We start from the raw sequence: 45,580 nt of genomic DNA on the forward strand, positions 1-45,580 counted from the left end.
CCCCCCCCCCCCCCCCCCCCCCCCCCCCCCCCCCCCCCCCCCCCCCCCCCGTCCCCCCCGGGGGCCGCGGGGCCCCCCCCGGCCGCGTCCGATCAATCCCAGGCCGGGGCGATGCCTTCCGGGTTGGCCAGGCGCTGACCGCGGTCGAGCTTGGCGATCTGCGCCATGTCTTCGTCGGTCAGGCGGATCGCGGCCGCTTCCAGGTTGCCGGCCAGGTTGTCGCGCTTGGTCGACGACGGGATGACTGCAAAGCCCTGTTGCAGCGCCCAGGCCAGTGCAACCTGGGCCGGGGTGGCCTGGTGGCGGCCGGCAATGGCCTGGATCACCGGGTCCTTCAGCACTTCGCCGTAGGCCAGGCTCATATAGGCGGTGATGGCGATGCCGTTGTCCTGCAGGAACTTCACCAGCAGGCGGTTCTGCAGGTACGGGTGGATCTCGATCTGGTTGGTGGCGATGGCGCCGGCGCCGAGGATCTCGATCGCCTTGCGGGTCTGGGCGATGGTGAAGTTGGAGATGCCGATCTCGCGGGTCAGGCCCTGCGCCTTGGCCTCGGCCAGCGCCGGCAGGTATTCCTCCATCGGCACGTCCACCTTGTCATTCGGCGAGGGCCAGTGGATCAGGGCCAGGTCGACGTGGTCGGTGCGCAGCTTTTCCAGGCTGGTCCGCAGGCTGGCCAGCAGCGCATCGCGCTTGAACTCGGTGATCCACACCTTGGTGGTCAGGTAGATCTCGTCGCGCGGCACGCCGGATTCGGCGATGGCCTGGCCGACCTCGGCTTCATTGCCGTAGATCTGCGCGGTGTCGATGGCGCGGTAGCCGACGTCCAGGGCGTTGCGCACCGAATCGATGACGGTCTGGTCTTTGAGGCGGAAGGTACCAAGACCAAAGGCGGGGACAGTCATGGAAAGCTCCAACGGGGGGAAAAGGAGTGAACGGGAAGGGTAGGGCAGGGACCGTATGCATGCCGGCAACGGTGCATTGCATGGCCGGTCAATGTGCCGCCACGGCGATGCCATCGGCACGGTGATCAACGCCATCGCGGCGGTCCAGGCGGCCGCTGAGCACGGTCAGCGCATAGGCCAGCACCACCACCAGCGCACCCAGCCACGGGGTATGCATCAGGCCGATGTGCTCCACCACCAGGCCACCCAGCGAGGCACCCAGGGCGATGCCGATGTTGAACGCGGCGATGTTCAGGCCCGAGGCCACGTCGGTGGCCTGCGGCGCATAGCGCTGCGCCTGCTTGACCACGTACACCTGCAGGCCGGGTACGTTGCCGAACGCCACCGCGCCCAGGGCCAGCACGGTCAGCAGCATCAGCCAGGTGTTGTAGGCGGTGAAGGTGAGCACGAACAGCACGATGGCCAGCAGCGCGAAGATGCGCTTGAGCGCCGGCACCGGGCCCAGGCGGTCGGCCAGGCGGCCACCCCACAGGTTGCCGATCGCCACCGACACGCCGTACACCAGCAGCACCAGGCTGACCGCATTGGCCGAGAAACCGGTGACGTCCTGCAGGATCGGCGCCAGGTAGGTGAAGGCCAGGAACGTACCGCCATAGCCCAGCGCGGTCATCGCATAGACCAGCAGCAGGCGCGGCTGCGCCAGTACGCCCAGCTGCTGGCGGAAGCTGGCCGGCGCGCTCTGCGGCACGTTGCGCGGCACGAACAGCAGCGCACCCAGCAGGGCCACCACGCCCAGCCCGGCCACGGCCAGGAAGGTCGCGCGCCAGCCCAGGTGCTGGCCGATGAAGGTGCCCAGCGGCACGCCGGTCACCAGCGCCACGGTCAGGCCGGTGAACATGATGGCGATCGCGCTGGCCGCTTTTTCCTTCGGCACCACCGCGGTGGCGATGATCGAGCCGATGGAGAAGAACACGCCGTGCGCCAGGCCGGTGAGGATGCGGGCGACGATCAGCGAGGTGTAGCCCGGCGCCATCCAGGCGATGACGTTGCCCAGGGTGAACATCAGCATCAGCGCCACCAGCAGCTGCTTGCGCGGCACGCGGCCGGTCAGCGCGGTCAGCACCGGCGCGCCGATGGCCACGCCCAGCGCGTACAGCGAGACCAGCAGGCCGGCCGAGGGCAGGCTGACGTGGAGGTCGGCGGCAATGGTGGGAATCAGGCCGACGATGACGAACTCGGTGGTGCCGATGGCGAAGGCGCCGAGGGTCAGCGCCAGCAGGGCGAGGGGAATGCCACGGGTCATGGCAGGCTCCGAAGGGAAGGAAGGCGCGCAGTGTGCGCGGCGCACCTTTGCCGAAAAACCAGTCTTCACGCCAATCACTCTTGCCTGCTGGTCAATAATGGCGGCATGAAGACCACCCTCGACGAAATGCAGGCCTTCCTGGCCGTCATCGACAGCGGCTCGATCAGCGCCGCCGCCGAACAGCTGGGACAGACCCCCTCCGGCGTCAGCCGCGCGCTGGGCCGGCTGGAGGAAAAGCTGGGCACCACCCTGCTGACCCGCACCACGCGCCGCCTGCACCTGACCGCCGAGGGCGAGGCCTACCTGCGCCACGCGCGGGCGATCATCGATGCGGTGGAGTCGGCCGAAGAACAGATGGCCGCCCGCCGCGAGCGTCCGGCCGGACGGCTGCGCGTGGATGCGGCCATGCCCTTCGTGCTGCACGTGATTGCGCCGCTGGTGGCCAGCTATCGCGCGCGCTACCCGGAGGTGCAGCTGGAATTGAACAGCTCCGAGCGCTACATCGACCTGCTGGAACGGCGCACCGACCTGGCCATCCGCATCGGCCCGCTGGCCGATTCAACCCTGCACGCGCGCGCGCTGGGACGCTGCCGGCTGCAGCTGGTGGCCAGCCCGGCCTATCTGGCCACGCACGGCGAACCGTCCAGCGTGGCCGCACTGGGCCAGCACACGCTGCTTGGCTTCAACGAGCCGGAATCATTGAACCGCTGGCCGCTGCCGGGCGATGCCGACGGGCAACTGCTGGTGCGTCCGGATATCCCCGTATCCAGCGGCGAAACCCTGCGCCGGCTGGCGGTGGAAGGCGTAGGCATCACCTGCCTGTCCGACTTCGTGACCGACCGCGATCGCGCCGCCGGCACGCTGGTGCCGGTGCTGGCCGCGCAGACGCTGGATGTCTACCAGCCGATCCACGCGGTGTATTACCGCAACACCGCGGTGTCGGCGCGCATCAGTTCGTTCCTGGATCACCTGGACGAAGTGATGGCGCAGGGTGATTATCTGCGCTGAGGCTTGGTGGGTGCGGACCGGCTCCCTCGGTGGGTGCGGACCGTTGGTCCGCACTGATCCTGCCGTGGGCCCCCCCACCGGGGGGGGCGGCCCGGGGGGGGGGGGGGGGTGGGGCCGCCCCAAACATTGGGGGGGGGTGGGGTCGGGGGGCCCCCACTTCCCCCCCCCCCCCCCCCCCCCGGGGGGGCCGCTACCCATTCAACACCGCCACGCGTGCCACCGCACCGGTGTGGTGACACCGTCATGCCGCGCGCGCGAAGCCGTCCTGCGTCGTCGCTGCACTCGACAGATCAAACACATCCACCGCTTCGATCAAGCGGTCGGCCTGCTGTTCCAGGCTGCGCGCAGCCGCACTGGCTTCTTCCACCAGCGCCGCGTTCTGCTGGGTGGTGCCATCCATCTGGATGACGGTCTGGCTGACCTGCTCAATGCCCGCACTCTGTTCCTGCGACGCCGCGGAAATCTCGGCCATGATGTCGGTCACGCGCTGCACCGACGCCACGATCTCGGCCATCGTGTCCCCCGCCTGGCGCACGCGGCGCGCGCCGTGGCCGACCTGTTCCACCGACGCTTCGATCAGGGTCTTGATCTCCTTGGCGGCCGCCGCCGACCGCTGCGCCAGGGTGCGCACCTCGCTGGCCACCACCGCGAAGCCACGGCCCTGTTCTCCGGCACGCGCCGCTTCCACGGCTGCGTTCAACGCCAGGATGTTGGTCTGGAACGCGATGCCGTCGATGACGCTGATGATCGCCGCGATCTGCCGCGAGGACGTCTCGATCGCGCCCATGGTCGCCACCACCTGGCCGACCACTTCACCGCCCTGCGAGGCCACGCCATGCGCGCCGATCGCGAGCTGGTTGGCCTGGCGCGCGTGTTCGGCATTCTGGCGCACGGTGGAGGTCAGTTCCTCCATCGACGCGGCGGTTTCTTCCAGGTTGGCCGCCTGCTGTTCGGTGCGGCGCGACAGATCGTTGTTGCCAGCAGCAATCTCGGCAGCAGCCGAATGGATGTTGCCCGAGGTGTGCTTGATGTCGGTAACAATGGTCGCCAGCTGCGCCGCGGTGGTGTTGGCATCGCTGGCGATGCGCGCGAACACGCCCTGGAAATCGCCGTGCATGCGCGCGCCCAGGCGGCCATCGGCAATCGCCCGCAGCATCGCCGATACCTCGCCCAGGTTCTGTTCGGTGCCCTGCATCAGCTGGTTCAGGCCATCGACCATCGCGCGGAAGTCATGCTCGAAACGTGCGGTGTCGCCGCGCTGGCTGAAATCGCCGGCCGCCGCAGCACCGGCCAGGCGGCGGATCTCGCCGTTGATCGCGCCGAGATTGCGCTTGACCGCATCCAGCGCCTCGGTGATCACCGCCTTCTCGCCCGGCAGGCGTTCCATGTCCTGGCTGAGGTCGCCCACCGCATAGCGGCCCATGACCGCGATCGCGCGCATCTTCACCTGGATGTGTGCGTCGACCAGCGCGTTGGTGTCGGCCACCATCCGTCCGTACGCACCGGGGAACGCGGCGGCCTGCATGCGGTGGCTGATGGTGCCGGCGTCGTGCGCCTGCGCCATCGCCGCCTGTGCGGCAAGCACGTCGCGCAGGGTGCCCTGCACGGCCTGCATGGCCTGCGCCAGGCGGCCGATCTCATCGCGGCTGTGCACCTGCACCACATGGTCCAGGTCACCGGCGGCCACCGCGCGTGCGGCGGCTTCCACCGCCAGCACCGGTTGCACCACGGCACGCCGCAGCCACCAGCCCAGGCCGGCCAGCAACAGCACCGCTGCGGTGATGGTCAGCACCGCGCACACCACCAGCGTGCGCCGTGCCTGCTGCGAACGCGCGGCCACCGCGGCTTCGGCCACCTGCGAGGCGTGCGTGCCCAGCGCATCCAGCGCCGCCGCCACCGGACGATCCTTGCCGCGTACCAGCGTGTCACCGGCGGCAGGGTCGTAGCCGGCTTCGGCAAAGGCCTGCAGGGCGGCGTGGTAGTCCTTCTGCAGCTGCGCGTGCAGGGCGCTGAAGGCCTTCGCCATGTCGCGGGTGCGCGCATCGGGGCTGGTGGCCAGGCCGCTGGCCAGTGTCTCCACACGCTTGCCCTCGTCATCGAAGGCCTGCAGGTGGCGCTGGCGCAGCGCTTCGTCGTGGCCGCGCAGCAGCACGTTCTTCCATTCCTGCACCTGGCCGCGGAACTCACGCTGCAGGTGCTCGGCAGCGCGGCTGTGGGCGACCTCCGCGGGCACTTCGGTGGACAGCTTCAGCCACGCCGATGCCAGGCCCGCGAGGGCGCACAGCAGGACGATGGCCAGGCCGACGGATACAGCACCAAGCAGCTTCGACTGCAGCCGCGGCGCACGGGAGGAGGCGTTCATGGGGCGGACTCACGGAAGGGGGGCGATGCGGTATCGACCGCGCTTGAGCCCTCTGAAGTGCGAATCCGATCACATTACCGTTGCGTTTAGAGAGGTGAAGAAAATGTTTCATAGGACAGATGTGTCCATATGGAACGAAAGCGGACTCTCGACAGGAGGTTTAAATGTAACTATCGTAGTTACATGAAATCCGCCAACCCGCTCTCCGACGCGCTGCACGTGATGGCCCATCTGGTCGGCCAGCAAGGCCCGCGCACGTCCGAACAACTGGCTGCCTGCCTGCCGACCCATCCGGTGGTCATCCGCCGCCTGCTGGCACAGATGCACAAGGCCGGTCTGGTGCGCAGCACGCGCGGCCATGGCGGTGGCAGCCAGTTGGCGCGCGAGGCGGCGCAGATCAGCCTGCACGACATCTACCTGGCCGTCGGCGCGCCGCCACTGGTGCAGGTCGGCAACCGCGACAACGGCGGTGGCTGCCCCATCCAGCAGCTGGTCAACCAGGCACTGCAGGACGGCGCGCGCGAGGCCCAGCGCCTGCTCGAAGCGCGCCTGCAGGCCAGCACCCTGGACCAGCTGGGCGCCGATTTCGCCCGCCATCTTGCCCATCACCGTTCCCTGGAAGGTCACCATGAATCCTGATGTCCTCATCGTCGGCGGCAGCTATGCCGGCATCGCCGCCGGCCTGATCCTGGCCCGTGCGCGCCGCCCGGTCACGATCATCGACAGCGGCCTGCCGCGCAATCGTGCCGCCAGCCACTCGCACGGCGTGCTGGGGCAGGACGGCATCAGCGGCGCCGAGCTGCTGAAGAACGCGCGCCAGCAGTTGCTCGACTACCCCACCGTGCGCTGGCTGCAGGGCGAGGTGGTGCACGCGCAGGCCAACGCCGAGGGCGTGGACGTGCGTACTGCCGATGGCCAGGTGCTGGCCGCCCGCAAGCTGCTGCTGGCCACCGGCATTGCTGACCAGTTGCCTGATCTGCCGGGCCTGGCCGAACGCTGGGGCAGCACCGTGCTGCATTGCCCGTACTGCCATGGCTATGAAGTCGGCGGCGGTGCCATCGGCCTGCTTGGCGGTCACCCGATGTCGGCCGCGAAGGCGCCGCTGTTCGCCGAGTGGGGCAATGTCACCTTCTTCAGCCAGGGCCTGCCCATCAGCGATGAAGAGCAGGCCGCCATGCAGCAGCGCGGCGTGCAGGTTGAAACCATCCCTGTGGTGGGCGTGCAGGGCGAGCAGCCCACCTGGCTGGAAGTGGAACTGGCCGATGGCCGCCGCATCGCCCAGCGCGCCCTGTTCGTGCCGGCGATGCAGCAGATGGCCACGCCGTTGGTGCAGCAGCTCGGCTGCACTCTGGTGGAAAGCCCGATGGGCGTGCTGGTGGAGGTCGACATGATGAAGCAGACCTCGGTGCCGAACGTGTATGCCGCCGGTGATGCGACCACGGTCGGCAACATCACCCTGGCAATGGCCGAAGGCGTGCGTGCAGGCATCGGCGTGCACCACGCGCTGGTGGCCGAGGACAGCATGCCGCGCTGAACGGCGCGCTGTCCCAGTAGATCCACGCCATGCGTGGATGCAACCATCACCCCTTCACGCACAGCACCTGGCGCAGCGTGTGCACCACCTCCACCAGGTCGCGCTGCGCGGCCATCACATCATCGATCGACTTGTACGCTGCCGGTGATTCATCCAGCACGCCGCTGTCCTTGCGGCATTCCACGTGCGCGGTGGCCTCGCGGTGCTGCGCCAGGGTGATCTGCTGCCGCGCCGCGCCACGGCTCATCACCCGGCCGGCGCCGTGGCTGCAGCTGTGGAAGCTGTCGGTGCTGCCCTTGCCGCGCACGATGTAGCTGCGCGTGCCCATGCTGCCGGGAATGATGCCCAGCTCGCCTTCGCGCGCGCTGACCGCACCCTTGCGCGTCACCAGCAGTTCCTGCCCTGCATGCGTTTCCTTCTGCACGTAGTTGTGGTGGCAGTTCACCGCCATCGCGGCCAGCTTGAACTTCGGCAGGCGCTGGCGCATTTCCGCCAGCACCCGCGCCATCATCGCCTCGCGGTTCTGCCGTGCGTAGTCCTGCGCCCACGACACCGCCTGCACGTAGTCATCAAACAGCGGCTCGCCCTCCATGAAGAACGCCAGGTCCTTGTCCGGCAGATGGAAGCCGAGCACGCGGCGTTCCAGTTCGCGCCGCGCCTGTTCGATGAAGTAGGTCCCGATCAGGTTGCCGGTGCCGCGCGAACCGCTGTGCAGCATCACCCACACCGCATCGGTCTCGTCCAGGCACAGTTCGATGAAGTGGTTGCCGCCGCCCAGCGTGCCCAGCTGGCAGTCCAGCTTGTCGGTGCGGATCCGCCGGTGCTTTTCCTTGATCTGCTCCAGGCCCGCGGCCAGGCCGGACTGCACCAGCCGCGTGCCGATGCTGTCGGGCAGCCGCTGGTGCTCGCCGCTGCGGCCATTGCCCACCGGCACGCTGCGCTCGATGCCGCTGCGCAGCTGGCGCAGGTCATCAGGCAGGTCGTTGGCACGCAGCGTGGTTCGCACCGCGGCCATGCCACAGCCGATGTCCACGCCCACGGCCGCGGGAATGATCGCGCCCCGCGTGGGGATCACCGAGCCGACGGTCGCGCCCTTGCCCAGGTGCACGTCGGGCATGACCGCCACCCAGGGCCCGACGAACGGGATCGCCGCGATGTTGCGCAGCTGCGCGTGGGCTTCGGCCTCCAGCGGAACGCCGTCCACCCAGCCCTTGATCGGCGTACTGCCTTCGGCATGCAGCCATTGATAGTTGTGTTGAATGTCCATCTCGTAGTGAATGTCCTGCACGGGCGGGCACCACGGCACGGCCGTGGGCGTCTGCCCGTGGTTGCAGCGCGGACGCTGCGGAAGTGAAGGTGCAGGCACCCGCCCTCGACGACGCGTCGTGGGGTAGGGCGCTGCTGGAGTGTGCAGATCGGTCCGCCTGTGCCAGGCGCGTGCCATGGCACGGCAGGCGTGTCCGGATCAGTGTGCGGCGGCGTGCCGCGCGGAGTGCAGAGCTGGCATCGCGGGTCCTTGTATCGACGCAGATGAAAACGCCCCCGGACGTGCAGTCCGAGGGCGTCGTCAGTCCTCGGAGATCGGGGTGGCCGATCTCCGCAGGGCGGGCATCAGGCCGTTGTCAGCAGGCTTTCCTCGCCCGGCGCACGCTTCGCCACGTCCATGCGCAGGCATGGCAGCAGGTTGGCGATGGCGACGACGGGTGTGTTCAAGGAAGGTCTTCCGTTGCGGGTTGAAACGTGGCGCGCACCATAAACGACGTTCATTGCGTGCGCAACCCATTCACGCTGGGGCGTCTGCAGGTTTCCCGCGCCTCAGCCTTCAACGCTGGCGGCATCCAGCTGTGCGATGTCCTGCACGCTCAGGCCGACATTGGCGGCCGCGAGCAGGTCATGCAGCTGCTCGACGCTGGTGGCGCTGACGATTGGCGCAGTAATCGACGGCCGTGCGATCTGCCACGCCAGCGCGATCTGCGCGGCACTGGCGCCGTGCTTGCTGGCCACGTCATCCAGCGCCTGCAGGATGCGCAGGCCGCGCGGATTCAGATAGCGCTTGACCACGTTCTCGCCGCGCGCCGGGCTCTTGGCCGCATCGTCCGCGGTGCGGTACTTGCCGCTGAGGAAACCGCTGGCCAGTGCGTAGTAACCGATCACGCCGATCTGCTCGCGCTGCACCAGCGGTTCCAGTTCCTTCTCGTAACCGGCGCGGTCGTACAGGTTGTACTCCGGCTGCAGCGTTTCATAGCGCGGCAGCTTGTAATCGGTGGACACCTTCAGCGCATCGGCCAGGCGCGTGGCGCTGTAGTTGGACGCACCGATGGCGCGCACCTTGCCCGCTTCGATCAGGCGCCCGAACGCGGCCAGCGTTGCTTCCAGCGGCGTCGATTCATCGTCCTCGTGGGCCTGGTACAGATCGATGACGTCGGTCTGCAGGCGCCGCAGCGAATCTTCCACCGCGGCATTGATGTTGTCCGGCGTCAGCCCGGGGCGCTCGGCCCACTTGGCCACCTTGGTGGCGAGCACGACCTTGTCTCGCTTGCCGCTGCGGGCGAACCACTTGCCGATCAGCGTTTCCGATTCGCCACCCTGGTTGCCCGGCACCCAGGCCGAATAGACATCGGCGGTGTCGACCAGGTTGAAGCCGGCATCGACAAAGGCATCGAGCAGGGCGAAGCTGGCCTTCTCATCGGCGCTCCAGCCAAACACGTTGCCACCGAAGGCGAGCGGACGTACATGCAGGCCGGAACGGCCCAGTTCGCGGGTTGCCGTCATGGGCACGGACTCCTTGGGGTAGTCCTGCAGCATAGAGCGCGATGTGTGACCGCGCTGCGGCGCTGGACACAAAACAGTGTTCCGTCGCGGGCGCGTGGCTAACGTTTTGTGAACACCTTGCGCGCGGTGGCTGCTAGTCTCGCCGCATCTTCCGCTGGAATCGCCCCGATGATCGCTGCTTCGTCCCTGCGTGGTTGCCGCCTGCTGTTTGCCTCGGCCCTGCTCGTTGCTGTCCCCGCATTCGCCGCCCCGGCCACGGTGGCACCGGCGAAGATCCAGGTCACGCCGGCCATCGACGCGGCGGTGAAGGCGTCCACCCGCGACCCTGCCAACGTCAAGCGCGACAACTACCGCCATCCGGCGCAGTCGCTCGCCTTCTTCAAGGTCTCGCCGGAAAAGACCGTCATCGAGATCACGCCCGGCAACGGCTGGTATTCGGAAATCCTGGCGCCGCTGCTGCGTGACAAGGGCCATTACATTGCTGCCGTGGTCGATCCGTCTGCCGTGCCCGAAGGCCGTGGCCGTGATTACCAGCAGCGCAGCCGCGATGGCCTGGAAAAGAAGTTCGCCGGTGCACCGGCCCAGTTCGACAAGGCCGCCGTGGTGGGCTACGACCCGGCCAAGCCGGTGTTCGGCCCGGCCAATTCAGCCGATGTGGTGCTGACCTTCCGCAACGTGCACAACTGGCGCAAGGCCGGCCAGGCCCAGGGCATGTTCCAGGGGTTCTTCAACGTGCTCAAGCCGGGCGGCGTGCTGGGCGTGGTCGAGCACCGCGCCAAGGCCGACGTCGCCGATGACGACGACACCGGCTACGTGGGCCAGCAGCAGGTCATCGCCATGGCCGAGGCCGCAGGTTTCACGCTGGAGGCTCGCACCGAGGTCAATGCCAACCCGCGTGACACCAAGGACCACCCGAACGGCGTGTGGACCCTGCCGCCGACCAACCAGCATGACAAGGCCGACGATGCGAAGTACCAGGCCATCGGCGAAAGCGACCGCATGACCCTGCGTTTCGTGAAGCCGTAAGCCGGTAGCACCGGGCCACGCCCGGCGAGCGCAGCGGCGTGGCAAGGGAGGCGACGTGCATCCGCCGGGCATGGCCCGGCGCTACCCCAAGGGAGTGGACGGTTGAACAAGGTCTTCTACATCTTCGTCGCAGTGCTGGTACTGGCGCGGCTGTTTGATTTCGTGTTTTACGGTGGCCATGCCTACGATCTGATGGCGACGGTGGGGTTTGCCGTGGTGTTTGCCGGCGCGCTGCTGGAAGAACGGGCGCGCCGGGCCAGCCCGCCGCTCGCACGCCTGCGGTGCCGCGCCAATGTCATCGCCGCATGCGGTATCGCGCTGGTGCTGGGTTCGTTCCTGCTGGAATGGAAGGTCTTCGGCTGAGGAAGGCGGCCGAGCGTGGGCTCGGCTCTGCAATTCCGGGCGCGCAGCGCGGCGTGGGACAATGCCGCATCCACTGCCTGCCGTGCCCGCAATGCTGATTGCCTTCAACAAGCCCTTCAACGTGCTCTGCCAGTTCACCGACCGCAGCGTGCCGCCGCGGCCGACCCTGGCCGGCTTCGGCCTGCCGCCGCGCGTGTACGCGGCGGGCCGGCTGGACCATGACAGCGAGGGCCTGCTGCTGCTGACCGACAACGGCACGCTGGCGCATAAGCTGACCGACCCGAAGCACAAGGCCGACAAGACCTATTGGGTGCAGGTGGAAGGCACGCCCAGCGATGAACAGCTGCAGCGGCTGCGCGATGGCGTGGTGCTGAACGATGGGCCCACCCTGCCGGCGAAGATCGAGCGCCTCGATCCGGCGCCGGAACTGTGGCTGCGTGATCCGCCGGTGCGTTTCCGCAAGACCGTGCCCGACAGCTGGCTGGCCATCACGATCCGCGAAGGCCGCAACCGCCAGGTGCGGCGGATGACCGCGGCGGTGAACCTGCCCACCCTGCGCCTGGTGCGCGTGGCGATGGGCCCCTACCGCCTGGATGACCTGCAGCCGGGGCAGTGGCGGCAGATCGGCTGAGACAGAAAAGGCCGGAGGCCCTGCGGCGTCCGGCCCTTGTGGTCCCCGGTCAGCGCCCTTCCTGCGGAAGGGATCCGACCCAGGCCTACATCACGCGTCGCTGCCGATGTCGCTGTGCTCGTCCACCACGGTGTCGTTGCGGCGGTCACGCGCGTTGATGCGCTGCGCCTGGCCGTTGACCACATGGCCGTTGCCGGCCTTCTTCTTCTGCTGCTTGCGGTACAGCGCGTAGCCCAGCAGGCCCACGCCCACGGCTGCAGCAGCCACGGCCACGGCCGGGTTGCGGCGCACGAACTTGGTGGCGACCTTGCCGCCGGTCTTCACCGCACCCACGGCGGCGCCGGTCTTGATCCAGTCACTGGCCTGCGGGCCGAGATGGCGCAGGCTGCCACCCGCACTCTTCAGGCCATCGCCGGCGGTGTGCGCCAGTTCCAGGGCGCGCTCCAGGGCGCGGTCGGTGATTACGGTCAGCTTGCTCATGCGGGGGTCCTTTGCCTCGGGTCGAAGTCCAGTGTGTCCTGCTGCCTGTAAACGGTATGTCAGTCAGGGCAGTCGATGAGGTGACTCTACCCCAGTCATTCAGGATCAGGCAGGAAACCGGGGTAGCGCCGGGCCATGCCCGGCGGATCTGCTGCTGCGTTCGCCGGGCATGGCCCGGCGCTACCGCAATACCTCACGTTCCGCGCGGCTTGGCCCGGTGCGTGGCGGTCGCCGTCCACGGGTCGTCCGGCCAGGGATGGCGCGGGTAGCGGCCCTTCATCTCCTTCTTCACCTCGGCATAGGTGTTTTCCCAGAAGTTGCGCAGGTCCTGGGTGACCTGCAGCGGGCGGCCGCCGGGCGAGAGCAGGTGCAGGGTGAGCGGCACGCGGCCATCGGCGATGCGCGGGGTGTCGGCCAGGCCGAACAGCTCCTGCAGCTTCACCGCCAGCACCGGCGGCAGCGGTTCGCCGCTCTCGCTGTCCAGCGCGTAGCTGATCGGCCGCTCCAGCCCGGAGGGCACGGTGATGCGGGTCGGCGCATGGCGCTCCACCAGCTGCCGCTGCGACCACTCCAGCGGTGACTTCAGCGCTTCGCCGAAGCTGCTCTCGTCCAGTGCATCCAGCCGCGTCTTGCCGGCAAACGCTGGCTGCAGCCACTGCGCGCGCGTGGCCAGCAGGGCATCATCGCTGCAGTCGGGCAGGCCGAGCTCGGGCATCCAGCGGCGCAGTGATTCCACCCGGGCCTGCCACTGGCGCAGGCCCTCGGTCCACGGCAGCGCCGACAGGCCCAGCTCGGCTATCGCATCGGTCAACGCCTGCGCGGCCTGCTGCGGATCGACCCGGCCGGCCGAGCGGCTGTCCAGCACGATGCGATCAAAGCGGGTTTCGCGCAGGGCCACCAGGGCGCGGCGTTCGCTGTCCCAGCGCACGGCGTCCTCGGTCACGAAGCGCTCCGGCCACGCCTTGCGCAGGCCATTCTCATCCACCGGCGCAGCGCGCAGCAGCAGCGCGTCGCGTGCCTCGAAGCGCAGCTCGCTGGCCACCAGCCAGGGTTCGCCGCGCAGATCGCTCAGTTCGTGCAGGCGCGCGCTGCGGCCATTGGCCAGCAGGTAGCGCAGCGGGTCGCTGGGGTGCTGGAAGGCGATGCGGTCGGGGAAGGCGTGGGCCAGCAGGTCGCCCAGCTCATGCGCCTCGATGCTGGTGGGCGGAGTGGCGTCGCAGCGCAGTCGACGCCGCCATTGCCTGGCAGCCGCATCGATGGCGGCCAGCCCGCTGCGGTTGGCATCGGACGGTGCGCGGCCATTGCGGAAGGCGGCCAGCGCACGCCAGCGTGCCGCCAGCGCATCACCGCCCTGGCGCAGCGGATCGCGTGCCTCCAGCAGCGCGGCCAGATCGGCGGCCAGCGCCTGCGCGCGTGCATCGGGTGCGGCCAGCAGCATCGCCGCCATGCGCGGGTGGGTGCCCAGCGCCAGCACGCGACGGCCCAGCGCGGTGATCGCGCCGGTGTCCGACAGCGCGCCCAGCCGCTGCAGCAGCTCGCGTGCGGCAGCCATCGGGCCGGAGGGCGGTGGATCGAGGAAACGCAGATCGCTGCTGCCCCATGCGGCCAGTTCCAGCGCCAGCCCGGCCAGTTCCACCTGGTCGATCTCGGCGCGGCGCTGTGGCTCCAGCCGCTGCGACTGCGGCCACAGCCGCCACGCCACGCCCTCGGCCACGCGACCGGCGCGTCCAGCGCGCTGGTCGGCCGACGCCTGCGCGATGGCCACCACGTCCAGCCGGGTGAAGCCGCTGTTGGGGTCATAGCGCGGCTCGCGCGCCTGGCCGCTGTCGATCACCACGCGCACACCGGGCAACGTCACCGAAGATTCGGCTACGTTGGTGGCCAGCACCACGCGGCGGCGGCCATCGCTGGCGGCCTGCAGCACGCGTGCCTGCTGTTCCACCGGCAGCTCGCCGTGCAGCGCCAGCACGTCGACACCGCCATCGAGCGATTCCTGCAGGCCCGCCTGCACCCGCGCGATCTCGCGCTGGCCGGGCAGGAACACCAGCAGGTCGCCGGGATGTTCGGCCAGGGCCTGCTGCACGGCGCGGCGCACCTGCAGTTCCAGCGCTTCATCGCGACGTGCCGGGAAGTGGCTGATCGCCACCGGGTAACTGCGTCCTTCGCTGCTGAGGCGGGGCGCATCGAGGAAACGCGCCAGCCGTTCGCCATCCAGCGTCGCCGACATCACCACCAGGCGCAGGTCGTCGCGCAGCTGCGCCTGCACGTCCAGCGCCAGGGCCAGGCCAAGGTCGCCGCTGAGATGGCGCTCGTGGAATTCGTCGAACAGGATCGCACCGAGCTCTTCCAGCATCGGATCGTCCTGCAGCATGCGGGTCAGGATGCCTTCGGTGACGACTTCAATGCGCGTGCGCGCCGAAACCTTGTTCTCGAAGCGGATGCGGTAACCGACGGTGCCGCCCACGTCCTCGCCCAGCTGCCGCGCCATGAACAGCGCGGCACTGCGTGCGGCGACCCGGCGCGGTTCCAGCAGGATGATCTTACGCCCCTGCAGCCACGGTGCATCGAGCAGGGCCAGTGGCACCTGGGTGGTCTTGCCGGCACCGGGCGGTGCTTCCAGCACCAGGCGCGGCTGCGCGGCCAGATGCTGCTGGATCTGCGGCAGCAACGGGGAAATCGGGAAGAGCGGGGCGTTCATGTGCCAAGGATAAGGGGCCACAGCGGGCGCAGGTACAATGCGCGGGCACTTTTCCCCCGTGATGACCATGCACCTGATCGATATCGGCGCCAACCTGACCCACGACTCCTTCGACCGCGACCGCGATGCCGTCCTGGACCGCGCACGGCAGGCTGGCGTGGTGCAGATGGTCATCACCGGTGCCAGCCGCGAGCACTCGCCGCTGGCCCTGCAGCTGGCCCAGCAGCACCCCGGATTCCTGTACGCCACGGCCGGCGTGCATCCGCATCATGCGGTGGAATACACCGAGGAATGCGATGCCGAGATGCGCGCGCTGCATGCGCACCCGGAAGTGGTGGCGGTTGGCGAATGTGGCCTGGATTACTTCCGTGATTTCTCGCCGCGCCCGTCCCAGCACCGCGCATTCGAGCGCCAGCTGCAGCTGGCCGCAGACAATGGCAAGCCCCTGTTCCTGCACCAGCGCGACGCGCATGCCGATTTCATGGCACAGATGAAGAACTTCGACGGCCGCCTTGGCCCGGCGGTGGTGCACTGCTTCACCGGCGAGCGCGATGAACTGTTCGACTACCTCGACCAGGACTGGTACATCGGCATCACCGGCTGGCTGTGCGACGAGCGCCGTGGCGCGCACCTGCGCGAGCTGGTGAAGAACATCCCGGCCAACCGCCTGATGATCGAGACCGATGCGCCGTACCTGCTGCCGCGCACGCTGAAGCCGATGCCGAAGGACCGCCGCAACGAACCGATGTTCCTTTCGCACATCGTCGAGGAACTGGCCCGCGACCGTGGCGAAGACGTGGCAGTGACCGCCGCCAACGCCACCGCTGCCACGCGCACGTTCTTCCGCCTGCCCGACGCAGGTTGATGGTAGTGCCGGCCGCTGGCCGGCAACAGTATGAACGCCGCAATCATCGCGCGATTGCCGGCCAGCGGCCGGCACTACCGGAGCAGGTCGCGCAGCCCTTCCCGATAGGTCGCAAACTGCGGCGTCCACCCCAGCGCCTCGCGCGTGCCGCGACTGTCGATGCGCTTGTTGCTCCGGTAGAACCGCCGCAGCGTCGCACTCACTGCCGGGTCATCCCAGGCCAGCGCCGGTGGCAGCGTGAAGCCGCCCAGCTTCGCGGCGTATGCCAGCACCTCCTGCGGTGGCGCCGGTTCGTCATCGGCGGGCAGATACAGTCCATCCCGCGTGGGCCGCTGCATCGCCGCGATGACCACCGCCGCCAGATCCTCCACGTGCAGCCGGTTGAACACCAGCCCGGGGCGCACCACGTGGCGGGCGCGTCCTTCAGCCAGCTGCAGCAAGGCATTGCGGCCGGGGCCGTACAGCCCCGGCAGGCGGAAGACCGCCGAGGCGATGCCGCGTTCATCGGCCAGTGCCTGCCACTGCGCCTCGGCCAGGCGACGTTGCACGCCCGCCGCTTCGCTGGCATCGGCCACGCTGCTTTCGTCGATCCAGCCACCGCTGCGGTCGGCATAGACCGCGGTCGAGGACAGGTAACCGATCCAGCGCAGCGCCGGGCTTGCCCGCAGGGCAGGCAGCAGCTGGCGCAGCGCAGGGTCGCCCTGTGCATCGGGCGGCACGCTGCAGAGCACGGCCTGGGCCTGTGCGATGTCCTGCAGGAGTGCAGGCGATGGCGCGGCATCGACGTGCAGGCGGTGCCGACGCAGCCCATCGTCGGCCACCGCGGCCGGATCACGCACCGTGCCCGTGACCTGCACGCCACGCGCCTGCAATCGGGCGGCCAGTACGCGGCCACTCCAGCCCATGCCGAGGATCAGCACCGGCGACGGCAGGGGCGCGGGCGCCACAGTGGCCATCACGCGCTGCGCTGCGCCTGGTAGGCCTGCAGGCTGCTGTAGGCGACCTGCAGCAGCAGGCCTTCCTGGTCGGCCGTGCGCGCGCGCGCCAGCATGTCGCCGACGATGTGCGCCGCTTCCACCTGCTGGCCGGCTTCCAGGTCACGCAGCATCGAGGCTTTCAGCGCAGATCCCGCCTGGGTCAGGGTGCCGCGCGCGGTGTCCTGCGCGGCCTGCGGCACCGGTTCGCCGGCCGCTTCGGCCACAGCCAGGCATTCGTCGTACAGGCCGCGCACGATGGCTTCGCCGTCATCGGTGGCGACGATCGTGCCGATGTCCGCGCGCAGCAGGCAGGTGGCCGCGGCCAGCGCGGTCAGGAAGGTGTACTTGATCCACTGTTCCTGGCCGATCTGCCCGCTGGCCAGGTGGTCCAGGTTGGCCTGCGCGCAGGCAGCCGCGAAGGCACGCACGCGGTCGGAGATCGCACCACCGTCGCGCTCGCCGAAGGTCAGCTTGGCGGGCTTGCCCAGATGCAGCACCGCGCCGTCGGGTGCCTTGGTGGCGCTGATGAAGCACAGGCCGCCAAGAACGGCCTCGCGGCCGAAGCGGGCATCCAGTGCGCCGTAGTGGTGCAGGCCGTTGAGGATGGGCAGCACGCTGGTGTGCGCCCCCACTGCCGGGGCAATCGCGTCAATCGAGCTGTCCAGGTCGTAGGCCTTGCAGCTGAGGATGACCAGGTCGAACGGCTGTTGCACCGCAAGCGCGGGCAGGGCGTCGGCAGTGACGTGCTGCACCGGGAAGCTGGCATCGCCGACGGGGCTGCGGATGACCAGGCCATCACGGTCGAGCTGGCTGGCGCGGGTTGGGCGGACCAGGAAGGTCACGTCCACGCCGGCCTGGGCCAGGCGGCCGCCAAAGTAACCGCCGGTACCACCGGCGCCGAGAATCAGGATGCGCATTGCACGTTCACCGTTTCCTGGGGGAAGTCTTCCAGCGATTGTGCCGGAGATCGCTGGCAGAAAAAGAGCCGGGCATTGGCCCGGCTCTACAGGTTTACGCCTCATCCACGCATGGCGTGGATCTACTGGCCACCGGACAACCGTCGAAGGCGGGGTGGGTCCGGTTGAGGGGGTGTGAGCGCCATGGATGGCGCGACCAAGCCCCCATGGATGGGTTTACGGCGTCCCCCTCAACCGGACCCACCTCGCCAACCCACGGACACCCAGCTTTTGACGTTGACGTTGCTCTGGCTTGCAGCGGGTGCAGGGCCGCAGGCCCTGCAGGCAACCATCAGCTGCGCATGCCCACGCCACGCCGCAGCAGCCACAGCGCCAGCGCCGTCAGCACCACCACGAAGCCGAGCATCAGCGCATAGGCCACCCACACCGGCACGTCGCTGCTGCCCAGCAGGCCATAGCGGAACGCATTGACCATGTAGAAGATCGGGTTGGCGTGGGTGGCCGCCTCGGCCCAGGTCGGCAGCAGCTTCACCGAATAGAACACGCCGCCCAGGTAGGTCAGCGGGGTCAGGATGAAGGTCGGCACGATCGCCACGTCATCGAACTTCTTGGCGTACACCGCATTGATGAAGCCGGCCAGCGAGAAGATCGTCGCGCCCAGGATCACCGTGGTCAGCGTCACCAGCGGGTGCGGGATGCGCACCGGGGTGAAGAACATGGCGATGATCAGCACGATCACGCCCACCATCAGGCCGCGCAGCACCGCACCGGCCACGTAGCCCCACAGGATCACCCAGTTCGGCATCGGGCTGACCAGCAGCTCTTCCACGTGGCGGCCGAACTTGGCGCCGAAGAACGAGGAGCTGATGTTGCCGTAGCTGTTCTGGATCACGCTCATCATCACCAGGCCCGGCACGATGAACTGCATGTAGCTGTAGCCGCCCATGTCACCCACGCGCGAGCCGATCAGGCCGCCGAAGATGAGGAAGTACAAGGTCATGGTGATCGCCGGCGGCACCAGGGTCTGGCCCCAGATGCGCAGGATGCGCGCCACTTCACGGCGCACGATGGTCATCAGGGCGATGCGGTTGCGCTGGCCGTCGGTGATCGGTGCCGCGGGCGTGTTCGGGGTGCCGCTCATGCGGTTTTCTCCTGGTTGCCGGTGAGGCGCACGAACAGTTCCTCCAGGCGGTTGCTCTTGGTACGCATCGAGCGCACGCGGATGCCGGCCTCGTTCAGCGTGGCGAACACGCGGTTGAGGTCCATCGCGCGCGGCATGTCGATGTCCAGGGTGTGCGCGTCCGGCGCAGTGAGGGTGGCGCCCTCGATCACCGGCAGCTGCGCGGGCAGTTCACCGTCGATGTCCAGCAGGAAGCCTTCCACGTCCAGCTTGGCCAGCAGGGTGCGCATCGGCCCCTGCTCGACGATCTGGCCATGGTTGATGATGGCCAGGTGGCGGCACAGGTACTCGGCTTCTTCCAGGTAGTGGGTGGTGAGGATGATCGTGGTGCCGGCGGCATTGATCTCCTTCAGCACCCGCCACATGTCGCGGCGGATCTCGATGTCCACGCCGGCGGTCGGCTCGTCGAGGATCAGCAGGCGCGGGCGGGTCATCATCGCGCGGGCGATCATCAGGCGGCGCTTCATGCCACCGGACAGGGTGCGGCTCATCACCTGCGCTTTTTCCCACAGGTGCGCACGCTTGAGTTCCTCTTCGGCGCGCTGCTCCGCTTCCTCGCGGGCCACGCCGTAGAAACCGGCGTAGTTGACCAGGATGTCGAAGGGCTTCTCGAACAGGTTGAAGTTGATTTCCTGCGGCACCAGGCCGATCAGGCGCATGGTGGCGCTGCGGTTGCGCACCAGGTCGCTGCCGAACACTTCCACCTGGCCCTCGCTGAGGTTGACCAGGGAGCTGATGATGCCGATCAGGGTGGACTTGCCGGCGCCGTTGGGGCCGAGCAGGGCGAAGAAATCGCCCGGGGCGACCTCCAGGGAAACCCCTTTCAGGGCCTGGGTGCCGTTGTCATAGGTCTTGCGCAGGTCGCGCACGCGCAGGGCGGGCGCCGTATCGTTCAGGGAAGCCAAGCTCGAAGCCTTCGCGCCCATGGGCTGGCGCTGGAGAGGGGCGGGGAGGGGCTATTATAGAAGACCCCGAGGGCTTGCCCCGGCTACACACTGTCCCGAAAAGTCGTGCCTGTCCAATTCCCCATCAAGCTGGTCGGCCGCCGCATGCTGGCGCCCACCGTCGGCCACTACCAGTTCGTGCGTGATGACGGCCAGCCGCTGGATTTCCAGCCCGGCCAGTTCATCCAGGTCCATTTCAGCTACGCCGATGGCACCGAAACCAAGCGCAGCTACTCGCTGGCGACCATCCACGACCACGCGCTGGGCCCGGGCGAGGCGGTGGACATCGCCGTCAGCTTCGTGCCCGGCGGCGCCGCTACGGCACTGTTCGAGGCGCTGGACCTCGGCGGCCAGGTCAGTGCGTCCGGCCCCTACGGCCGCTTCTGCCTGAACCCCGGCGACCACAATGCCCGCTACCTGCTGATCGCCACCGGCACCGGCGTCACCCCGTACCGGTCGATGCTGCCGCTGCTGGAAACGGCCATGGCCGAGCGCGGCGTGCAGGTCGTCCTGCTGCAGGGCGCGCGCAGCCCGGGCGAGCTGCTGTACAGCGAAGATTTCTACAGCTTCGCCGAAAAGCACCCGAACTTCCGTTATGTGCCGTGCCTGTCGCGCGAACTGCCGGCCGACCCGCACCCGGACGTGCAGCACGGCTACGTGCAGCAGGCCCTGGCCGGCTTCGCCCCGGACCCGGCCACCGACATCGCCTACCTGTGCGGCAACCCGGACATGGTCGATGCCTGCGCCGAAGCGCTGAAGGATGCCGGGCTGGGCAACCCGCAGATCCGCCGCGAGAAGTACGTCAGCAGCAAGTAATGCCGGCGCGCGGGCCCTGCATCAGGGCCCGGACAGGGACGCCGCCCCGTCCTGTCGCTTTCGGCCATGCGCCTGACCGTGTGCGCATGGCCCACCCGCAGTTGCCCACTTTTTCCACCCGCCCGGCAGCGAAGCGGTGACGTGCCCGGATGCGCCCAGCCGCAGGCGTATGCGGCCGGTTGAGCCCGCTGCAGCGCGTTGGGCCCGCTGCAGAATACAAATCGTGGAATAGCGCTGGAGGGGCCGGCGTGCCCAAGGTGGATGCAACTTCCCACCGTCCTCCACGTGGCAGCCATGCCCCCGACCCCACTGCGCCCCGCCCTCGCACCGGGGTTCACCCTGATGGAAATCATCATTGCCTGCGCGATCATCGCCCTTCTCGGCGCGATCGCCGTGCCCTCCTACCGCCAGCACGTGGTCAAGACCCACCGCGTGCAGGCCCAGGCCTGCATTGCCAGCCAGGCCAGCGCGCTAGAACGGCACTACACGCGCGTGCTGGACTACCAGGGCGCCCCGCAGGCGCAGTGCGCCGCAGAGCTCACGGCCTACCAGCTGCGGGTGAACGTGGCCGCCAGCGGGTACACCGTGACAGCCGAGCCGCTGACCGGACAGGCCGACCACGCCTGCGGCACGCTGAGCATGGACCACACGGGCCTGCGGCTGCCGGTGGATCGCGCCTGCTGGTAGCGCGCCGCTGTCATGGCGCACTGGCTGGAACGCGCTAGGATGCGGGCATCATCTGGCACGCACGGATCGCATGTCCCTGGACCTTCCCACCATCGGCGTACTGGGCCTGCTGCTGTGCATCGGCATCGCCACGGGCTTCTCGCTGCTGCTGGTGGTGCTGCGTGGGCAGCCGGTGCTGCGCCTGTGGACGGCCAGCCTGTGGCTGCTCACCCTGGGCGTGATCCTGATGGGGCTGCGCCCCTGGTTGCCGCAGGTACCGGCCATCCTGGGTGGCAATGCGGCCATGGCGGCCTCAAGCGTGCTGATGCTGCGCGGCATGGCCCTGCACCTGGGCCAGCCGATGCCGCTGTGGCGCGCGCTGGGTCTGGCCGGCGCGTTCATGGCCGGCATCTTCCTGTTCCTGGTGCCATGGCCCAGCCTGGACGTGCGCCTGCACGTGTACAGCGTGTTCGCGATCGTCATCAATGGCTGGATCGCCGCGCTGCTGCTGCGCCACGCGCCACCGGCGCAGCGCATCAGCTGCCGCCTGGCCGCCGCCGTGTTCCTGGCCGAAGTGCTGGTCTACATCGTGCGCCTGTTCCTGCCGGCCGATGCCGACGCGGGCGGAGACATCATGCGGGCGGGCTCGCCGATGTTCCTGACCTATCTGGCCGGGGTGATGCTGGAACTGGCGCGCTGCTTCGCGCTGGTCCTGCTGCTGCTGGAACGCCTGCTGGTGGACCTGCGCCGCGCCGCCCGCACCGATGGCCTCACCGGCCTGCTCAACCGCAGCGCAGTGCTGGCCGATGGGTCCGACCAGCTGCAGCAGGTGCGTCGCCTGCAGCGCCCTCTGGCAGTGCTGCTGCTGGACGTGGATCACTTCAAGGCCATCAATGACCGCTGGGGGCATCTGGCCGGTGACCAGGTGCTGCAGCATTTCACCGGCGTGCTGGAGCACTGCGCACGCGGCCACGTGCACCTGCTCAGCCGCTATGGCGGCGAGGAATTCCTGCTGCTGCTGCCCGGCAGCGCCGGCGAAGCGGAGCGCCTGGCCACGGTCATCCGTCATGCACTGCAGCAACGGCCCGCGCCGCTCGGTACCGGTCCGGTGGCGGTCACCGCCAGCATCGGCCTGGCCATGGATGACGGCCACACTGACCTGGCCGGCCTTATCGCCCGCGCCGATGCCGCGCTGTACCGGGCCAAGGCCGAAGGCCCCCCCCCGCGGGGGGGGGGGGGGGGGTTGGGCAATCGGGGGTGCCCCCCGCCCCCCCCCGCGGGCCCGCCCCCCCCCCCCCCCCCCCCCCCGCGACCGGCTGGTCGCGGCGGTTGCATTGGCCTAGCGCGGTTGCCCATCGCCGCCAGCGGCGGGGCCGTGTAAGTTTGTTCGCAGAGTTGGTCACATCTGCCGCGGCGCTGCGTCGTGGTCGACAGGAACGTCCTCCAGGGGAATCAAGCACGATGCAAAAACACCCTTTCCGACTGGCCAGGCGATCGGCCGGCCTGCTGTTTGCCGGCGCGATGCTTGCCGGCTGCAGTGCAACGGCCCCCGGTGCCGCCGACGGCAATGACACCCCGAGCCAGCGCTACGGGGCGATCGAGTTCCGTCCGTGCACGCTGACCACAGTCGGCGCCAGCGCGAACGTCGAAGCCCAGTGCGGCACCCTGCAGGTGCCCGAAGACCGCGCCCATCCCGAGGGCCGCAAGATCGACCTGCGCATTGCCTGGCTGGAATCGGATGACAGCGGCAATGGCCAGCCCGATCCGGTGTTCTTCCTCGCCGGTGGCCCCGGCCAGGCGGCCAGCGAAGTGGCGGTCATCGTCGATACGGCCCTGCGCCAGGTGCGCAAGCAGCGCGATGTGTTCCTGATCGACCAGCGTGGCACCGGCGGTTCCAACCCGCTCAGTTGCCTGGGCGCGGATGGCAAGCCGCTGAAGATGGACGAAGATGCAGCGCCGACCGAAGCGCTGATGCGCGATTACGCGCAGCAGTGTGCGGCATCGCTGCAGGGGCGCGCCGACGCACGCTTCTACACCACCGCCGAGGCCATCGCCGATCTGGACGCGGTGCGCCAGGCGCTGGGCGCGGACAAGCTGAATCTGGTCGGGGGCTCCTACGGCACGCGCGTCGCCCAGCGTTACGCGATCGCCCACCCGCAGCACACCCGCAGCCTGGTCATCGACGGCGTCGTGCCCAACGACCTGGTGGTGGGTGGCGAGTTCGCCAACACCTTCGACAACGCCATCACCCTGCAGTCCGCGCAGTGCCGCAAGGATGCCGCCTGCAGCAAGCGCTTCCCGGTCGATACCCGCGAACAGCTGCGCGCAGTGGCCGCGACCCTGCGCAGCTCCCCGGTCACCGTCGATTACCGCGACCCCGGCACCAATGCGCCGCGCCAGGACGTGCTGAGCCCGGACAGCGTGGTCGGCCTGGCCTTCGCGTTCTCCTACGTGCCCGAGTACTCCTCGCTGCTGCCGCTGGTGCTGGATGAAGCCGCACAGGGCCGCTATGCGCCGCTGGCCTCGCTCGCCCGCGGTGCCACCCGCAGCATGGATTTCCAGATCAACCGTGGCATGCAGTGGTCGGTCATCTGCAGCGAGGATGCGCCGCGTTACCAGGCGCCGCCGGAAAGCGACGACGCCCTTTTCGGCCCGGAAGCGGCGCGTGCGTTCTTCGCCGCCTGCCCGGTGTGGCCGCACCAGCCGGCTGCGGCCACGCTCACCACGCCGCTGAAGAGCGACCTGCCGGTGCTGCTGCTGTCCGGCGAACTGGATCCGGTCACCCCGCCGCGCTACGCCGAACAGGTGCTCAAGGGCCTGCCCAACGGTCGCGCGCTGGTCGCACGCGGCCAGGGCCACGGCACGCTCACCGCCGGCTGCATGCCGCGCCTGCTGGGCCAGTTCATTGATACCCAGGATGCCAAGGCACTCGATGCCCGCTGCCTGGACACGCTGAGCCACGTGCCGGCGTTCACCTCGTTCAACGGATGGACCCCATGATCGTCGCCGACAACCTGCACAAGGCCTTCGACACCCGCACCGGTCGCGTCCAGGCGGTGGCCAACGTTGGCTTCCAGGCCGCCGATGGCCGCATCACCGGCCTGCTCGGCCCCAACGGCGCCGGCAAGACCACCACCATGCGCATGCTGTACACCCTGATGACGCCCGACCAGGGCAGCATCACCGTCGATGGCATCGATGCCGCGCGTGATCCGGTGGAGGTGCGCCGCCACCTGGGCGTGCTGCCCGACGCGCGGGGCGTGTACAAGCGCCTGACCGCGCGCGAGAACATCACCTACTTCGGCGAACTGCACGGCCTGTCGGCGCAGCGCATCCGCGAGCGCATCGAAGTGCTCTCGCACGCCCTGGACATGGCCGACATCCTCGACCGCCAGACCGATGGCTTCTCGCAGGGCCAGCGCACCAAGACCGCCATCGCCCGCGCGCTGGTGCACGACCCGCGCAACGTCATCCTCGATGAACCCACCAACGGCCTGGACGTGATGACCACCCGCGCGCTGCGCCGGTTCCTGCTGGGCCTGCGCGAGGAAGGGCGCTGCGTGATCCTGTCCAGCCACATCATGCAGGAGGTGGGCGCGCTGTGTGACCACATCGTCATCATCGCCAAGGGCACCGTGATGGCCGCCGGCAGTGCCGACGAACTGCGCGCGCAGGCCGGCGAAACCAACCTGGAAGACGCGTTCGTGAAACTGATCGGCAGCGAAGAGGGCCTGCACGCATGAGCATGATGTCGACCCTGATGACGGTGATGCGCAAGGAACTGCGCGACCTCTCGCGCGACCGCCGCACGCTGGCGCTGACCCTGCTGTTCGGCCCGCTGCTGTACCCGCTGCTGATCCTGGGCATGGGCAAGCTGTCGGAAAGCCGCTTCCGCACCCAGATCGAACAGCCGCTGGACATTCCCACCATCGGCGCCGAGCACGCCCCGAACCTGGTCCGCTTCCTCGGCGCGCAGGGCCTGAACACCACCGCGGCGCCGGATGACCTGGCCGAGGCGATCCGCGCCCAGGACATCGACGTGGCACTGCGCATCAGCGCGGATTTCGGCAAGGACTGGGCCGATGGCAAGCCGGCGCTGGTGGAGGTGATCCGTGACAGCACGCGGCGTGCCGCCGAGGTACCCACGGCACGCCTGCAGGCGGCGCTGTCCACCTACAACGGGCAGGTGGGAGCCCTGCGCCTGATGGCCCGCGGCGTCGATGCGCAGGTTGCGCGGCCACTGGATGTGGCCACGCAGGACATGGCCAGTACCGAAGCCAAGCGCGGCATGATGCTGTCGATGCTGCTGCCGGTGCTGCTGACCCTGACCTCGTTCATCGGCGGCGCCTATCTGGTGATGGACACCACCGCCGGCGAGCGCGAGCGGCAATCGCTGGAGCCGCTGCTGGCCACCCCCGGCTCGCGCAGCGCGATCGTCAGCGGCAAGATCGGCGCGGCCTGCGTGGTCGGGTTCGTATCGCTGCTGCTGACACTGGTCGCGTTCAAGGTCAGTGCCCAGTTCGCCTCCGGCAACGTCAGCCGCCAGCTCAACATGAACATCCTCTCGATGGTGCAGATGCTGCTGGTGATGCTGCCGATGCTGCTGATCGGCACCTCGCTGCTGACCTACCTGTCGGCCGCGGCCAAGAGCATGAAGGAGGCACAGAGCCACATGACCTGGCTGGTGCTGCTGCCGATGCTGCCGGGCTACGCGCTGATGGCGTACCCGGTGAAGAGCCAGCTGTGGCAGTACGCCGTGCCGTTCCTGTCGCAGAACCAGATGCTGCTCAAGGTGATCCGCCATGAAGTGATCACCCCGACCATCTGGGCGGTCTATCTGGGCGCCAGCCTCGGCCTGGCGGCGATCCTGTGGTTTGCCGCGGTGCGCCGTTACCACCAGGAGCGCCTGGCCATTTCCGGCTGACCGGAAGCGGTAGCGCCGGGCCATGCCCGGCGGATGTGCAGCGAGGCCCGGTCATGCCGGGCCTCGTCGTATCCGGCGGCAGAGCGACGGTGCTTCCGTACGAAAAGTTGCAAAAGTGAGGCGATCACGCGAACTGTCGCTTTTGCCTCTTAACGCCCTTGGTCCCGGGTTCTACGGTGGAATCACACCCTTTCACCGTGATCCAATGGACCTGGACTCACCTGATGCGGCCCCTGTTGACCTGGGGCATCGCACGTTCCTCGCACAGACGCATGGCATCGTCGATCCGACGCAGGTCGCTGCCGCACAGTTCGCCGATCTTCCCGTCGAACCGCTGAACCCACCGCTGCTGGGCCGGCGACTGCACAATCCGCCTCTGCTGGTGGCACTGCATGCACTGCCCTGGCAGACGCGGCTTGAGTTGCTTGATCGTGCCGATGCCCAGCTGCATGATCGCGGGCGTCCGCTGTTCTGCACCCTGCTTGAGAGCGATGCACCCGACCGGGTTCGAAACCACCTGATGAACCGGATGGCGCCCCTGCGTCCGCGCACGGGCAGGGTGCTGTTCCGCGTACACGACGCACGGGTGTTCCGACATCTCCGGTGGATGCTGGGGCCGTCCCAGATGGCACAGCTGATGGGGCCGATAACTGCGTGGACGTGGCATGAGCCGCTGGGCAATACGTGGCGTACCCAGCTGCGACCGGCCACCGAGGGGCCGCCCGGCGTGTTGATCGATCCAGACCAATGGGAGCAACTGGCCCAGGTCGCCTGTATCAACGGTTGCTTGAAGGACCTCGCCGAGGCGGGGGCCGGCCATGCAAGCACGTTGCTGCCTGCGTTGCTGCAGGCGCTCCGCGAAGCCCACAGCGCAGGGCTGCATGAGCTGGATGATCTGCAGTGGTATGCCCGCCAGCGTCTGCGCGGCACTGGGGACCCGGCCGAGCAGGTGGTCGTGAGCCGGCGCCTGGAGCGGGTGCACCAGCAGGGAATGTCCTACCGCATGGCCTGCCAGCTGGAGCTGCAGCACGGTCTGCAGACGGAGGCGGCATGACTGGACCCGAAAGTCATCCCGACTACTGCCCGAACTGCATCACATCGGGGCTGCCGCTGCTGCTTGCACGCTATGCGGTGGCGCGTGCAGACGCGGAAGTACGCGAACCAGCGCCCCTGCTGCAGGCCCCGTTCGATGCGCTCAGTGATGAACAGCCGCTTCCAACGGGCGCCGCGTACTACACGCTGCGCCTGCTGCGCGGCGGCTATGTCTACAGCTACCACCAGGCGCGTGATGAGTGGAAGGCATGGCAGTTGAACGAATACGGTGACCTGAGTGCGTTCGACATCCGCGACCAGACCCCACCGCCCCAGAACGATACGCAGCCGGCAAGGTGCTCGCGCCACGGGGAAACGCTGCTGTCCAAATGCATCATCGTGCCCGACGCCGCCCAGGCAACCCTGTTGTGGCTGGCCTACAGCAGCGCACCGTGGACGCGCAGGGTGTGGGGGATGCACCAGGACCCCACCTATCGCCAGCGGCGCATGCGATGCATTGACGTTGCGGCGTGGCGGGCCGGTACATCTCCTCAAGCGCACGTGGCCGGCCTTGGGCAGGCCCGCGGTCAGGTGGCTGAACTCCATCTTGCCAAGCCATTCACAACGTTGCCGCTCACGCGCAATGACCGGGGCGTGCAGGAGATGCCGGTCAATGCGGTTCCCGGCGTGCATGCATTCGAGTACAGCCTGGATCAATGGGCAAACTACTCCATTGCGCAGGTCGACCAGTTGATCGCGCAGGCAGACATCGCTGCCGGGCACCCGCAGGCAGCACCGCCTGCGCTGGTGGCGCTGGACGATCCGATCGGCATCATTTCCGATCTCAACCAGCTCGCCATCGAACGCATTCTGGAATGGGAGGCCGAGCCTGAGCGGCAGGAGAGGGTCCAGTCTGCCTCGACCATTTCGCTGATAGAGGGCGCCGTGCGACAAGGGGCGTTCGAAGAGGTCGGGTACCGCCGCAGGGAAGCGGCCCTGTTCGGTCGTGGCGTGGTCAGCATACTGGGCGGAAAGACCAGTGCGGAGCAGCTGGCCAGGCCGCTGCACGCGTGGAATCACGACATATTTGCTGTCGAGGATGAGGAGGCGGTGCTGGTCCAGGCCGACAAATCCTGGCGCAAGTACAGCCGTCACCTGCGCCAGGCCGATGCGCATACCCACTGGTTGGAGAAGATCTACGCGCCTGCGCAGCAGCGGTTCTATGAAGACACCGTGGCCGATCTTGATCGGGCAATGATTGCATGGTGGCGCGCGCCTTCTTTCAAGCAGCACATGCAGAGCAACTTCGACAGCAAGGACAGCACCAGTGGGGTGCTCTACCAGGAAGTGGTGACCAACCTGCTGCGCGACTCAGCTTCGCGCGGTCTCATCATGGGCTATCTGCTCGAGCAGCTGCAGCTGGAGGATCTGCAGGACCCCGGAGCCATCCTTCTGCGAGCACAGATGTGGAACCAGGATGCGTTGCTGAAGACCTGGAAGCAGACCATGGAAAAGACCAGTGTTGGACCCGGCGCGCGGGACTGGCTGACAGCGGCCAACGGCCTGTCCAACGCGCTCAAGGCACTGCTGGATGCAGAGTCCGCCGGAAAGCTGAGTGCGATGTTCCAAGGGACGGCACGGCTGGTGGAGCAGCTTTCCGGGCCACTGACGCGAATGATCGGAGGCGGCGTCAGGAAGGCGTTTGAGGGCAGCGCCACGCTGTTGCCCACCCGGATGCAGGTGGGGATGCTGACCGCACTCGCCCAGTCGGCATCGCCCGATGCCGAGCTGGTGGACCTGAGCGGATACACGACGCCCAAGCGCGCACGCAATGCCCTGGCGATGGCCGTCAGCGAACGCGCAGGGTTGAACGCGGCCAGCCAGGCGCGTGCCGTCGCCGCACACGCCGTCGCCTCGGCTGATGCCGATATGGACGGAAAGCGCTTCAGGATCGGACTCGTTGCCCTGGTGGACAGCGACCAGTTGCGATTGTTCAAGGCGCTGAACGCGAAAGCGGTGATCACCGGAACGTCGCGTCATGCAGAGCTTTCACGAACGCTGACCACGGTGGACATGTACGACGCCATCCGCGGCAGCTTCACCAAAGTGGGTAACCCCTCGTTCGCCTATGGCACGGCCAGCCTGGTGTTTGCCTCCGCCAGCCTGTCCGAACTAAGCAGGCAGTACAGCACGGCACTGCCGCGTGAGCGCCCACTGCTGGGCGCCAACTTTGCTGCTGGCGTGGGTGCGCTGGTGGGAGACTCGGCGATGCTGCTGGGTGAGATCGGATCGAAGTTGCCCTGGCTTTCGCAGAAGCTGGCGGAGCCGTTGGGGCGATGGGCGTTCCGCGCTATGACTCGGGCGGCAGTTGTCTCCGCTGGAGGGCGGTGGTTGAGTGGGATTGCTGGGGTCGTGTTGGGCGGATTGACGGTCTATCAGGGCATCCAAGACTACAAGCTTGATCGTACTTATGGCTTCTCGCTCGCTTTCAGCGGTGCCCTATCCATTGTTGCATCGGTGCTAATGCTCTCCGGATTCGCGATTCCCTTGGCAATAGTTCTTATGATCATTGCAGCGATCGTTAGCGTCGTAGTCGGCTGGTTCAAGCCCGATGATATTGAGCGCTGGATGGACAAAGCGCTCCATTTTGGAAGAAATGCCACTGGAAGCTTCGATGAACTGGATGCACAGCTGGATGTGTTGGCGAAGTTGAGGGTCTAATTGCATGTTCACAGGATGGGCGAAGGGTTTTCCAAAGAATCGTAGACTGAGCGGCATGGAGAGGGGCGCGGCACTCTCCGAAAGTCAAGTTAAATCGTCAGTGCCTGACGACGCATATGGCCTGATCAGCCTCAACTCAACCTACATGGATTTTGTCGACCGGACGTTCAAAATCAAGGGCATGCCCCACTGCTTGGTCGGGGTTTTTGGGTGCGCTTTCGCGGTTTGGATGTTTTGCGGCTTCGTGCAATCGGCTTCTGAGACCCCTGAGGGTGTCATCGGCAATGTTGGCTCACTCTCGCTCGTGCTTTTGATGTCACTTGCGATGGCTTGGGTCATGTGGTTTGTCATCTTGAGGCATGACCTCTTCCAGTACACCCACTACCCGGTCCGGTTCAATCGCATCACCCGCAAGATCTACTTCTTCAGGCACAACGGCCCCGGCGGCGTGACGGTCGTGCCTTGGGGTTCACCTTACGCCTTCTTCCACATTGGTCGCGGCGCTCAGAATCCTGAGCTGCTTGATCTCCGATGCCACCTGCTCGATCGCAATCAGCAGATACAACAGACTTTCACTATCGGCCACTTCTGGGAACATGAGGATGACATCCGCGAACCGTGGGCGCTGATCTGCCGCTACATGCAGGACGGCCCGGAAAACTGCTACGACGACCCGCGCGACAGGGTCATCACGCTCTCGTCGGACCCAACGATCCGCAACTGCTGGCTGATGGTCATCCTGATGATGGGCACGGCGCTGATGCCATTGCGTACCAACCTGATGTTCCCGGTCTATGGCGCGCTCACGCTCTGCCGGTGGCTGACCTTCAAGACCTGTCGAAAGCCGGTCTTCCCGCCTGAGATCGAGGCGGAGTGCCAGATTGATCCTGAGGATCCCTATCGTCTTCCAGAGCCGCGGTTCATGGCTGAATTTGCCAGCGATCCGGCCATCTATGCGCGTGCGTTGGAGCGCCACAAGGAACGGGTGATGTGGCGGCCAGAAAACTAGGTCGTCCGGCGTGGTCCGGTGCTAGCAGGGAAAGCGGCGCAGATCCCCGCTTCCCGGTCCGTCATCCCCGCACTTGTCCAGCGCCATAGCGCGCGGGTGTCACCCCCATCTCGCGCTTGAACACGGCAATGAACGCACTGGGCGTGTCATAGCCCATCGACAGCGCAACCTCGATGACCGTTTCCCCGGCCAGCAGGCGGGGGAGCGCCAGCAGCACGCGCAGTCGCTGCCGCCAGTGGCTGAGCGGCATGCCCGTTTCGGCCACCCAGTGGCGAGCCAGACTGCGGCCGGACAGGCCGGTGGCTGCGGCCCATTCCTCCACGTTGCGCCGGTCATGCGGTGCGCGGGCCAGCGCGGCGGCAATGCGCCGCAAGCGGCGGTCGCGTGGCTGCGGCAGCGCCAGCGGTAACGGACGACCCGCGGCGATCTCGTCGGCGATGACCCCCGCCAACCTCGACTGCGCATCCTCCAATGCACCGTGCTGCCACTGCAGCGCGCGGGGCACGGCCGCCTGCAGCAGTACGCTGGGCTGGAACACACGCGCGGCCGTGGGCAGTGCGTTGCAGGCGGCGGCACTGAAGTACAGGCTCCAGCCATCGAAGACGCCGAGGCTGGCCAATGCATGCGGCAGGCCAGGCGGTATCCACGCGACGTGCCCTGCCGGCAGCAGCCAGTGCTGGTCGCCCGCTTCGATGCGCAGCAGGCCGTGGCGCGCGCCCAGCAACTGCCCGCGTGCGTGCTGGTGGCGCGGCGTGCGGCGCGTGCCCTCCATCGCCAGCTGTGCGCCCAGCAGCCACGGCCCCGCAGCCGCATCGGCCAGCGCGGGATCGATCAACGGTGCCTGGATTGGCTGATCTGCCATATGAAGTGGCAGTTATACGGCAGAACGGCCGCCCTGCAAGCCTGACACTGGCGGTTCATCCCAAGGAGCCCACTCCCATGAAACCGCAGGACATCCTTCCCGATCATCAGAACGACGTGCAGGTGCACGGCCTGACCGTGCGCAAGGGCAGCGTCGGCGCCTTCCTCGCCAGCGTGCGCGACTGGCAGGATCCGGCCGGCAGCACTGCCACCCGTGCCGCAGCCGAGGCCGATCTGCGCGAACTGCTGCCGGCATTGCACGCGCTCGGCCTTTTCCAGGTACTGACGGCGCGCGATCCGGCGCTGCAGCGATTGATTGACGGCGGGCACTGAAACAAACAAGGCCCGGATCGCTCCGGGCCTTGATGATGACCTCTCCCCGGGCGTGGCCCGGCGCTACCCTGGGGGCATCAGCCGCCCGGTGCGAACACCAGCGTGCGGCGGGTGGTCACCGGGGCGCCCACCGGCTCGAAGCGCCAGCGCTTGACCGCATTGAGCGCTTCGCGGTCGAAGACGCGCGACGGCGTCGCACGCAGCACGCGGGCGTTGGTCACCGAGCCATCGGTGCCGACGGTGATTTCCACCAGCACTTCGCCCGAGGTGCTCGAGCGCAGGGCCTCGGCCGGGTAACGCGGGGCCGGGGTGCTGACCGGGCGCAGGGTCGGCGCGGCGGTGGCTGCGGCGGCACGCGCGGCGCTGGCCTGCTGGGCAGCGGCCTGCTGCTGCTTCTGTTCGGCCTCGCGGCGGGCGGCGGCCTGGCGTTCGGCGTCCTGGCGCTCGCTGTCGCGGCGGGCTGCATCCTGCTGGGCGGCAATCTGCTTGGCCGCTTCGGCTTCCTTGTTGCGCTGGTCGGCCAGGCGCTGCTGTTCAACCAGCTGCTTGGCGCGGTCCTCGGCATCCTTCTTGACCTTGGCGGTCTCGTCCTCGGTGCGCTTGGCAGCCACCTGGACGCCCTTGGTCAGGCCTTCCTTCAGGCGCGGCAGGGCCGGCGCGGACGGGTCCACCTTCTCGATCAGCGCCACCAGGCGCTGGGCTTCGGTGAAGTCCTCGCGGCCCAGGTGCTGCTCGGCGGCAATCAGGGTGTAGGGCAGCAGGTCGGTCAGCGCGCTCTTCACCGAGGCGTCGTCCGGCGTCTTGTCGCGCAGCGCCAGGTAGTACTCGATGGCGTTGTCGCCGGCCGGCGCGTACATGCGGTTCTCGGCCAAGGCGCGGCTGGCCGAATCGCGCAGCTGCTCGGTGCCCATCGACTGCACCTTGGCCGCCACGGCGGGTGCGGCAGGCGTGGCGGCGGGCGCGGCAGCGCCGTCGGCGGCCGGTGCCGGCGTTTCTTCCTTGCCCGAACAGGCGGCCAGTGCCAGTGCCAGGGCAACCGGTATCCACCGGCGCGCGGCAGCGTTCATTGCGACGTGCGACATCCTGCTCCCCTTTAGAAGACGACGTTACGTAAGCCGTGGATCTGCATGGCCGGGACCGGTGTCCGGGCGTGGCGGCTGGCGTTTCCCGACGCCGCCGCCGGCAACGGCGAGCGTGCAATCTAGCATCCCGCCCACCCTTGCGTACAAGGGTGGGTCAGGGGCGATGGCGACATCAGGTGTCGCCATCGCCTTGTCAGGTCAATGCCCGGCGGGCTTGGCGTGGCCCCCGGCCTTGTCGTGGCCGGCCGACATCAGCTTGTCGGTCCAGGCGATGCCGATGGCCGACAGGATGAACACGCAATGGATGATGGTCTGCCACAGCACGCCTTCGGCGGTGAGGGTGGCGCAGGTCTGTTCGCCGATGTTGGCTACAGCGGTGGCCATGCGCTCCGGCGGGCACAGCGGAATGCCGCCCAGGGCGCCGCTGCCGATGAACGTCTTCAGCAGATGGATCGAGGAGATGCCGATGATCGCCATCGCCAGCTTCACTTTCAGCACGCTGGCGTTGACGTGGCTCAGCCATTCCGGCTGGTCCGGGTGGTTTTCCAGGCGCAGGCGCGACACGAAGGTCTCGTAGCCGCCCACGATGACCATCACCAGCAGGTTGGAGATCATCACCACGTCGATCAGGCCCAGCACGATCAGCATGATCTGCTGCTCGCCCATCGACACCGAGTGCGTGATCAGGTGCCACAGTTCCTTGCCGAACAGGAATACATAGACGCACTGCGCCACGATCAGGCCCAGGTACAGCGGCAGCTGCAGCCAGCGCGAGGCGAAGATCAGGTTGGACAGCGGGGAGGGCGGCAGACGGTTTGCGCTCATGCGGGGGATGCTGCGTTGCGAGGGAGTGGCGAGGTTACCGGCCCACCATGACGGTGCCAAGCCAACGTTCGCACTAGACTTCAGGTTCCTTCCGAACCCCGAGCCGACGCCATGATCGACCTGTATTACTGGCCCACCCCCAACGGCCACAAAGTCACCCTGCTGCTGGAGGAAGCCGGCCTGGAGTACCGCATCCATCCGGTCAACATCGGCTCGGGTGACCAGTTCAAGCCGGAATTCCTGGCCATTTCACCCAACAACAAGATGCCGGCCATCGTCGACCATGCCCCGGCCGATGGCGGCGCCCCGCAGAGCGTGTTCGAATCCGGCGCCATCCTGCTGTACCTGGCCGAGAAGAGTGGCCAGTTCCTGCCCAGCGACCCGCGTGGCCGCGTCACCACCCTGGAATGGCTGTTCTGGCAGATGGCCGGGCTGGGCCCGATGAGCGGCCAGATGGGCCATTTCAACGTCTACGCGCCGGAAAAGATCCCCTATGCCGTCGAGCGCTATGACAACGAAGTGCGCCGCCTGCACGGGGTGATGGACAAGCGCCTGGCCGATCACGCCTTCCTGGCGGGTGATGAATACACCATCGCCGACATGGCCAGCTACCCGTGGATTGGCGCTTACGACAAGATCCCGGTCGATTTCGCCGCCTTCCCGAACCTGAAGCGCTGGCATGACGCCATCGCCGCACGCCCGGCCACCCAGCGTGCCTATGCCCTGCGCCAGCAGGTGAACCCCAACGCCGGCAAGCCGCTGAGCGAGGAAGAGCGCAAGCACCTGTTCGGCCAGCGCTGACCCCAGACGGTAGGTGCCGACCGTTGGTCGGCACTCCTGTTCGGCATGGCGCCATGGGCAGAAGGTCATGCTGCCTTCGTCGGCGGGCTTGGTTAGGATGGGGGCATGACCGCTGTGCGCGTGGCGCGTGGCGGACCTGCCGTTTGCCGGGACCTTCCATGCGCCATCTGTTCGCCTCGCTCGCCCTCATGCTCGCCACTACCACTGCCGCCCACGCTGAAAAACTCACCCTGGAAGCCATCACCGGCCCGCTGCCGCTGTCCGGCCCGACCCTGATGAAGCCCAAGGTGGCCCCGGACGGCTCGCGCGTGACCTTCCTGCGCGGCAAGGACAGCGACCGCAACCAGCTGGACCTGTGGAGCTATGACATCGGCAGCGGCCAGACCCGCCTGCTGGTCGACTCGAAGGTGGTGCTGCCCGGCACCGAGACCCTCAGCGACGAGGAAAAGGCCCGCCGCGAGCGCCAGCGCATCGCCGCGATGACCGGCATCGTCGATTACCAGTGGTCGCCGGACGCGCAGCGCCTGCTGTTCCCGCTGGGCGGCGAACTGTACCTGTACGACCTGAAGCAGCAGGGCGCAGCCGCCGTGCGCCAGCTGACCCACGGCGAAGGCTTCGCCACCGACGCCAAGCTGTCGCCCAAGGGCGGCTTCGTCAGCTTCATCCGCGGCCGCAACCTGTGGGTGATCGACCTGGCCAGCGGCAAGCAGCTGCAGCTGACCACCGATGGCAGCGCGACCATCGGCAACGGCGTGGCCGAGTTCGTCGCCGATGAGGAAATGGACCGCCACACCGGCTACTGGTGGGCGCCGGATGATTCGGCGATTGCCTTTGCCCGCATCGATGAAGCACCGGTGCCGGTGCAGAAGCGCTACGAGGTCTATGCCGACCGCACCGATGTGGTCGAACAGCGCTACCCGGCCGCCGGCGATGCCAACGTGCGCGTGCAGCTGGGCGTGATCGCGCCGGCCGCCGCCGCCACGCCGCGCTGGATCGACCTGGGCAAGGAACAGGACATCTACCTGGCCCGCGTCGACTGGCGTGATGCCCAGCGCGTCACCTACCAGCGCCAGTCGCGTGACCAGAAGCTGCTGGACCTGGTCGAAGTCGACCTGGCCGGAAACGGCACGCGCACGCTGGCCCACGAGACCAGCCCGACCTGGGTGCCGCTGCACAACAGCCTGCGCTTCCTCGACGATGGCAGCGTGCTGTGGTCGTCCGAGCGCACCGGTTTCCAGCACCTCTACCGCATCGATGCCAAGGGCAAGGCCACCGCGCTCACCCACGGTGACTGGTCGGTGGACGAGCTGCTGGCCGTCGACGAGAAGGCCGGCAAGGCCTACTTCCGCGCCGGCATCGACTCGGCGCGCGAAAGCCAGATCTACGCCGTGTCGCTGCAGGGTGGCCAGCCGCAGCGCCTGTCCAAGGCGCCGGGCATGCACACCGCCAGCTTCGCGCGCAACGCCAGCGTGTATGTGGATACCTGGTCCAACAGCACCACGCCGCCGCAGATCGAGCTGTTCCGTGCCAATGGCGAAAAGATCGCCACCCTGCTCGAGAACGATCTGGCCGATCCCAAGCACCCGTACGCGCGCTACCGCGATGCGCAGCGCCCGATCGAGTTCGGCACGCTGACCGCGGCCGACGGCAAGACCCCGCTGAACTACAGCATCATCAGGCCGGCCGGCTTCGACCCGTCCAAGCGCTACCCGGTGGCGGTGTACGTGTATGGCGGTCCGGCCAGCCAGACCGTCACCGACAGCTGGCCCGGCCGTGGCGACCACCTGTTCAACCAGTACCTGGCCCAGCAGGGTTACGTGGTGTTCTCGCTGGACAACCGCGGCACGCCGCGTCGTGGCCGCGATTTCGGCGGCGCGCTGTACGGCAGGCAGGGCACGGTGGAAGTGGCCGACCAGCTGCGCGGCGTGGCCTGGCTGAAGCAGCAGCCGTGGGTGGACCCGGCGCGCATCGGCGTGCAGGGCTGGTCCAACGGCGGCTACATGACCCTGATGCTGCTGGCCAAGGCGTCGGACAGCTATGCCTGCGGCGTGGCCGGTGCACCGGTCACCGACTGGGGCCTGTACGACAGCCACTACACCGAGCGATACATGGACCTGCCCAAGCGCAACGAGGCCGGTTACCGCGAAGCCCGCGTGCTGACCCACATCGAGGGCCTGCGCTCGCCGCTGCTGCTGATCCATGGCATGGCCGATGACAACGTGCTGTTCACCAACTCGACCAGCCTGATGAGCGCGCTGCAGAAGCGCGGCCAGCCGTTCGAACTGATGACCTATCCGGGTGCGAAGCACGGCCTGTCCGGCGCTGATGCACTGCACCGCTACCGCGTTGCCGAGACCTTCCTGGACCGTTGCCTGAAGCCCTGACGGACGCACGGGAAGGAGCCCGCCGATGCAAAAGCCAACCCCGATCCCGGGCTATCGGCCGGCCAGCGCCGGCTGGTGGCGTCGCCACTGGCGCTGGGCGATACCGCTGTCGGTCCTGCTGTTGCTGGGCATGGGCGGCGGCATCATCATCTGGAGCGTGCTGCGCTGGAGCGAGGCCGTACGCGAAAGCCCACCGATGCAGGAAGCGTTGCGCCGCGCGGGTTGCAGCATTGAAGTGGCACAGGTGCTTGGCGAGCCACTGCTTGCCGATGCGATGCCGCTGAGCATCACGCAGACAACCGTCAATGGAGAGCGTGATCTGGGCCTGGTTGTCGGCCTGGAAGGGCCACAGGGGCGCGCCCGGTTGATCGTGGAAGGCACCCGCCGCAATGATGTGTGGGATTACCCGGTGATGTACGTGCTGGGCGAGGACCAGGCGACCTTCGACCTGACTGCGCTGGACGATGCCGAAGCCGCCGGCGAGTGCGCGCTGCAGGAATGCCGTGAGCGCGGTGGGTGCCCACTGATGCTGGCGCTGTGATCCCCGCGCGACGCGCCGGGGTAGAGTCGACTGTCAGTCGACTGCTTTTCGCAGGCTGCCAGAAAACCCCGCGCTGCGCGCGATAGTCGACTGACAGTCGACTCTACCCGGAAAAGGTTCGCGCACGCCTGCCGACCCCGTGACCTCCAGCCGATTGTCGCCATCGCCCTGAGCGCGTAAGTTGCGATCACCCCTTTCCCGGAGTGTTCCATGAAGCCGATCGCGCTGGCCGTTGCCCTGGCCCTGACCGCCGCCCCGCTGCTGTCCGCCCCGCCGGCCCTGGCCGCACCGGCTGCCAAGGCGGCCACCCCCGCCAGTGCGGCCTGGGTGGCCCGCAGCAATGCACTGGCGCAGATCCTGCTCGATGCGCAGGGGCCGTTCCAGCCGGAACAGACGGGTTTCTTCGGCGTGCCCGGCTACGACGACAAGGTGGCCGACCTCGGCCCCGACAACGGCAAGCGCTTCCGCGCCGCGACGGCCAAGGCCCGCGACGAGCTGAAGGCGAAGCTGGCCACCGAGAAGGATCCCAATGTCCGCCAGGACCTGGCGATCATGATCCACGCTGCCGACCAGAGCATCGAAGGCAGCGAGCTCAACGAGAAGTACCTGCTGCCGTGGAGCGATGCACCGCAGACGGTGTTCAGCGGCCTCAACCTGCTGCTGTCCGACCAGGTGCCCGCCGAGCGCCGCGCCAAGGCGATCGACCGCCTGAAGGCCTACGCGGGCCTGCAGCCGGGCGGCACCGCGTTCACCACGCTGGCCCGCCAGCGCTACGAAGAGCGCCTGGGCGACAGCGCGCTGCTGCAGCCGACCCAGATCGAAGTGCAGCAGTCGCTCGACAACGTCGAGACCTACATCACCGGCATCGAGTCGCTGCTGAAGAAGTACCAGGTGGCCGGCGCCGATGAGGCGATGAAGGCCCTGGCCACGCAGCTGAAGGATTACGCCGCCTGGACCCGCAAGGAAGTGCTGCCGAAGGCGCGTACCGATGCACGCCTGCCGGCACCGCTGTATGCGTTCCAGCTCAAGCAGGTCGGCATCGACATCGACCCGAAGCTGCTGATGCAGCGCGCCCAGCTGGAATTCATGGAAACCCGCTCGGCGATGCAGCAGCTGGCGCCGCTGGTGGCGAAGGAGAAGGGCCTGAAGGTGGCCGACCCGAGCGACCCGGTGGCGGTCATCCGCGCGCTGAAGGCCGACAAGATTGCCGATGACCACCTGGAAGGCCATTACCGCAAGGTGATCGATGCGATCGATCCGCTGATCCGCGAACACCGCATCGTCGATGTGCCCAAGCGCGCCATGCAGATGCGCCTGGGTTCGGCGGCGGAGAGTGCGGCCAGCCCGGCCCCGCACTTCCTGCCGGCGCCGCTGGTCAACAACACCGGGCAGCAGGGCACCTTCGTGCTGCCGCTGGGCAACCCGGCCGCCGGCCCGGGCGCGCAGTACGACGATTTCAATTTCGGCTCGGCAGCGTGGACGCTGAGCGCGCACGAGGGCCGCCCCGGCCACGAGCTGCAGTTCACCGCGATGGTCGAGCGCGGCGTGTCGCTGGCGCGCACGATGTTCGCGTTCAATTCGGTGAACGTGGAAGGCTGGGCGCTGTATGCCGAAGCGGAAATGGTGCCGTACGAGCCGTTGGACGGGCAGATGATCGCGCTGCAGTTCCGCCTGCTGCGCGCCGCCCGCGCGATGCTCGACCCGATGCTCAACCTGGGCCTGACCGACCGTGCCAACGGCGAGCGCGTGCTGATCGAGCAGGTCGGCCTGTCCAAGGCGATGGCCACCCAGGAACTGGACCGCTACATGGTGCGCATGCCGGGCCAGGCGGGCAGCTACTTCTATGGCTACACCCGCATCCTCGAACTGCGCATGCAGACCGAACTGGCGCTGGGCGCGAAGTTCGACCGCCTGGCGTTCAACAACTTCCTGCTCGACCAGGGCCTGCTGCCGCCGGACCAGCTGGCAGAAGCGGTGCAGCAGCAGTTCGTGCCGAAGTACCGGTAGCGCCGGGCCGTGCCCGGCGAGCGCAGCGGGAAAGCCGCCGGGCATGGCCCGGCGCTACCGATGCGTCAGCGCTGCGGCTGCGGGGTAATGGTCTGCGTCGGCAACCGCGCCGGCGCCTCCGGGTTCGGCACCCAGATCGCCACGCCGGCCGCGCGCTTCTGCGTGGTCGGAATGCCGATGCCCAGGCCACCCCCCACGTGCGAGCCATAGCTGCCGGCACCCACCGACATGCCGACCGGCGAGCCGCTGCTGCCCACGCCCATCAGGATCACCCCGTTGGCGCCCAGTGCGGCCGCTTCTCGCTTGAGCCGGGCGACGGCGGCGTCAGTCTGGCCCTGGGTGCCAAAGCCCACCGCCGAGGACGATTCCAGCTGGGCAATCTCCAGCGAACCGGCCGGCGGGGTGGAATAGATCTGCACCTGCGCCGGGTCGATCGGCGCACGCGCGCGGCCCAGCATGACCTTGGAGGTGCTGGCGCAACCGGCAGCGGCCAGCAGCATGGCGGTCAACGCGACCCAACGGATGTTCATGGCGTATACCCCTGTAGGACAGTTCGGATCATCGGCCGGGGACTCTGAATCGGCGCCAACACCCGCGCCCGGGCCATGACCGCATGCTGGCACGGCAGGGGTGAGCGTGTCGCCAACGGCGGTAGGCGGCAGCCGCGGGAAGGGCTAAGGTTGGCGGGTAAACCAACCTGAGGGGAGCTGGGCATGGGTGTGATCAGTCTGTTGTGGGGCATCGTGGCGCTGTTGTGGATGATCCTGGCCCTGATCCCGCTGCTGGGCTGGGGCAACTGGTTCCTGATCCCGTTTGCCGCCGTGGGCGCGGTGGTCGCTGCGCTCGGCATCCTCTTCACCCACCCCAGCAAGCGCGGCCGCGCCAAGACCGGCCTGGTCCTGAACGGCATCGTGGTGCTGGTCGGCATCGTCCGCCTGAGCATGGGCGGTGGCGTGATCTGAGCAGCATGGTCTGAGCGGCCTGATCCGAGCAGCATGTTCCGGGTCGCGGCCGCGGGTGCGACAGGGCGTCGCAGGCCCCCGGCCGGGCGCCGGGCAGGGGAGTACAATGCCGGGCTGCGCGAGCCCCCCGCGTGCCTGTGAAACCGCGCCTGGCGCGGCTGCCCCCATGATCATTCGTTCCCGTCCCCACGGCTGGCAACTGCTGTACATCCTGCGCGGTTCCATCGTGCCGGCCATCGCACCGAAGGTGCTGGCCATCCTGGTGCTGTCCATCGCGGTGGCCGCGGTGGTGGAGCTGGCCCCGCCGTTCGGCATCGAGCGGGTCTCGGTCACCCCGTTCACCCTGCTTGGCCTGGTCCTGTCGATCTTCCTCAGCTTCCGCAACAGCGCCTGCTACGACCGCTGGTGGGAGGGCCGCAAGCTGTGGGGCCAGCTCATCTACGAATCGCGCTCGCTGGCGCGGCAGGTGCACCTGCTGCTGGCCGTTGACAGCGGCCGCCGGCGCCGCATTGCCTACCTCACCACCGCCTTCGCCCATGCGCTGGCTGCGCGCCTGCGCGGGCGCATCGTCGCCCTGGTGGCGCTGCCGTGGCTGGACAAGCCGCAGCGCGAGCAGCTGGCCGAGCGCGAGAACGTGCCCGACGCGCTGCTGTCGATGATCGCCGCCGAACTGGCGCAGGCGCTGCGCAGCGGTGAGCTGGAGCCGATCCTCTACACCCAGCTCGAAGACCGCCTGCACGCGATGTCCTCCATCCAGGCCGGCTGCGAGCGCATCCTCAGTACGCCGCTGCCGTTCGCCTACACCCTGCTGCTGCACCGCTGCGCATGGATGTTCTGCGTGCTGCTGCCGTTCGGCCTGGCCAGTTCGCTGGGCTGGGGCACGCCGGTGCTGTCGGCCGTACTGGCGTATGCCTTCTTCGGCCTGGACCAGCTGGGCGAGGAAATGGAAGAGCCCTTCGGCCTGGAGCCGAACGACCTGCCGCTGGACGCCATGGTGCGCACGATCGAGATCGACCAGCTCGACGCGCTCGGCGAACGCCCCCTGCCCGAACCCCTGCTGCCGCAGGGCTACCTGTTGCAATAGCCACTCCTCGGAGCCTGCCATGCCTCATCCCCATTACCGCCCGCGGCGCATGCGCCATGACGAGTTCTCGCGCCGCCTGATGCGCGAAAACACGCTGACCACCGACGACCTGATCTACCCGGTGTTCGTGCACGAGTTGGCCGGCCGCACCGCCGTGCCGTCGATGCCCGGCGTGGAGCGCCTGTCGATCGAGGAACTGCTGAAGGTGGCCGAAGAGGCGCTGGAGCTGGGTATCCCGGTGATCGACCTGTTCCCGGTGATCGACAGCTCGCAGAAGTCGCTGGATGCATCGGCCGCGTGGGCGGAGGACGGCCTGGCGCAGCGTGCGATCCACGCGCTGAAGACACGCTTCCCGGAACTGGGCGTGATGACCGACGTGGCCCTGGACCCGTACACCACCCATGGCCAGGACGGGATCATCGACGACAAGGGCTACGTGCTCAACGACATCACCGTCGAGGCGCTGGTGAAGCAGTCGCTGTCGCATGCCGAAGCCGGCGCCGACATCATCTCGCCCTCGGACATGATGGACGGCCGCATCGGCGCGATCCGCCGTGCGCTGGATGCCGACCACCACCTCAACGTGCGCATCATGGCCTACTCGGCCAAGTACGCCTCGGCGTTCTACGGCCCGTTCCGTGATGCGGTGGGCAGCGCCGGCAGCCTCGGCAAGGCCGACAAGAAGACCTACCAGATGGACCCGGCCAACGGCGACGAGGCCCTGCGCGAGATCGCGCTGGACCTGGAAGAGGGCGCGGACATGGTGATGGTCAAGCCGGGCATGCCCTACCTGGACCTGGTGCGCCGGGTGAAGGAGACGTTCGGCGTGCCGACCTTCGCCTACCAGGTCAGCGGCGAGTACGCGATGATGAAGGCCGCCTTCGCCAATGGCTGGCTGGACGAGCGCGCCTGCGTGCTGGAATCGCTGCTGGGCTTCAAGCGCGCCGGTGCCGATGGCGTGCTGACCTATTTCGCGCCGCAGGTGGCGCGTTGGCTGCGCGAGCGCTGACAATAGCGCTCACGACGGACGGAGGAACACGCGATGGGACCGGAAATGGGATGGATGCAATGGCTGATCTGGGGCACCGGCACGCTGGTGTTCGGCGCCATCATCATCGGCGTGTTCATTGCTGCCTGGCGCGCCAGCCGGCGCCCGCCGGAGCAGCTCTCCGCCGCCGCCCACGTCGCCCGTGAGCAGGCCCTGCCGGAAAGCGTGCAGGCCGAACTGGCCGCGCTGAACCGGCGCAAGGACAACGGCCAGCTGAGCGAAGTGGAGTACGAGAAGCAGCGCGCCCAGGTGTTGGCGCGCTGATCGTCAATGCCCGGGGTCGGATCCCTTTCCGCAGGAAAGGGCTCTGACCCCATCGCGGGCGTCATCCACGCCCGGCGTGGATCTACCGCACGCACCCGGCCACGGCCACCACCTTCGGCACCGCCAGGCGGTACACATCCACGCCACCGGCGCGCGGTGCCCTGGCCGCACTGCTGGCCACCATCATCTCGCCCGGTTTGGCGTTGTCGACCACCGGCGCGCCGGTCCAGCCGCCGGTCTGGTTGAACGACAGCCCCAGCGGCTGCAGCGCGGCACCGCTCCAGGCGCAGGCGCTGCTCATCACCTGCGACGCCTCGCCGTTGCCACGGCTGAACACCACCGCGCTGTCATTGCCCAGCCAATCGCCGTCGGTTTCGTCGGCGGCCGTGTTGAGCGCGGCCAGGGCCACGGCAGCACCGCGCACGCCCTGCGCATCCAGCGGCGCCACGAACAGATCCCAGCCCGCGCCACGGCCCTGGTCGCGCGCGAACAGCAGCCGGCGGCCATCGGCGCTGAGGGCCGCGCCGCGCTCGGCACGGCTGCCATCCTTGCCAGCCAACGCCTGTGCGCGGCCCACGCTGCCATCGGCCGCCACCGGTACGCGGTACAGGGCCAGCGCGCCTTCGCGGCCAGCGGCGAACAGCAGCCAATGGCCATCACGGCTGAAATAAGGATCCAGCGCCTCGCCGGCCACACCTACCGGCAGGACCTGGGCCTGCTGCCAGCGGCCGTCCACCACCCGTGCCTGCCACAGCCCCCAGCCGGCCTCGCCACGGCGGGCGAAGACGATGCGCTGGCCGTCGGCACTGATCGTCGCCCGGCCCTCGTCGGCGCGGGTGGAGACCACGCCCATGCCCTCGATGCCGTACTCGTTCAACGCCATCGCCACGGGGGCAGAGAGTAGACTGGCGGCAAGCACCAGCAGGGTCGGGGTGATGCGCATCATCCGGGTCCTTGCACGAAAGTGCACCAGTCTAGCCAGCTTGAGGATTCCATGACCGATCGTTACGCCGTCTTCGGACACCCCGTTGCCCACTCGAAGTCGCCGCTGATCCACGCGACGTTCGGTCGCCAGGAAGGCATCAGCATCGACTACCGCGCGATCGACCTGGCCCCGGATGCCTTCCTGGCCGGGCTGGAAGCGTTTGCCGCCGAAGGCGGTGCCGGCGCCAATGTCACCTCGCCGCACAAGGAAGCCGCGTTCTCGGTGTGCACCACGCTGACCGCGCGCGCGCGCCGCGCCGGCTCGGTCAACACCCTGCTGCGCAAGGGCGACCGCTGGCACGGCGACACCACCGATGGCATCGGCCTGGTGCGTGACCTGACCGACCGCCACGGCCTGGACCTGCGCGGCCGCCGCGTGCTGCTGATCGGCGCCGGTGGTTCGGCACGCAGCGTCGCCCCGGCGCTGCTCGATGCCGGCATCACCGAGCTGGTGGTGGTCAACCGCACGCCGGAACGCGCCGACGAACTGATCGATGCCATGGGCGAACCGGGCCGCGCGCTCAGCCGCTACTGGGAAGACCTGCGCGAGCTGGGCGATTTCGAGCTGATCCTCAACGCCACCTCGGCCGGCCGCGACCGCGACGTGGAATTCAAGCTGCCGCTGTCGCTGGTCAATTCGATGACCACGGCGGTGGACCTGAACTACGGCGAGGCGGCCATCGCCTTCCTGGCCTGGGCGCGCGCGGCCAATTGCCGCAATACCGTCGATGGCCTGGGCATGCTGGTCGAGCAGGCCGCCGAGAGCTTCCTGCAGTGGCACGGCGTGCGCCCGCAGACCGACGAGGTCTACCAGCAGCTGCGTGCCGGTGCCGGCGCGTTTGCCGGCCAGGACTGATCGATGGACAGTTCCTCGCTGCTGCTGAGCGTGCTGAGCATGATCGGCGTGCGCCTGCCGGTGCTGATCGCCCTGTGCGTCGGCCTGGTCTGGGTGGTGGGCGCGCCGCGCGATGCGGCCCGCAGCGGTGCGCTGGCCGGGCTGGTGCTGCTGCTGGTGGCCAACCTGGGTGGCGTGGTCGCCAACGTGGTGCCGCTGTGGCTGGTCAGCAGTGGCGATTTCACCGCCATCTCGGCGATGAGCGCAGTGCTGGGCGGCGTGCAGTTCGTGCTGTCGCTGCTGACCGCCTTCGGCATCGTGCTGATCGTCTGGGCCCTGGTGCGCGTGCTGCGCCAGCGCCCGCCGCTGCCGCCTGCGGCAGGCCGGTAGCGCCGGGCCCAGCCCGGCGGGGGTAGTGGCGGGCGCGAACCACGCCCGC

At 68.2% G+C, this 45,580-nt stretch carries 43 protein-coding genes; 27 read left to right on the plus strand and 16 right to left on the minus strand.

Annotated elements, in window-relative coordinates:
* Positions 1 to 92 precede the first annotated feature (92 nt).
* The gene (gene dkgB, locus IAE41_RS10735) at positions 93 to 902 is read right to left on the minus strand and encodes a 2,5-didehydrogluconate reductase DkgB (RefSeq protein ID WP_200733107.1); all 810 of its coding nucleotides are present in this window, start codon (positions 900 to 902) and stop codon (positions 93 to 95) included.
* 88 nt (positions 903 to 990) lie between these two features.
* Complete coding sequence (locus IAE41_RS10740; RefSeq protein ID WP_079224200.1) at positions 991 to 2,205, minus strand: MFS transporter; 1,215 nt, start codon at positions 2,203 to 2,205, stop codon at positions 991 to 993.
* Between the two features lie 105 nt (positions 2,206 to 2,310).
* On the opposite strand from IAE41_RS10740, the gene IAE41_RS10745 reads away from it, so the two are divergent.
* Entirely contained in the window at positions 2,311 to 3,213 is a 903-nt protein-coding gene (locus IAE41_RS10745) for a LysR family transcriptional regulator (RefSeq protein WP_200733108.1), read from the plus strand.
* Between the two features lie 241 nt (positions 3,214 to 3,454).
* Here IAE41_RS10745 and IAE41_RS10750 read toward each other — a convergent pair whose 3' ends face one another.
* Positions 3,455 to 5,575 carry a methyl-accepting chemotaxis protein gene (locus IAE41_RS10750; RefSeq protein ID WP_200733109.1) on the minus strand — a complete coding sequence of 707 codons (2,121 nt, stop codon included), beginning with the start codon at positions 5,573 to 5,575 and terminating at the stop codon, positions 3,455 to 3,457.
* A 183-nt stretch (positions 5,576 to 5,758) separates the two neighbouring features.
* On the opposite strand from IAE41_RS10750, the gene IAE41_RS10755 reads away from it, so the two are divergent.
* Entirely contained in the window at positions 5,759 to 6,214 is a 456-nt protein-coding gene (locus IAE41_RS10755; protein WP_200733110.1) for an Rrf2 family transcriptional regulator, read from the plus strand.
* On the plus strand, positions 6,204 to 7,109 hold the full coding sequence (locus IAE41_RS10760; RefSeq protein ID WP_200733111.1) for an NAD(P)/FAD-dependent oxidoreductase: 906 nt from the start codon (positions 6,204 to 6,206) through the stop codon (positions 7,107 to 7,109). The genes IAE41_RS10755 and IAE41_RS10760 overlap by 11 nt, the downstream gene beginning before the upstream one ends.
* Before the next feature lie 46 nt (positions 7,110 to 7,155).
* Here the strand turns inward: IAE41_RS10760 and IAE41_RS10765 are convergent, their stop codons facing one another.
* The gene (locus tag IAE41_RS10765; protein WP_200733112.1) at positions 7,156 to 8,376 is read right to left on the minus strand and encodes an RtcB family protein; all 1,221 of its coding nucleotides are present in this window, start codon (positions 8,374 to 8,376) and stop codon (positions 7,156 to 7,158) included.
* 548 nt (positions 8,377 to 8,924) lie between these two features.
* Entirely contained in the window at positions 8,925 to 9,881 is a 957-nt protein-coding gene (locus IAE41_RS10770) for an aldo/keto reductase (protein WP_200733113.1), read from the minus strand.
* A gap of 168 nt (positions 9,882 to 10,049) precedes the next feature.
* On the opposite strand from IAE41_RS10770, the gene IAE41_RS10775 reads away from it, so the two are divergent.
* The 3 genes from IAE41_RS10775 to IAE41_RS10785 all read left to right on the plus strand — a co-directional run bounded on the left by IAE41_RS10775 (position 10,050) and on the right by IAE41_RS10785 (position 11,901).
* Positions 10,050 to 10,907 (plus strand): class I SAM-dependent methyltransferase, encoded by an 858-nt coding sequence (locus IAE41_RS10775; RefSeq protein WP_200733114.1) that lies wholly within the window; start codon positions 10,050 to 10,052, stop codon positions 10,905 to 10,907.
* 102 nt (positions 10,908 to 11,009) lie between these two features.
* On the plus strand, positions 11,010 to 11,270 hold the full coding sequence (locus IAE41_RS10780) for a hypothetical protein (protein ID WP_200733115.1): 261 nt from the start codon (positions 11,010 to 11,012) through the stop codon (positions 11,268 to 11,270).
* 91 nt (positions 11,271 to 11,361) lie between these two features.
* Positions 11,362 to 11,901 (plus strand): pseudouridine synthase, encoded by a 540-nt coding sequence (locus IAE41_RS10785; protein ID WP_200733138.1) that lies wholly within the window; start codon positions 11,362 to 11,364, stop codon positions 11,899 to 11,901.
* Between the two features lie 90 nt (positions 11,902 to 11,991).
* Here the strand turns inward: IAE41_RS10785 and IAE41_RS10790 are convergent, their stop codons facing one another.
* Positions 11,992 to 12,381 (minus strand): hypothetical protein, encoded by a 390-nt coding sequence (locus IAE41_RS10790; protein ID WP_079224180.1) that lies wholly within the window; start codon positions 12,379 to 12,381, stop codon positions 11,992 to 11,994.
* A 193-nt stretch (positions 12,382 to 12,574) separates the two neighbouring features.
* Positions 12,575 to 15,079: an ATP-dependent helicase HrpB gene (gene hrpB / locus IAE41_RS10795; RefSeq protein ID WP_200733116.1), complete on the minus strand. Its 2,505-nt coding sequence runs from the start codon at positions 15,077 to 15,079 to the stop codon at positions 12,575 to 12,577.
* Positions 15,080 to 15,146: 67 nt separating this feature from the next.
* On the opposite strand from hrpB, the gene IAE41_RS10800 reads away from it, so the two are divergent.
* Entirely contained in the window at positions 15,147 to 15,944 is a 798-nt protein-coding gene (locus tag IAE41_RS10800) for a TatD family hydrolase (protein WP_200733117.1), read from the plus strand.
* A 74-nt stretch (positions 15,945 to 16,018) separates the two neighbouring features.
* Here the strand turns inward: IAE41_RS10800 and IAE41_RS10805 are convergent, their stop codons facing one another.
* The 4 genes from IAE41_RS10805 to IAE41_RS10820 form a co-directional block, all read right to left on the minus strand.
* Positions 16,019 to 16,900 carry an NAD-dependent epimerase/dehydratase family protein gene (locus tag IAE41_RS10805; protein WP_200733118.1) on the minus strand — a complete coding sequence of 294 codons (882 nt, stop codon included), beginning with the start codon at positions 16,898 to 16,900 and terminating at the stop codon, positions 16,019 to 16,021.
* On the minus strand, positions 16,900 to 17,838 hold the full coding sequence (gene panE, locus IAE41_RS10810) for a 2-dehydropantoate 2-reductase (protein ID WP_200733119.1): 939 nt from the start codon (positions 17,836 to 17,838) through the stop codon (positions 16,900 to 16,902). The genes IAE41_RS10805 and panE overlap by 1 nt, the downstream gene beginning before the upstream one ends.
* A 331-nt stretch (positions 17,839 to 18,169) precedes the next feature.
* Positions 18,170 to 18,979, minus strand: coding sequence for an ABC transporter permease (locus IAE41_RS10815; RefSeq protein ID WP_079224171.1), 810 nt, complete (start codon positions 18,977 to 18,979; stop codon positions 18,170 to 18,172).
* Positions 18,976 to 19,944: an ABC transporter ATP-binding protein gene (locus tag IAE41_RS10820; RefSeq protein ID WP_079224169.1), complete on the minus strand. Its 969-nt coding sequence runs from the start codon at positions 19,942 to 19,944 to the stop codon at positions 18,976 to 18,978. The genes IAE41_RS10815 and IAE41_RS10820 overlap by 4 nt, the downstream gene beginning before the upstream one ends.
* An 84-nt stretch (positions 19,945 to 20,028) precedes the next feature.
* Here IAE41_RS10820 and IAE41_RS10825 point away from each other — a divergent pair, with 84 nt between their 5' ends.
* The 9 genes from IAE41_RS10825 (at position 20,029) to IAE41_RS10865 (ending at position 31,130) form a co-directional block, all read left to right on the plus strand.
* Entirely contained in the window at positions 20,029 to 20,778 is a 750-nt protein-coding gene (locus IAE41_RS10825; protein WP_079224168.1) for a ferredoxin--NADP reductase, read from the plus strand.
* Positions 20,779 to 21,072: 294 nt separating this feature from the next.
* Entirely contained in the window at positions 21,073 to 21,465 is a 393-nt protein-coding gene (locus IAE41_RS10830; protein WP_200733120.1) for a type IV pilin protein, read from the plus strand.
* Between the two features lie 70 nt (positions 21,466 to 21,535).
* On the plus strand, positions 21,536 to 22,825 hold the full coding sequence (locus IAE41_RS10835) for a GGDEF domain-containing protein (RefSeq protein WP_200733121.1): 1,290 nt from the start codon (positions 21,536 to 21,538) through the stop codon (positions 22,823 to 22,825).
* An 80-nt stretch (positions 22,826 to 22,905) separates the two neighbouring features.
* Entirely contained in the window at positions 22,906 to 24,444 is a 1,539-nt protein-coding gene (locus tag IAE41_RS10840) for an alpha/beta hydrolase (protein ID WP_200733122.1), read from the plus strand.
* Complete coding sequence (locus IAE41_RS10845; RefSeq protein WP_079224154.1) at positions 24,441 to 25,187, plus strand: ATP-binding cassette domain-containing protein; 747 nt, start codon at positions 24,441 to 24,443, stop codon at positions 25,185 to 25,187. The genes IAE41_RS10840 and IAE41_RS10845 overlap by 4 nt, the downstream gene beginning before the upstream one ends.
* Entirely contained in the window at positions 25,184 to 26,368 is a 1,185-nt protein-coding gene (locus IAE41_RS10850) for an ABC transporter permease (RefSeq protein ID WP_200733123.1), read from the plus strand. Before IAE41_RS10845 ends, IAE41_RS10850 begins: the two co-directional genes overlap by 4 nt.
* 205 nt (positions 26,369 to 26,573) lie before the next feature.
* The gene (locus IAE41_RS10855; RefSeq protein ID WP_200733124.1) at positions 26,574 to 27,422 is read left to right on the plus strand and encodes a DUF4123 domain-containing protein; all 849 of its coding nucleotides are present in this window, start codon (positions 26,574 to 26,576) and stop codon (positions 27,420 to 27,422) included.
* The gene (locus IAE41_RS10860; RefSeq protein WP_200733125.1) at positions 27,419 to 30,121 is read left to right on the plus strand and encodes a PrgI family protein; all 2,703 of its coding nucleotides are present in this window, start codon (positions 27,419 to 27,421) and stop codon (positions 30,119 to 30,121) included. The genes IAE41_RS10855 and IAE41_RS10860 overlap by 4 nt, the downstream gene beginning before the upstream one ends.
* Positions 30,122 to 30,221: 100 nt before the next feature.
* On the plus strand, positions 30,222 to 31,130 hold the full coding sequence (locus tag IAE41_RS10865; protein ID WP_200733126.1) for a DUF6708 domain-containing protein: 909 nt from the start codon (positions 30,222 to 30,224) through the stop codon (positions 31,128 to 31,130).
* Positions 31,131 to 31,191: 61 nt separating this feature from the next.
* On the opposite strand, the gene IAE41_RS10870 is transcribed toward IAE41_RS10865, so the two are convergent.
* Complete coding sequence (locus IAE41_RS10870) at positions 31,192 to 31,992, minus strand: helix-turn-helix transcriptional regulator (protein ID WP_200733127.1); 801 nt, start codon at positions 31,990 to 31,992, stop codon at positions 31,192 to 31,194.
* 77 nt (positions 31,993 to 32,069) lie between these two features.
* On the opposite strand from IAE41_RS10870, the gene IAE41_RS10875 reads away from it, so the two are divergent.
* Entirely contained in the window at positions 32,070 to 32,324 is a 255-nt protein-coding gene (locus IAE41_RS10875) for a hypothetical protein (RefSeq protein ID WP_200733128.1), read from the plus strand.
* A 77-nt stretch (positions 32,325 to 32,401) separates the two neighbouring features.
* Here the strand turns inward: IAE41_RS10875 and IAE41_RS10880 are convergent, their stop codons facing one another.
* Both IAE41_RS10880 and IAE41_RS10885 read right to left on the minus strand, forming a co-directional pair.
* On the minus strand, positions 32,402 to 33,406 hold the full coding sequence (locus IAE41_RS10880) for an energy transducer TonB (RefSeq protein ID WP_079224141.1): 1,005 nt from the start codon (positions 33,404 to 33,406) through the stop codon (positions 32,402 to 32,404).
* 198 nt (positions 33,407 to 33,604) lie between these two features.
* Positions 33,605 to 34,231, minus strand: a complete 627-nt coding sequence (locus IAE41_RS10885; protein WP_200733129.1) for a TIGR00645 family protein — start codon at positions 34,229 to 34,231, stop codon at positions 33,605 to 33,607.
* A 111-nt stretch (positions 34,232 to 34,342) separates the two neighbouring features.
* On the opposite strand from IAE41_RS10885, the gene IAE41_RS10890 reads away from it, so the two are divergent.
* The 4 genes from IAE41_RS10890 to IAE41_RS10905 all read left to right on the plus strand — a co-directional run bounded on the left by IAE41_RS10890 (position 34,343) and on the right by IAE41_RS10905 (position 39,964).
* Positions 34,343 to 35,032 (plus strand): glutathione binding-like protein, encoded by a 690-nt coding sequence (locus IAE41_RS10890; protein WP_200733130.1) that lies wholly within the window; start codon positions 34,343 to 34,345, stop codon positions 35,030 to 35,032.
* A 158-nt stretch (positions 35,033 to 35,190) separates the two neighbouring features.
* Entirely contained in the window at positions 35,191 to 37,416 is a 2,226-nt protein-coding gene (locus tag IAE41_RS10895; RefSeq protein ID WP_200733131.1) for a S9 family peptidase, read from the plus strand.
* 25 nt (positions 37,417 to 37,441) lie between these two features.
* Positions 37,442 to 37,957: a cytochrome c oxidase assembly factor Coa1 family protein gene (locus IAE41_RS10900; RefSeq protein ID WP_200733132.1), complete on the plus strand. Its 516-nt coding sequence runs from the start codon at positions 37,442 to 37,444 to the stop codon at positions 37,955 to 37,957.
* 210 nt (positions 37,958 to 38,167) lie between these two features.
* Positions 38,168 to 39,964: a DUF885 domain-containing protein gene (locus IAE41_RS10905; RefSeq protein ID WP_200733133.1), complete on the plus strand. Its 1,797-nt coding sequence runs from the start codon at positions 38,168 to 38,170 to the stop codon at positions 39,962 to 39,964.
* A 65-nt stretch (positions 39,965 to 40,029) separates the two neighbouring features.
* On the opposite strand, the gene IAE41_RS10910 is transcribed toward IAE41_RS10905, so the two are convergent.
* Positions 40,030 to 40,494 (minus strand): hypothetical protein, encoded by a 465-nt coding sequence (locus IAE41_RS10910; RefSeq protein ID WP_079224129.1) that lies wholly within the window; start codon positions 40,492 to 40,494, stop codon positions 40,030 to 40,032.
* A 183-nt stretch (positions 40,495 to 40,677) separates the two neighbouring features.
* Here IAE41_RS10910 and IAE41_RS10915 point away from each other — a divergent pair, with 183 nt between their 5' ends.
* The 4 genes from IAE41_RS10915 (at position 40,678) to IAE41_RS10930 (ending at position 43,322) form a co-directional block, all read left to right on the plus strand.
* Positions 40,678 to 40,926, plus strand: a complete 249-nt coding sequence (locus IAE41_RS10915; protein WP_079224127.1) for a hypothetical protein — start codon at positions 40,678 to 40,680, stop codon at positions 40,924 to 40,926.
* Between the two features lie 166 nt (positions 40,927 to 41,092).
* Positions 41,093 to 42,010, plus strand: a complete 918-nt coding sequence (locus IAE41_RS10920; RefSeq protein ID WP_200733134.1) for a bestrophin family ion channel — start codon at positions 41,093 to 41,095, stop codon at positions 42,008 to 42,010.
* A 19-nt stretch (positions 42,011 to 42,029) separates the two neighbouring features.
* On the plus strand, positions 42,030 to 43,019 hold the full coding sequence (gene hemB, locus IAE41_RS10925; RefSeq protein WP_200733135.1) for a porphobilinogen synthase: 990 nt from the start codon (positions 42,030 to 42,032) through the stop codon (positions 43,017 to 43,019).
* A 33-nt stretch (positions 43,020 to 43,052) separates the two neighbouring features.
* Entirely contained in the window at positions 43,053 to 43,322 is a 270-nt protein-coding gene (locus IAE41_RS10930) for a hypothetical protein (protein ID WP_079224121.1), read from the plus strand.
* An 82-nt stretch (positions 43,323 to 43,404) separates the two neighbouring features.
* Here the strand turns inward: IAE41_RS10930 and IAE41_RS10935 are convergent, their stop codons facing one another.
* Positions 43,405 to 44,268 carry a PD40 domain-containing protein gene (locus IAE41_RS10935; protein WP_200733136.1) on the minus strand — a complete coding sequence of 288 codons (864 nt, stop codon included), beginning with the start codon at positions 44,266 to 44,268 and terminating at the stop codon, positions 43,405 to 43,407.
* A 48-nt stretch (positions 44,269 to 44,316) separates the two neighbouring features.
* Between IAE41_RS10935 and aroE the strand changes: the two genes are divergently transcribed.
* A complete protein-coding gene (aroE, locus tag IAE41_RS10940) occupies positions 44,317 to 45,162 on the plus strand; it encodes a shikimate dehydrogenase (protein ID WP_200733137.1) in 846 nt (281 codons plus the stop codon).
* A 3-nt stretch (positions 45,163 to 45,165) separates the two neighbouring features.
* Positions 45,166 to 45,531 carry a hypothetical protein gene (locus IAE41_RS10945; RefSeq protein ID WP_079224116.1) on the plus strand — a complete coding sequence of 122 codons (366 nt, stop codon included), beginning with the start codon at positions 45,166 to 45,168 and terminating at the stop codon, positions 45,529 to 45,531.
* The last annotated feature ends 49 nt before the right edge of the window (positions 45,532 to 45,580 follow it).

It is taken from the genome of Stenotrophomonas sp. S39 (assembly GCF_016624665.1).
In the GTDB taxonomy this organism is placed as follows: domain Bacteria; phylum Pseudomonadota; class Gammaproteobacteria; order Xanthomonadales; family Xanthomonadaceae; genus Stenotrophomonas.

Bases quoted from the DNA above. Each gene is read 5' to 3' on its own strand.
- dkgB (WP_200733107.1), bottom strand. From the start codon at position 902: ATGACTGTCCCCGCCTTTGGTCTTGGTACCTTCCGCCTCAAAGACCAG.
- IAE41_RS10740 (WP_079224200.1), bottom strand. From the start codon at position 2,205: ATGACCCGTGGCATTCCCCTCGCCCTGCTGGCGCTGACCCTCGGCGCC.
- IAE41_RS10745 (WP_200733108.1), top strand. From the start codon at position 2,311: ATGAAGACCACCCTCGACGAAATGCAGGCCTTCCTGGCCGTCATCGAC.
- IAE41_RS10750 (WP_200733109.1), bottom strand. From the start codon at position 5,575: ATGAACGCCTCCTCCCGTGCGCCGCGGCTGCAGTCGAAGCTGCTTGGT.
- IAE41_RS10755 (WP_200733110.1), top strand. From the start codon at position 5,759: ATGAAATCCGCCAACCCGCTCTCCGACGCGCTGCACGTGATGGCCCAT.
- IAE41_RS10760 (WP_200733111.1), top strand. From the start codon at position 6,204: ATGAATCCTGATGTCCTCATCGTCGGCGGCAGCTATGCCGGCATCGCC.
- IAE41_RS10765 (WP_200733112.1), bottom strand. From the start codon at position 8,376: ATGGACATTCAACACAACTATCAATGGCTGCATGCCGAAGGCAGTACG.
- IAE41_RS10770 (WP_200733113.1), bottom strand. From the start codon at position 9,881: ATGACGGCAACCCGCGAACTGGGCCGTTCCGGCCTGCATGTACGTCCG.
- IAE41_RS10775 (WP_200733114.1), top strand. From the start codon at position 10,050: ATGATCGCTGCTTCGTCCCTGCGTGGTTGCCGCCTGCTGTTTGCCTCG.
- IAE41_RS10785 (WP_200733138.1), top strand. From the start codon at position 11,362: ATGCTGATTGCCTTCAACAAGCCCTTCAACGTGCTCTGCCAGTTCACC.
- IAE41_RS10790 (WP_079224180.1), bottom strand. From the start codon at position 12,381: ATGAGCAAGCTGACCGTAATCACCGACCGCGCCCTGGAGCGCGCCCTG.
- hrpB (WP_200733116.1), bottom strand. From the start codon at position 15,079: ATGAACGCCCCGCTCTTCCCGATTTCCCCGTTGCTGCCGCAGATCCAG.
- IAE41_RS10800 (WP_200733117.1), top strand. From the start codon at position 15,147: ATGCACCTGATCGATATCGGCGCCAACCTGACCCACGACTCCTTCGAC.
- IAE41_RS10805 (WP_200733118.1), bottom strand. From the start codon at position 16,900: ATGGCCACTGTGGCGCCCGCGCCCCTGCCGTCGCCGGTGCTGATCCTC.
- panE (WP_200733119.1), bottom strand. From the start codon at position 17,838: ATGCGCATCCTGATTCTCGGCGCCGGTGGTACCGGCGGTTACTTTGGC.
- IAE41_RS10815 (WP_079224171.1), bottom strand. From the start codon at position 18,979: ATGAGCGGCACCCCGAACACGCCCGCGGCACCGATCACCGACGGCCAG.
- IAE41_RS10820 (WP_079224169.1), bottom strand. From the start codon at position 19,944: ATGGGCGCGAAGGCTTCGAGCTTGGCTTCCCTGAACGATACGGCGCCC.
- IAE41_RS10830 (WP_200733120.1), top strand. From the start codon at position 21,073: ATGCCCCCGACCCCACTGCGCCCCGCCCTCGCACCGGGGTTCACCCTG.
- IAE41_RS10835 (WP_200733121.1), top strand. From the start codon at position 21,536: ATGTCCCTGGACCTTCCCACCATCGGCGTACTGGGCCTGCTGCTGTGC.
- IAE41_RS10840 (WP_200733122.1), top strand. From the start codon at position 22,906: ATGCAAAAACACCCTTTCCGACTGGCCAGGCGATCGGCCGGCCTGCTG.
- IAE41_RS10845 (WP_079224154.1), top strand. From the start codon at position 24,441: ATGATCGTCGCCGACAACCTGCACAAGGCCTTCGACACCCGCACCGGT.
- IAE41_RS10850 (WP_200733123.1), top strand. From the start codon at position 25,184: ATGAGCATGATGTCGACCCTGATGACGGTGATGCGCAAGGAACTGCGC.
- IAE41_RS10855 (WP_200733124.1), top strand. From the start codon at position 26,574: ATGGACCTGGACTCACCTGATGCGGCCCCTGTTGACCTGGGGCATCGC.
- IAE41_RS10860 (WP_200733125.1), top strand. From the start codon at position 27,419: ATGACTGGACCCGAAAGTCATCCCGACTACTGCCCGAACTGCATCACA.
- IAE41_RS10870 (WP_200733127.1), bottom strand. From the start codon at position 31,992: ATGGCAGATCAGCCAATCCAGGCACCGTTGATCGATCCCGCGCTGGCC.
- IAE41_RS10875 (WP_200733128.1), top strand. From the start codon at position 32,070: ATGAAACCGCAGGACATCCTTCCCGATCATCAGAACGACGTGCAGGTG.
- IAE41_RS10880 (WP_079224141.1), bottom strand. From the start codon at position 33,406: ATGTCGCACGTCGCAATGAACGCTGCCGCGCGCCGGTGGATACCGGTT.
- IAE41_RS10885 (WP_200733129.1), bottom strand. From the start codon at position 34,231: ATGAGCGCAAACCGTCTGCCGCCCTCCCCGCTGTCCAACCTGATCTTC.
- IAE41_RS10890 (WP_200733130.1), top strand. From the start codon at position 34,343: ATGATCGACCTGTATTACTGGCCCACCCCCAACGGCCACAAAGTCACC.
- IAE41_RS10895 (WP_200733131.1), top strand. From the start codon at position 35,191: ATGCGCCATCTGTTCGCCTCGCTCGCCCTCATGCTCGCCACTACCACT.
- IAE41_RS10900 (WP_200733132.1), top strand. From the start codon at position 37,442: ATGCAAAAGCCAACCCCGATCCCGGGCTATCGGCCGGCCAGCGCCGGC.
- IAE41_RS10905 (WP_200733133.1), top strand. From the start codon at position 38,168: ATGAAGCCGATCGCGCTGGCCGTTGCCCTGGCCCTGACCGCCGCCCCG.
- IAE41_RS10910 (WP_079224129.1), bottom strand. From the start codon at position 40,494: ATGAACATCCGTTGGGTCGCGTTGACCGCCATGCTGCTGGCCGCTGCC.
- IAE41_RS10915 (WP_079224127.1), top strand. From the start codon at position 40,678: ATGGGTGTGATCAGTCTGTTGTGGGGCATCGTGGCGCTGTTGTGGATG.
- IAE41_RS10920 (WP_200733134.1), top strand. From the start codon at position 41,093: ATGATCATTCGTTCCCGTCCCCACGGCTGGCAACTGCTGTACATCCTG.
- hemB (WP_200733135.1), top strand. From the start codon at position 42,030: ATGCCTCATCCCCATTACCGCCCGCGGCGCATGCGCCATGACGAGTTC.
- IAE41_RS10930 (WP_079224121.1), top strand. From the start codon at position 43,053: ATGGGACCGGAAATGGGATGGATGCAATGGCTGATCTGGGGCACCGGC.
- IAE41_RS10935 (WP_200733136.1), bottom strand. From the start codon at position 44,268: ATGATGCGCATCACCCCGACCCTGCTGGTGCTTGCCGCCAGTCTACTC.
- aroE (WP_200733137.1), top strand. From the start codon at position 44,317: ATGACCGATCGTTACGCCGTCTTCGGACACCCCGTTGCCCACTCGAAG.
- IAE41_RS10945 (WP_079224116.1), top strand. From the start codon at position 45,166: ATGGACAGTTCCTCGCTGCTGCTGAGCGTGCTGAGCATGATCGGCGTG.